The organism is Streptomyces sp. NPDC087440 (assembly GCF_044744005.1).
Classification (GTDB): domain Bacteria; phylum Actinomycetota; class Actinomycetes; order Streptomycetales; family Streptomycetaceae; genus Streptomyces.
In genome coordinates this window covers 165,327-215,747 of sequence record NZ_JBIUXN010000018.1, presented here as the reverse complement: position 1 = coordinate 215,747, position 50,421 = coordinate 165,327, and the positions used below count along the sequence as shown (strand labels likewise).

Annotated in this window: 40 protein-coding genes; 11 read left to right on the top strand and 29 right to left on the bottom strand. The window is 71.1% G+C overall.

Features of this window, described 5'->3' with window-relative positions; all coding sequences use genetic code 11:
- The 5 genes from ACIO3O_RS30750 to ACIO3O_RS30730 all read right to left on the bottom strand — a co-directional run.
- A partial coding sequence (locus tag ACIO3O_RS30750) for a transposase (RefSeq protein WP_401751533.1) occupies positions 1 to 263 on the bottom strand: 263 nt, incomplete at its 3' end.
- A 44-nt stretch (positions 264 to 307) separates the two neighbouring features.
- A complete protein-coding gene (locus ACIO3O_RS30745) occupies positions 308 to 994 on the bottom strand; it encodes an ABC transporter permease (protein ID WP_401751531.1) in 687 nt (228 codons plus the stop codon).
- A gap of 70 nt (positions 995 to 1,064) precedes the next feature.
- Positions 1,065 to 1,865, bottom strand: coding sequence for an ABC transporter permease (locus ACIO3O_RS30740; RefSeq protein ID WP_401751553.1), 801 nt, complete (start codon positions 1,863 to 1,865; stop codon positions 1,065 to 1,067).
- Positions 1,866 to 1,885: 20 nt separating this feature from the next.
- Entirely contained in the window at positions 1,886 to 2,923 is a 1,038-nt protein-coding gene (locus tag ACIO3O_RS30735; RefSeq protein ID WP_401751551.1) for an ABC transporter ATP-binding protein, read from the bottom strand.
- A gap of 125 nt (positions 2,924 to 3,048) precedes the next feature.
- Positions 3,049 to 4,344 (bottom strand): NYN domain-containing protein, encoded by a 1,296-nt coding sequence (locus ACIO3O_RS30730; RefSeq protein WP_401751529.1) that lies wholly within the window; start codon positions 4,342 to 4,344, stop codon positions 3,049 to 3,051.
- A gap of 278 nt (positions 4,345 to 4,622) precedes the next feature.
- Between ACIO3O_RS30730 and ACIO3O_RS30725 the strand changes: the two genes are divergently transcribed.
- Positions 4,623 to 4,784, top strand: coding sequence for a hypothetical protein (locus ACIO3O_RS30725; protein WP_401751527.1), 162 nt, complete (start codon positions 4,623 to 4,625; stop codon positions 4,782 to 4,784).
- Between the two features lie 108 nt (positions 4,785 to 4,892).
- Here the strand turns inward: ACIO3O_RS30725 and dnaE are convergent, their stop codons facing one another.
- Positions 4,893 to 8,429, bottom strand: a complete 3,537-nt coding sequence (gene dnaE / locus ACIO3O_RS30720) for a DNA polymerase III subunit alpha (RefSeq protein ID WP_401751526.1) — start codon at positions 8,427 to 8,429, stop codon at positions 4,893 to 4,895.
- 247 nt (positions 8,430 to 8,676) lie between these two features.
- On the opposite strand from dnaE, the gene ACIO3O_RS30715 reads away from it, so the two are divergent.
- The 4 genes from ACIO3O_RS30715 (at position 8,677) to ACIO3O_RS30700 (ending at position 13,454) form a co-directional block, all read left to right on the top strand.
- A complete protein-coding gene (locus ACIO3O_RS30715) occupies positions 8,677 to 10,002 on the top strand; it encodes a DUF2252 domain-containing protein (protein WP_401751524.1) in 1,326 nt (441 codons plus the stop codon).
- A 44-nt stretch (positions 10,003 to 10,046) separates the two neighbouring features.
- The gene (locus tag ACIO3O_RS30710) at positions 10,047 to 10,739 is read left to right on the top strand and encodes a hypothetical protein (protein WP_401751522.1); all 693 of its coding nucleotides are present in this window, start codon (positions 10,047 to 10,049) and stop codon (positions 10,737 to 10,739) included.
- 62 nt (positions 10,740 to 10,801) lie between these two features.
- On the top strand, positions 10,802 to 11,629 hold the full coding sequence (locus ACIO3O_RS30705) for a thioredoxin domain-containing protein (protein WP_401751520.1): 828 nt from the start codon (positions 10,802 to 10,804) through the stop codon (positions 11,627 to 11,629).
- Positions 11,630 to 11,774: 145 nt separating this feature from the next.
- Positions 11,775 to 13,454, top strand: a complete 1,680-nt coding sequence (locus ACIO3O_RS30700; RefSeq protein WP_401751518.1) for an alkaline phosphatase D family protein — start codon at positions 11,775 to 11,777, stop codon at positions 13,452 to 13,454.
- 46 nt (positions 13,455 to 13,500) lie between these two features.
- Here the strand turns inward: ACIO3O_RS30700 and ACIO3O_RS30695 are convergent, their stop codons facing one another.
- On the bottom strand, positions 13,501 to 14,079 hold the full coding sequence (locus ACIO3O_RS30695; protein WP_401751516.1) for a dienelactone hydrolase family protein: 579 nt from the start codon (positions 14,077 to 14,079) through the stop codon (positions 13,501 to 13,503).
- Positions 14,080 to 14,108: 29 nt separating this feature from the next.
- On the opposite strand from ACIO3O_RS30695, the gene ACIO3O_RS30690 reads away from it, so the two are divergent.
- A complete protein-coding gene (locus ACIO3O_RS30690) occupies positions 14,109 to 15,347 on the top strand; it encodes a mechanosensitive ion channel family protein (RefSeq protein WP_401751515.1) in 1,239 nt (412 codons plus the stop codon).
- A 58-nt stretch (positions 15,348 to 15,405) separates the two neighbouring features.
- Here ACIO3O_RS30690 and ACIO3O_RS30685 read toward each other — a convergent pair whose 3' ends face one another.
- From ACIO3O_RS30685 to ACIO3O_RS30660, 6 genes are all read right to left on the bottom strand, one after another.
- Complete coding sequence (locus tag ACIO3O_RS30685) at positions 15,406 to 16,635, bottom strand: DUF418 domain-containing protein (RefSeq protein ID WP_401751513.1); 1,230 nt, start codon at positions 16,633 to 16,635, stop codon at positions 15,406 to 15,408.
- 129 nt (positions 16,636 to 16,764) lie between these two features.
- On the bottom strand, positions 16,765 to 18,351 hold the full coding sequence (locus ACIO3O_RS30680; protein WP_401751511.1) for a Na+/H+ antiporter: 1,587 nt from the start codon (positions 18,349 to 18,351) through the stop codon (positions 16,765 to 16,767).
- A 305-nt stretch (positions 18,352 to 18,656) separates the two neighbouring features.
- On the bottom strand, positions 18,657 to 19,124 hold the full coding sequence (locus tag ACIO3O_RS30675) for a GNAT family N-acetyltransferase (protein WP_401751549.1): 468 nt from the start codon (positions 19,122 to 19,124) through the stop codon (positions 18,657 to 18,659).
- Positions 19,125 to 19,162: 38 nt separating this feature from the next.
- Positions 19,163 to 20,104 (bottom strand): RluA family pseudouridine synthase, encoded by a 942-nt coding sequence (locus ACIO3O_RS30670; RefSeq protein WP_401751509.1) that lies wholly within the window; start codon positions 20,102 to 20,104, stop codon positions 19,163 to 19,165.
- A 52-nt stretch (positions 20,105 to 20,156) separates the two neighbouring features.
- Positions 20,157 to 20,741, bottom strand: a complete 585-nt coding sequence (gene lspA / locus ACIO3O_RS30665; protein WP_401751507.1) for a signal peptidase II — start codon at positions 20,739 to 20,741, stop codon at positions 20,157 to 20,159.
- A gap of 392 nt (positions 20,742 to 21,133) precedes the next feature.
- The gene (locus ACIO3O_RS30660) at positions 21,134 to 22,060 is read right to left on the bottom strand and encodes a TraR/DksA family transcriptional regulator (RefSeq protein WP_401751505.1); all 927 of its coding nucleotides are present in this window, start codon (positions 22,058 to 22,060) and stop codon (positions 21,134 to 21,136) included.
- Between the two features lie 575 nt (positions 22,061 to 22,635).
- Here ACIO3O_RS30660 and ileS point away from each other — a divergent pair.
- Positions 22,636 to 25,779 (top strand): isoleucine--tRNA ligase, encoded by a 3,144-nt coding sequence (gene ileS, locus ACIO3O_RS30655; RefSeq protein WP_401751503.1) that lies wholly within the window; start codon positions 22,636 to 22,638, stop codon positions 25,777 to 25,779.
- 447 nt (positions 25,780 to 26,226) lie between these two features.
- Here the strand turns inward: ileS and ACIO3O_RS30650 are convergent, their stop codons facing one another.
- From ACIO3O_RS30650 to rsmH, 16 genes are all read right to left on the bottom strand, one after another.
- On the bottom strand, positions 26,227 to 27,447 hold the full coding sequence (locus ACIO3O_RS30650; protein ID WP_401751502.1) for a DivIVA domain-containing protein: 1,221 nt from the start codon (positions 27,445 to 27,447) through the stop codon (positions 26,227 to 26,229).
- 49 nt (positions 27,448 to 27,496) lie between these two features.
- Positions 27,497 to 27,793, bottom strand: coding sequence for a YggT family protein (locus tag ACIO3O_RS30645; protein ID WP_401751500.1), 297 nt, complete (start codon positions 27,791 to 27,793; stop codon positions 27,497 to 27,499).
- A gap of 83 nt (positions 27,794 to 27,876) precedes the next feature.
- On the bottom strand, positions 27,877 to 28,488 hold the full coding sequence (locus tag ACIO3O_RS30640) for a cell division protein SepF (protein ID WP_189821709.1): 612 nt from the start codon (positions 28,486 to 28,488) through the stop codon (positions 27,877 to 27,879).
- A gap of 122 nt (positions 28,489 to 28,610) precedes the next feature.
- Entirely contained in the window at positions 28,611 to 29,357 is a 747-nt protein-coding gene (locus tag ACIO3O_RS30635; protein ID WP_401751497.1) for a YggS family pyridoxal phosphate-dependent enzyme, read from the bottom strand.
- Between the two features lie 5 nt (positions 29,358 to 29,362).
- Positions 29,363 to 30,097, bottom strand: a complete 735-nt coding sequence (gene pgeF, locus ACIO3O_RS30630) for a peptidoglycan editing factor PgeF (protein ID WP_401751496.1) — start codon at positions 30,095 to 30,097, stop codon at positions 29,363 to 29,365.
- A 14-nt stretch (positions 30,098 to 30,111) separates the two neighbouring features.
- Positions 30,112 to 31,326, bottom strand: coding sequence for a cell division protein FtsZ (ftsZ, locus tag ACIO3O_RS30625; RefSeq protein WP_401751494.1), 1,215 nt, complete (start codon positions 31,324 to 31,326; stop codon positions 30,112 to 30,114).
- A gap of 275 nt (positions 31,327 to 31,601) precedes the next feature.
- On the bottom strand, positions 31,602 to 32,438 hold the full coding sequence (locus tag ACIO3O_RS30620) for a cell division protein FtsQ/DivIB (protein WP_401751492.1): 837 nt from the start codon (positions 32,436 to 32,438) through the stop codon (positions 31,602 to 31,604).
- A 30-nt stretch (positions 32,439 to 32,468) separates the two neighbouring features.
- A complete protein-coding gene (gene murG / locus ACIO3O_RS30615) occupies positions 32,469 to 33,563 on the bottom strand; it encodes an undecaprenyldiphospho-muramoylpentapeptide beta-N-acetylglucosaminyltransferase (protein WP_401751491.1) in 1,095 nt (364 codons plus the stop codon).
- 6 nt (positions 33,564 to 33,569) lie between these two features.
- Positions 33,570 to 34,898 carry a putative lipid II flippase FtsW gene (gene ftsW / locus ACIO3O_RS30610; RefSeq protein ID WP_401751489.1) on the bottom strand — a complete coding sequence of 443 codons (1,329 nt, stop codon included), beginning with the start codon at positions 34,896 to 34,898 and terminating at the stop codon, positions 33,570 to 33,572.
- Between the two features lie 62 nt (positions 34,899 to 34,960).
- Positions 34,961 to 36,388 (bottom strand): UDP-N-acetylmuramoyl-L-alanine--D-glutamate ligase, encoded by a 1,428-nt coding sequence (gene murD / locus ACIO3O_RS30605; protein WP_401751487.1) that lies wholly within the window; start codon positions 36,386 to 36,388, stop codon positions 34,961 to 34,963.
- Positions 36,385 to 37,455 (bottom strand): phospho-N-acetylmuramoyl-pentapeptide-transferase, encoded by a 1,071-nt coding sequence (gene mraY, locus ACIO3O_RS30600; protein WP_189821717.1) that lies wholly within the window; start codon positions 37,453 to 37,455, stop codon positions 36,385 to 36,387. Before mraY ends, murD begins: the two co-directional genes overlap by 4 nt.
- The gene (gene murF / locus ACIO3O_RS30595) at positions 37,452 to 38,858 is read right to left on the bottom strand and encodes a UDP-N-acetylmuramoyl-tripeptide--D-alanyl-D-alanine ligase (protein ID WP_401751485.1); all 1,407 of its coding nucleotides are present in this window, start codon (positions 38,856 to 38,858) and stop codon (positions 37,452 to 37,454) included. Before murF ends, mraY begins: the two co-directional genes overlap by 4 nt.
- A 6-nt stretch (positions 38,859 to 38,864) precedes the next feature.
- Positions 38,865 to 40,532, bottom strand: coding sequence for a UDP-N-acetylmuramoyl-L-alanyl-D-glutamate--2,6-diaminopimelate ligase (locus ACIO3O_RS30590; RefSeq protein ID WP_401751484.1), 1,668 nt, complete (start codon positions 40,530 to 40,532; stop codon positions 38,865 to 38,867).
- Positions 40,533 to 40,613: 81 nt separating this feature from the next.
- The gene (locus tag ACIO3O_RS30585) at positions 40,614 to 42,581 is read right to left on the bottom strand and encodes a peptidoglycan D,D-transpeptidase FtsI family protein (RefSeq protein WP_401751547.1); all 1,968 of its coding nucleotides are present in this window, start codon (positions 42,579 to 42,581) and stop codon (positions 40,614 to 40,616) included.
- 19 nt (positions 42,582 to 42,600) lie between these two features.
- Positions 42,601 to 43,200, bottom strand: coding sequence for a septum formation initiator family protein (locus ACIO3O_RS30580; protein WP_401751482.1), 600 nt, complete (start codon positions 43,198 to 43,200; stop codon positions 42,601 to 42,603).
- A complete protein-coding gene (rsmH, locus tag ACIO3O_RS30575; protein WP_401751480.1) occupies positions 43,197 to 44,156 on the bottom strand; it encodes a 16S rRNA (cytosine(1402)-N(4))-methyltransferase RsmH in 960 nt (319 codons plus the stop codon). The genes ACIO3O_RS30580 and rsmH overlap by 4 nt, the downstream gene beginning before the upstream one ends.
- Positions 44,157 to 44,541: 385 nt before the next feature.
- On the opposite strand from rsmH, the gene ACIO3O_RS30570 reads away from it, so the two are divergent.
- The 4 genes from ACIO3O_RS30570 to ACIO3O_RS30555 all read left to right on the top strand — a co-directional run bounded on the left by ACIO3O_RS30570 (position 44,542) and on the right by ACIO3O_RS30555 (position 50,152).
- Entirely contained in the window at positions 44,542 to 45,096 is a 555-nt protein-coding gene (locus ACIO3O_RS30570) for a beta-class carbonic anhydrase (RefSeq protein ID WP_401751479.1), read from the top strand.
- A 196-nt stretch (positions 45,097 to 45,292) separates the two neighbouring features.
- On the top strand, positions 45,293 to 46,306 hold the full coding sequence (locus ACIO3O_RS30565; protein ID WP_401751477.1) for an AAA family ATPase: 1,014 nt from the start codon (positions 45,293 to 45,295) through the stop codon (positions 46,304 to 46,306).
- Positions 46,306 to 47,694 carry a DUF58 domain-containing protein gene (locus tag ACIO3O_RS30560; RefSeq protein ID WP_401751476.1) on the top strand — a complete coding sequence of 463 codons (1,389 nt, stop codon included), beginning with the start codon at positions 46,306 to 46,308 and terminating at the stop codon, positions 47,692 to 47,694. The genes ACIO3O_RS30565 and ACIO3O_RS30560 overlap by 1 nt, the downstream gene beginning before the upstream one ends.
- Before the next feature lie 34 nt (positions 47,695 to 47,728).
- Entirely contained in the window at positions 47,729 to 50,152 is a 2,424-nt protein-coding gene (locus tag ACIO3O_RS30555) for a DUF3488 and DUF4129 domain-containing transglutaminase family protein (RefSeq protein ID WP_401751474.1), read from the top strand.
- Positions 50,153 to 50,421: the final 269 nt, after the last annotated feature.

Sequence of the window (50,421 nt, the reverse complement as noted above, 5' to 3'; positions counted from 1 at the left end):
GCCGCGTCCGCCTTCGCCTGCGCGGCCCGCAGCATCCGCTCGAACGTGCCGTCCTTCGCCCACCGGCGGAAACGGGTGTGGAGCGTGGCCCACGGCCCGTACCGCTCGGGCACGTCCCGCCAGGCCGTCCCGGTACGGAACTTCCACACGATCCCGTTCAGGACCCTCCGGTCGTCCAGCCGCTTGCGCCCCCGCAAGGACACGGGCAGCAACGGCCGGACGAACTCCCACTCGGCATCGGACAGTTCATGGCGGCGTATCACCCGACCATGATCCACCACTCAAGATCACCATTTGACGACAGGCCCTAGGCCGACGGCGGCGAAGCCTCGTGCGCGGGGCCCGCCCCGGCCGGCACGCCGTAATACGCCCCCCACTCGAACTCCGGCTCCGGATCCCGCACGCCCCACACCGCCGTCAGCCCCAAGTGCACCAGCACCCCCACAAAGGCCCACGCCAGCAACGCCCCCTTCGCCCCCAGCTTCAGCGGCGCGTCGAAGACCACCCCGACCCCCACCGCCTTCGCCTGCGCGACCACGTCCGCCGTCGGCCCGAACCAGCCCCCGGCCATCCACCCCAGCCACGCCCCCATGAGCGCGCCCAGCGCGATGGCGACGACCATCGGAATCCCGCCGCGCCGGTGGAAGAGGAAGGCCCCGAGTCCGGTCAGCAGGCCCAGGCCCAGCGACAGCAGCACAAAGACGCCGTCGGCGCCCGCGGCCTCCTCCCCCTCGGTGTCCTTGAGGAAGACCGCCTTGTCGGTCGAGATCAGCGGCACCTTCGGCGCCAGCCACGCCCACAGCGCGCCGAGCAGCAGCCCCAGCACGGCGGTCACGACCAGCACGACCAGGGCCTTGCGGATGTCCGTGGCCAGTTCGGCGGAGCGGTCGGGCGCGTCCCCGGCCGGCGGGTACGCCGTGTCGGTCGCCCCCTCGGGCGTCTGCCAGGGGTCGTGCGGCGAAGGCTGGTGAGGCGGTGTCAGAGGAGCGGTCACCCTGACATCGTGCCAGGCCCTTGCGGGCGACGCCTCACCGGACGCCCACCGGGCCCCGGGACATCCGCCCTCAACGGACCGCCGCCCTCCGGTACGCCCACGTGGCGACGGCGAGCGACACCACGCCGACACCGGCACAGACCGCCAGGTCGAGGCCGACCGCCGCCCAGTCCGGGTGCGCGTCGAAGGTGCGGGCGAAGGCCTGCACCCCGTACGTGGAGGGCAGCAGGTCCCGTGCGTACTGGATCAGCAGCGGCATTCGCTCGGCCGGGAGCACCCCCAGCAGCAGCGCCGCCGACATCCCCAACTGGCCGAGCAGCGTGGCCAGTTCGGGCTTGGGTGCGAGCAGCCCGAGCACCGCGCCGAGCCCGGCGAGCGCCGCCCCGGCCAGCGGGATGACCGCCGCGAGCACCCACACGTGCCCCATCGGCAGGTCGAAGAGCACACAGCCGATGCCCGCCGTGACGACCGTCCCGGGCACCGTGAAGGAGGCGTACGCGCCCGCCGCGCCCAGCACCACCGATGCGGGCGGCACGGGCAGCGTCGCGTAGTGGTCGAGGCCGCCGCTGGCCCGCAACTGGCCGAAGTACTGGGCGAGCAGGTTGAGCGCGACAAAAGCGACGACCAGCACGCTGGACCCGGCCACGACCGCCCGCGCCTCGCCGCCCCCGTCCACGACGCCCCGCATCAGGATCATGATCCCGACGGACTGGAACGTCGCCACGAACAGCAGCGGGATGCGCGCCACCCGGGCCCGGGAGAGCTGCGCCCGGTACACGGCCGCGAGGGAGGGCAGGAAGCGCGCGGCGGGGGCGAGCTCCCCGGCCGTCGCCGATGCGTCGCGGACCGCTGCGGACCTCGTCGTACCCACCGCCTCGATCGATCCTGCGCTCACGCCTTGACCAGCCCTTCCGTACGTCCGCCGCCGAGCGCGAGGTACACGTCCTCCAGGCTCGGGGTGGCCAGCGTGAAGTCGTCGAGTGCGGCGAACGCCGCACCCGAGGTGACCGCGGCGACCGCGGCCCGCGCCTCGTCCGGCGCCAGCCGCAGCGTCCAGCGGCGGCCGGACTCCTGCACTCCGGCGCCCAGCTCGCGCAGGGCCGCGACCTCGGGAACGTCGAGGGGGGCCCGCTCCCGCCACACCAGTTCGAGCCTGACCTCGTCGGCGACGTGCGCCTTGAGCCCGGCGGGGGTGTCGCAGGCGATGACCCTGCCGCGGTCCAGGACGGCGACCCGGTCGAGGACGGTCTCGGCCTCGATCACGTTGTGGGTGACCAGCAGGACGGTCGCGCCGCGTTCGGCCCGCCGCCGGTCGACGGCCGACCAGACGGCGCGCCGGGCGACCGGGTCCATGCCGGTGGTCGGCTCGTCCAGGACCAGCACCGGCCGCTCCCCGACCAGGACGGTCGCGAAGCAGGCCAGGCGGCGCTGACCGCCGGAGAGCTTCTTGAGCGCCTTGCCCGCGAGCGGGGTGAGCGCCAGTTCTTCGAGTACGTCGTCGCGCTCGGCGCACGCCTGCTTGCGGGTGAGTCCGCGCAGCCGGCCGGTGGTCTCCACGGCCAGGGACACGGTCAGCTCGTCGAGAGCACTGCTCTCCTGGCCGAGGTAGGCGAGCAGGCGGGAGGCGCGTTCGGGGTGGCGCACCAGGTCGTGGCCGAGGACGGAGACGGTGCCCGCGTCGGGGCGCATCAGGCCGGTGAGCTGGCGCACGAGGGTGGTCTTGCCCGCGCCGTTGGGGCCCAGCAGGCCGAAGATCTCGCCGCGGCGGACGGTCAGGGAGATGCCGTCGCTGGCCCGCACCTCGGGCACGGCGGCCGCGCCGCGCCGGGCGCGCGCGGCGGCGTACACCTTGACCAGGCCTTCGACCGCGCACACGACATCCGTGTCGTGCGGCGCCGAGGCCGTGCCCGTCGTCTCCGCCGGCTCCACTTGCGGCGCGCCGCTGCCCGTACTCACGAGCCACGACCTTACGGGGTCACCGGCGGCGCGCTCTCCGCCGGGTCCCTCCTGTGGCGTACCGGTTCCGGTGCATTCGCCCCAGATCTTGAAATGGCTCAGTCCGCGACCGTCGCGTGCTCCGCCGCCGCCCGGACGTCGATCTCGCGCCAGAAGCCCGCCCGGATCGCGTACCGGTCGTGCTCGTCGATCTGGTCGTCCTTGTGCGCGAGGAGGCCGAAGCGGGCCGCGTACCGCAGCAGCTCGCCGTCGATGCGGTGCGGGATGCGCGGGTACATGGTGGAGAGCTTCTGGGTGTGGACCGGCTCCGGGAGGCGTTCCATCCAGCGGCGGGCGAAGACCTGGCCGACCTCGAAGGGGTCGCCGCCGACGGTGGTGATGTCCTCCTCGCGGTCCGCCCAGCGCTGCTCGGCGCTGGTGAGCTGGGCGAGGGTGGGCAGGGACGCCGTTTCGGGGGGCTCGCCGAGGGCGGGCCCGGAGCCGGGGCGCTCCACCCACCCCTTGTCGGAGGACCAGCGCAGGGTGGCGCTGGTCGCCGGGGGCTGCTGCGGGGCGTGCCCGGGGTGCTGGGCGGCCTGGGTGCCGGGACCACGCAGTCCCGCGAGGTCCTTCGGGGTGGGTACGGTGCGGCCGGGCGCGGCGGCGGGCGCTTCGGCGGAGCCGTTGCGGGCGGGGGCCGGGGTGCCGTTGACGCGGGCGGTCTCGGCGCGGGCCTGGGCCTCGACGCGGGCCTGCGCCTCCGCCTGGGCGGCGAGCGCGGACTCCGGGAGCGGGGCGGAGAGGATGGCGGCGATCTCGGGGCGGGGCGCCGGGGGCGGGGCGCAGATGCCGCCGTACTCCTTGGCCCGGACCGCGCGGGTGATCCACACCCGGTCCAGGACCCGGCGCTCGTCGGCCTCGGCGACGAGGTCCTCGGACTGGTTGTAGTCGCCGTCGGCGGCCTGCACGGCCCAGAGGTGGACGGCGACGCCGTGTTCCTTGGCGGACATCAGGCCGGGCAGCAGATCGCCGTCGCCGGTGACCAGCACGATGTCGGAGCAGGCGCGATTTCTGGCCAGTTCGGTCAGCTCCGCGTGCATGGCCGCGTCCACGCCCTTCTGTGCCCAGCGGCCGTCGCTGCGGGTCAGGGCGCCCAGCCGGACGGTGACGCGCGGCATGACGCGAAGTCGCCGGTGCTCGGGCTGCGGTACGCGGTCGGGGGCGCCGTCGAACCAGTAGATGCGCAGCAGCGGCTGCTGCGTATCGGCTTCGGCGCGTTCGCGCAGGCCCTGGATGAGGGCAGCGTGATCGACGGTGATGCGCGAGCGGGCCGGCTCCCCGGCCAGCAGACTCGCGGCGGCGCCCAGCAGATAGCCGGCGTCCACCAGGACGACGCAGCGGTCCACGCGTTCCACCCTCTTTCTGGAACCTCGAAAAGTGTTCGAAGAACGTTGAAGATCTCGAAAACAAAGGACAAGGATCGGCAGGCTTTACGGGTTTCTACCGAGTCTGCCCGACCTCGCGAGGCTTAACGGCCGGAACTCGATCATCGGCGTGGCGATGCGTGAAGTTACCGCGCAGGTTACTCCCGATGGCGTCCGGTTACGTACGGCAATGATCCAAAATGCGAGGTCTGTCCCACTGTGTGAGTCTGGTCGCGGCCCTGGCACCGACACCTTTCAGGAGGCATTCCATGGCCAAGAACAAGAACTCCCGCAAGCAGCCGAGCGCTCAGGACAAGGCCTCGCAGCAGTCCGAGAAGAGCAGCTCCTTCGAGGCGCAGGCGCAGTCCCCGGCGCAGGGCAGCCCGGCGGACGTGGCCCGAAAGCACCAGCGCCGTTTCGGCCACAACTGATCACTTCTGGCATACGCGAAGGCGCCCTCCCCGTGCACAGGGAGGGCGCCTTCTTGCTGCGTACGCGGAGGGCCTGACCCGCCGGGCAGGCAGGCAGGCGGGGGGGGCCTAGCCCGCCAGGCAGCTCGGGCCCAGCAGCACCTTCAGGTCGCCGAAGAGCGCCGGGTCGGCCGTCACCCGGTGCCGGTCGAGCCGCAGGACCGTCGTCTTGCGCGGCCCCTGGAGCTTGATCCGCACCTCGGTGTTGCCCCGGTGGTGGGACAGGATGTCGCCCAGCTTGCTGATCATCGGCGGGGTGACCTTCACCGTCGGGATGGTCAGCACGACGGGGGCGTTCGTCCCCGCGTTCGACAGGTCGGGGACCTGGAGCTCCATCGCGACCAGCCGCGGCACGTCCTCGCGCTTGTCCAGGCGGCCCTTGACGAAGACGACCGTGTCCTCCACCAGCTGGGTCGACACCAGCTGGTAGGTGGCGGGGAAGAACATGCACTCGATGGAGCCCGCCAGGTCCTCGACCGTGGCGATGGCCCAGGCGTTGCCCTGCTTGGTCATCTTGCGCTGGAGGCCGGAGATGATGCCGCCGACCGTGATGACCGCTCCGTCGGAGTGCTCACCGCCCATGAGCTGGGCGATGGCCGCGTCCGCCTTGTCGGAGAGGACGTGCTCCAGACCGAAGAGCGGGTGGTCGGAGACGTACAGGCCGAGCATCTCGCGCTCCTGCGCGAGCAGGTACGACTTCTCCCACTCGATGTCGGAGAACTCCACGTCGAGCCCGAAGCCGGGCTCGCTGCTGTCCTCCTCGCCACCGCCGAACAGGTCGAACTGGCCCTCGGCCTCCTTGCGCTTGACCTGCACCACGTTGTCGATCATCGGCTCGTGGTGGGCGACCAGGCCCTTGCGGGTGTGGCCCATCTCGTCGAAGGCACCGGCCTTGATGAGGGACTCCACGGTGCGCTTGTTGCAGACGACGGCCTCGACCTTGTCGAGGAAGTCGGGGAAGGAGCTGTACTTCCCCTTCGCCTTGCGCATCCGGATGATCGAGTCCACGACGTTCTGGCCGACGTTGCGGATCGCGGTGAGGCCGAAGAGGATCACGTCGTCGCCCTGGGCGGCGAAGTTGGACTCCGACTCGTTCACGTTCGGCGGGAGCACCTTGATGCCCATGCGGCGGCACTCGTTGAGGTAGACGGCCGACTTGTCCTTGTCGTCCTTCACCGAGGTGAGCAGGGCCGCCATGTACTCGGCGGGGTAGTTCGCCTTCAGGTAGGCGGTCCAGTACGTGACCAGGCCGTACGCGGAGGAGTGCGCCTTGTTGAACGCGTATCCGGCGAACGGCACCAGCACGTCCCACAGCGCCTGGATGGCCTGGTCGCTGTAGCCGTTCTTCTTCGCGCCCGCCTGGAAGAGGACGAAGTTCTTCGCCAGCTCCTCAGGCTTCTTCTTGCCCATCACGCGGCGCAGGATGTCGGCCTCGCCGAGGGAGTACCCGGCGATGATCTGGGCGGCCTTCTGCACCTGCTCCTGGTACACGATGAGGCCGTAGGTGAGGCCCAGCGTCTCCTTCAGGGGCTCTTCGAGCTCCGGGTGGATCGGCGTGATCTCCTGGCGGCCGTTCTTGCGCTCCGCGTAGTTCGTGTGCGAGTTCATGCCCATCGGGCCCGGCCGGTACAGGGCCGAGACGGCGGAAATGTCCTCGAAGTTGTCGGGCTGCATCTGCCTCAGCAGCGAGCGCATGGGGCCGCCGTCGAACTGGAAGACGCCGAGCGTGTCACCGCGGCAGAGCAGTTCGAAGGTCTTGGGGTCGTCCAGTTCGAGGGCGAGCATCTCCAGGTCGATGCCCTTGTTGGCGCGGACCATCTTGACGGCGTCGTCCATGATGGTCAGGTTGCGCAGGCCCAGGAAGTCCATCTTGAGCAGGCCGAGCGACTCGCACTGCGGGTAGTCCCACTGCGTGATGGTGACGCCGTCGGTGTGCCGGGTCCACAGCGGGGCGTGGTCCACGATGGGCTCGCTGGACATGATGACGCCGGCCGCGTGCACACCCATCTGACGGACCAGGCCCTCGACGCCCTTTGCGGTGTCGATGACCTTCTTGACGTCCGCCTCGTTCTCGTACATCCCCCGGATCTCGCCCGCCTCGCTGTAGCGCGGGTGCTTGGGGTCGGTGATGCCGGAGAGGTCGATGCCCTTGCCGAGGACGTCGGCGGGCATGGCCTTGGTGAGGCGGTCGCCCATCGCGTACGGGTAGCCCAGCACGCGGGCCGAGTCCTTGATGGCGTTCTTGGCCTTGATCTTGCCGTAGGTGCCGATCATGGCGACCTTGTCCGAGCCGTACTTCTCCGTCACGTACCGGATCACCTCGACGCGCCTGCGCTCGTCGAAGTCGATGTCGACGTCGGGCATGGAGATGCGCTCGGGGTTCAGGAAGCGCTCGAAGATCAGGCCGTGCGTGATCGGGTCGAGGTCGGTGATGCCCATGGCGTACGCGACGATCGAACCGGCGGCGGAGCCTCGGCCGGGGCCCACCGCGATGCCCTGGTTCTTGGCCCACATGATGAAGTCGGCGACGACGAGGAAGTAGCCGGGGAAGCCCATCGAGATGATGGTGTCCATCTCGTACTCGGCCTGCTTCTGGCGGTCCTCGGGGACGCCGCCCGGGTAGCGGCGCTCCATGCCGACCCGGACCTCCTCCTGGAACCAGGTGACCTCGGTGAAGCCGTCCGGGATCTCGAACTTCGGCATCAGGTCGCGCTTCTCGAACATCCCGGTGGTGTCGATCTGCTCGGCGACCAGGAGGGTGTTGCGGCAGCCCTCCTGCCAGGCGTCCGAGGAGTCCACCGCGTACATCTCGTCGGTGGACTTCAGGTAGTAGCCCGTGCCGTCGAAGCGGAAGCGGTCCGGGTCGGAGAGGTTCTTGCCGGTCTGGATGCACAGCAGGGCGTCGTGCGCGGACGCCTCGTGCGCGTAGGTGTAGTGCGAGTCGTTCGTGACCAGCGGCGGAATGCCGAGTTCCTTGCCGATCTTGACGAGGTCGTCGCGGACCCGGCGCTCGATCTCGATGCCGTGGTCCATCAGCTCCAGGAAGTACCGGCCCTTGCCGAAGATGTCCAGGTAGTCCGAGGCCGCCTGCTTGGCCTCGTCGTACTGGCCGAGCCGCAGCCGGGTCTGGAGCTCGCCGGAGGGGCAGCCGGTGGAGGCGATGAGCCCCTCGGACCACTGGGAGATGGTCTCCCGGTCCATCCGCGGCCACTTCTGCAGCCAGCCCTCGGAGTACGCGTCGGAGGACAGCTTGAAGAGGTTGTGCAGACCGGTGCTGTTCGCCGCCCAGATCGTCTTGTGCGTGTAACCGCCGGAGCCGGAGATGTCGTCGCGCTTCTGGTGCGGCTGACCCCACTTGATCTTCCGCTTGTTGCGGCGGGACTCCGGGGCGACGTACGCCTCGATGCCGATGATGGGCGTGACGCCCGCCTTCTGCGCCGTGTGGAAGAAGTCGTACGCCCCGTGCAGGTTGCCGTGGTCGGACATCGCGATGTGCGACATGCCCATTTCATTGCACGCGTTGAACATGTCCTTGAGCCGCGCGGCACCGTCCAGCATCGAGTACTGGGTGTGGACGTGGAGGTGCGTAAAGGGCGGCTTGGTCACGGCGGGGGCCTCCGGTGGCGGGTCGGTGACAGGCGTTGGATGCGAGAGCCGAGTCTACTTCCACCCACTGACAAAGCCGTGGGTCCGCAGCCCTCCGCCGGGCACTTCGGCAGTCCGTCTGACCCCTCGGGCACTCAGGGGTACGGTCGTGCGTTGGACGTGACGACGGACGCCGCCGGCGCCCCCGGCACCCCGTCCGCACCAGTCCCCGCACGCACATGAACGCCCGCACCAGGAGGCCCCGGCGATGTCGGTTCCGCAGACAGAAGCCACCCAGCGCGGCGAGGAGATCCTCGCCGTGTTCGACACCGCCTTCGGCCAGCTCCTGGCCGCCGACCCGGCGGCCTTCCGGGTCAAGTTCCGCAAGATGGCCGCCTCCGCGTTCGCCTTCTACCGGGGCACCGCCTGCCTGTTCTACGCCGACCAGGAGCGCGAGCAGCACGCGGGCCCGTACCTGGACGAGCGCACCTCCCGGGTGTGGATCCACGGCGACCTGCACGCCGAGAACTTCGGCACCTACATGGACGCCGAAGGCCGCCTGATCTTCAACGTCAACGACTTCGACGAGGCGTACGTCGGCCCCTTCACCTGGGACCTCAAGCGCTTCGCCGCCTCGATCGCCCTCATCGGCTACCAGAAGGCGCTGGGCGACGAGCAGATCGGCGACCTGGTGCGGGTGTACGCGGCCGCCTACCGCGAGCGCGTCCACCAGCTCGCCACCGGCGCCAAGAACGACGAGGTGCCGCCCTTCACCCTGGACACCGCCCAGGGCCCGCTGCTGGACGCCCTGCGCGACGCCCGCTCCCTGACCCGGTTCTCCCTCCTCGACTCCATGACGGAGATCCGCGAGTTCGAGCGCCGCTTCTCCCCCGGCGGCGGCTCCATCGACCTGGACGCCGCCACCCGGTACAAGGTCCTGGCGGCCTTCGACGGCTACCTGGAGACGCTGCCGGAGTCCTCGCTGACCCGCCCGGACTCGTACCGCGTGAAGGACGTCGTCGGACGCCGGGGCATCGGCATCGGCTCGGCGGGCCTGCCCTCGTACAACATCCTTCTCGAGGGCAACAGCGACGCCCTGGAGAACGACGTGATCATCTACATGAAGCAGGGCCAGACCCCGGCGGTCTCCCGGCACATCACCGACGCCGCCGTGCGCGACTACTTCCAGCACGAGGGCCACCGCACGGTCATCTCGCAGCGCGCCCTCCAGGTCAACGCCGACCCCTGGCTGGGCTGGACCGAGCTGGACGGCCAGGGCCAGCTGGTCGCCGAGGTGTCGCCGTACGCGGTGGACCTGGACTGGTCGGACATCGACGAGCCCGACGAGATCGCGGCCGTCGTCGCCGACCTCGGCCGGGCGACCGCCACCATGCACGCGGCGGCCGACGACGAGAGCGGCCACTCGCTGGTCCCGTTCTCCACCGAGCGGGCCATCGACGCGGCGATCGCCGCCGACGAGGAGAGCTTCGGCGAGCTGCTCGTGGACTTCGCGCACAGCTACGGGGCGCGGGCGAGGGCCGACCACCAGATCTTCGTGGACCTGTTCCGCAACGGTCGGATCACAGGTCTGTAGCCCTTAGAAGGCCCTTACCGGGGGCCGTGGCACACTCACTGACGATGGGCATATCCAGGACTCCGCTTCGCATCCTGCGGGCAGCGCTCTTCACGGCGATCGTCGTGACGCTGTCCGTGGGTTCGCACGTGCTGCTGTCCGGAGTCCCGCTGCCGCCGATCACGGTCGCCGCCCTCGGCGCCGCCGTGTTCGCCCTCGCGTACGCACTGGCCGGGCGGGAGCGCGGCTTCGGGCCGATAGCCGCCCTGCTGGTGCCGCTGGAACTGGCGGCGGACACCCTCTTCACCACCGGACAGCATGTCTGTTACGGGCCGTCCGGCGGTCCCGTCGCCGGTGCGTTGCGCTCCTTCGGGCTCGACGTGCTGTGCGGCGGCACCCCGGTCGGCACCCCCTTCGTCCACGCCGGTGCGAAGGAACGCCTCACCGTCCTGCTGGCCTCCCCCGACCCCGCGCTGCCCTGGCTGCTGCTGGGGGCGCACCTGGCGGTCGGGCTGCTGGCCGCGCTGTGGCTGCGGCGCGGCGAGGCGGCGCTGGCCCGGCTGATCCGGGCGACCGCCTGCCTGGCGTTCCGGCCGCTGCTGCTCGCGGCGGCCTCCGTGGCGGGCTTCTTCGCCGTACGGGGTGCCGCGCGTCCGGCGGCGCACCGGGACGCGGCCGCCGCGCTGCGCACCCGGCACCTCGTGCACTCCGTGGGGCGGCGCGGTCCGCCCGCCGCCGGGTTCTCCCTCGCCGCCTGAGCCCCACCGGGCCCGGCAGACCCTCGTACGGCAGATTTCAGTACCCACGGAGTGAAACGATCATGAGCGCACGCAACAACCAGGCGAACAAGGCAGCGGCCCGCGAGCGGCTGAAGGCAGAGCGCGAGCGGCAGGCGAAGAAGGACAAGACCAAGCGCCAGCTCGTCGTCGCCGGTTCCGTCGTGGCCGTCCTCGCCATCGCGGGCGGCGTCGGCTACTTCGTCGTCCAGGCGAACAAGCCGAAGGCCTGGGAGGCCGCCGCCGAGACCGCCAAGGACTCCTCCGCCATCACCAAGCCCGCCAACACCACGGGCGCCGACGGCACCACCGTCGTCATCGGCAAGGCCGAGGCGAAGAAGACCCTCCAGCTCTTCGAGGACCCGCGCTGCCCGAGCTGCGCCGCCTTCGAGCAGGCCAACGGCGAGCAGGTGAAGAAGGACGTCGACGCGGGCAAGTACAAGGTCCAGTACATCGGCGCGACCTTCATCGACAACATGGCCGGCGGCGAGGGCTCCAAGAACGCCACCAGCGCGCTGGGCGCCGCGCTGAATGTGAGCGGCGAGGCCTTCCTGGAGTACAAGGGCAAGCTGTACTCGCAGGCCAACCACCCCGACGAGCGCGACGACAAGTTCGCCGACGACAACTACCTGATCAAGGTCGCCGACCAGGTCCCCGCCCTCAAGGGCAACAAGAAGTTCCAGGACGCGGTCAAGGGCGGCACCTTCGACGCCTGGGCGCTGAAGATGTCGGAGAAGTTCGACGGCAGCGGCATCAAGGGCACGCCGACGCTGAAGATGGACGGCAAGACGGTCGTCAAGGAGGGCACCGAGGCCGCCCCGATGGCCCCGGCGGACTTCCAGGCGGCGATGGAGAAGGCCCTGAAGGCCTGACGGACCATCAGGCCGACGGGCCGACGCTCCGTCACCTCGACGGAGTGTCGGCCCGTCGAACCGCGCTGAACGCCTGGTCAACGGGTGGGTGAACCTTCACTGTTCGCCCACCCGCTGTGCGTACTGGTCAGTAATGTGATCACCCGTGACCAGTCAACTCACTCCTGCCACGGGTGTCTCCCCCGCCACGGGGACCCCGTCCCGCCGCACGGCCCTGAAGGCCGCCGCCGCCACCGCTCTCGTCGCTCCGGCGCTCGCCGCGACCTCCGCCGCCTCCGCCCACGCGGCGCCCGCCGCCACCCCCGCGTTCCTGCACGGGGTGGCCTCCGGGGACCCGCTGCCGGACGGCGTCCTGCTCTGGACCCGCATCACCCCGACGCCGGAGGCCACGCCCGGCTCCGGGGCCGGTCCCGACATCGCGGTCGCCTGGGAGGTCGCGGAGGACAAGGCGTTCGCCCGGGTCGTCGCGCGGGGGACGACGACCGCGAGCGCCGCCACCGACCACACGGTGAAGGTCGATGTAAGGGGCTTGCGCCAGGCGACCGACTATTACTTCCGCTTCTCCTGCGGCGACGCCTTCTCCCCTGCCGCCCGCACCCGCACCACCCCGGCCGCCGGTTCCGCCGTCGCGGGCGTGCGCTTCGGCGTGGTGTCCTGCGCCAACTGGGAGTCCGGGTACTTCTCCCCGTACCGCCATCTCGCGGCCCGCTCCGACCTGGACGCGGTCCTGCACCTGGGCGACTACATCTACGAGTACGCGACGGGCGGCTACCCGGAGCCGAAGTACGTCGTGCGCCCGCACGAGCCGCGGCACGAGATCGTCACCCTCGCCGACTACCGGCTGCGGCACGGCACGTACAAGACCGACCCCGACCTCCAGGCCCTGCACCACAGACACCCGGTCGTCGCGATCTGGGACGACCACGAGTTCGCCAACGACACCTGGTCGGGCGGCGCCGAGAACCACACCCCCGGCGCCGAGGGCGACTGGTCGGCGCGCATGGCCGCCGCCAAGCAGGCCTACTTCGAGTGGATGCCGGTACGCGCCTCCACCGCCGGCACCGTCTACCGGCACCTGCGCTGGGGCAAGCTGGCCGATCTGCACCTCCTGGACCTGCGCTCCTTCCGCTCGGAGCAGGCGAAGGTCGGCAGCGGCAAGGTCGACGACCCGGACCGTACGATCACCGGCCGCGCCCAGCTCGACTGGCTGAAGTCGGGACTGGCCGCCTCCGACGCCTCCTGGAAGCTGGTCGGCACCTCGGTGATGATCTCGCCGATCGCCTTCGGCTCCGTACCGGCGCACCTCTTCGAGCCGATCGCCGAGCTGGTGGGGCTGCCCAAGGAGGGCATCGCCGTCAACACCGACCAGTGGGACGGCTACACCGACGACCGCAAGGAGCTGATCGGGCACCTCAAGGACCGGGGGATCTCCAACACGGTCTTCCTCACCGGCGACATCCACATGTCCTGGGCCAACGACGTGCCGGTGAAGGCCGCCACCTACCCGGCCTCGGGCTCGGCGGGCGTCGAGTTCGTGATCACCTCGATCACCTCCGACAACCTGGACGACATGCTGCACGTCGCCCCGCAGACCCTGTCGCTGGCGGCGGGCGCGGCGGTGAAGGCCACCAACCGCCATGTGAAGTACGTCGACATGGACTCGCACGGGTACGGCGTCCTGGACGTGACGCCCGAGCACTCGCAGATGGACTACTACGCGGTGTCCGACAAGACCCGCAAGGACGCCACGAGCGCCTGGCGCAGGTCCTACCGGACCCGGACCGGCACCCAGCGCGTGGAGCGGGTGTACCAGCCGGTGCGCTGACCCGCGCGCCCGCGGGGACGGGCCCACCGGCCCGTCCCCGCCTGGGTCACAGCGTCTCCAGGAACCCCAGCGCGACCTGCCAGGTCTGCTCGGCGGCGGCCTCGTCGAAGTCGGGCAGCTCCGCGTCGGTGTACAGGTGTCCGGCCCCGGCGTACCGGTAGATCTCGACGTCCGCCCCGGCCCGCTGCATCTGGAGGTACCAGGCGTTCAGCCAGTCGTCGGACTCGAAGGGGTCGGGGTCGGCGATGTGCAGCTGCACCGGCAGCTCGTCCACCGAGGTGTCCTCGGCGAGGTCCGAGGTGCCGTGCAGGAGCAGCAGCCCCCGGGCCTTCTCGTCGCCCAGCGCGAGGTTCTGCGCGACCGCGCCGCCCCAGGAGAAACCGGCGTACACCAGGCCCTTGTCGGAGTGGGGTGCGGCGGCCAGCACGGCCCGGCGCAGCAGCTCCTCGCGGCCGATCTTGTCCAGGACCGCCTGGCCCTCCTCGACGGTGTCGGCCGTTTGACCTTCGTACAGGTCGGGCACGTGCACCTGGTGCCCGGAAGCGCGCAACCGCATCGCGGCGGCGTGCACGGCCGGGCGCAGACCGTAGACGGAGTGGAAAAGAATGATGTCCATTCCGTCCATCCTGCCACCAGCGCCGGAGTCGCGAAGTCATGGAGAACGTACTGCGTCCGTTGATCGTGCTGGGCGGCTCGGTCGTACTCACCTTGTTCGTCGGCTGGATCGTCGACGTGGTGCTGCGCCGGGCCGACGCCCGACACCACGAGACCCCGTTGTGGGGGCTGCTGCGCCGCTGTCGGCCACCCCTGATGGTCGTCCTGCTCGCCGCGCTGCTGCGCGGTGCGTACGACCAGACGAAGCTCACGCTCATCGAGGACCACGAGGAGGGCATCGGCCAGGTCCTGTCCCTGGTCCTCATCGCCGCGACGGCCTGGCTGATCGTGCGGGTGGCGTCGACGATCGTCGAGTCGTCGTACGCCCGCTACGCCTCCCAGCAGTCGCGGGACGCCGCGCGCGTGCGGCGGGTCCGCACGCAGGTCACCCTGATCATGCGGATCGTGACGGCCGTCGTCGGCGTGGTCGCGGTGGCCGCCATGCTCATGACCTTCCCGAACATGCAGGCCATCGGGAAGTCGATGCTGGCCTCGGCGGGAATCATCGGAATCGTCGCCGGTGTCGCCGCCCAGTCGACGCTCGGCAACCTCTTCGCGGGCTTCCAGATCGCGTTCGGCGACATGGTGCGCATCGGGGACACGGTGGTCGTGGACGGCGAGTGGGGCGTGGTGGAGGAGGTCACCCTGACCTTCCTGGCCGTACGCACCTGGGACGAGCGCCGGATCACGATGCCCGTGTCGTACTTCACCAGCAAGCCCTTCGAGAACTGGTCGCGCGGCGGCGCGCAGATGACCGGCACCGTCTTCTTCCAGCTCGACCACCACGCCCCGGTCGCCGCGATGCGCGACAAGCTCCGCGAGATCCTGTCCGCCACCCCGTCCTGGGACGGCCGCGACTGGAGCCTCGCCGTGACGGACACCACCCCGAACACCATGGAGGTGCGGGTCGTGGTCACCGCGAAGGACGCCGACGACATCTGGACCGTACGCTGCGCCGTCCGCGAGCAGATGCTGCACTGGCTGTGCGCCGAGCACCCCTACGCCCTCCCCAAGGTCAACACCGCGGAGGCGGTCCCGCCCCCGGGCGACCAGTGGCTGTCCCGTGCCTCCTCCAACGGCCGGGCCCCGCGCCCCGAGGAGATCCACACCAACAACGCGGACATCCGCACCGACGACGACGCCCCGGCCCCGGGCGCCCGGGGTGCGGCCGCCCGCCGCTCCACGGCGGCCCCGTCCCCCGCGCACGACGGCGCCCAGCCGCGCACGGGCCGAGGCTAGGACCCAGGCACGCAGGAGGCCGGGTTCCCCTGGGGGAACCCGGCCTCTCCGCATCCGGCTACCTCCCCAGCAACTTCTTCTGTACGGATTCCAGCGGCCCCTGCGCGAACCGGCGCAGCCAGAGCGTGGAGAGCCCCATCAGCAGCGCGCCGACCCCGGCCCAGACGCCCATCACCCACCAGGGCCCGTGCCCGCCCCACTCGGCGGCGAGGCCGAGCCCGAAACCGTAGAAGACCAGCACGCACAGGACGTTCTGCAGCACGTAGCAGGACAGCGCGCACCGTCCGACCGCACTGAGCCCGGCGACCAGCCACGAGGAGCCCCGGGCCCGGTCGAGGAGGGCGCCGACGAGGCCGATGAGCCCGAGGGCGACGATCGGCGCGGCGACGTACCGCTCGATCAGGAAGAAGTCACCGCCGCCGATCCCGGCGGCGACGGTGAGCGGCACCCCGATCCCGAGCCCCCACCGCAGCAGCCGCCCCCGCAGCGCCCGCCCGCGCTCGTCGTCCCCGAAGGCCCCGGCCCGCAGCAGCCGCACACCGAGCAGGAACAGGAAGACCAGCAGCCCGAAGGTGAGCACCGGCTCCAGCCTCAGCACGAGGGCGTTCTGCAACCGGACGAGCACCTGCTCGACGTAACTCCCCTCGGCGTACAGGGCGACGGTCTCGGAGTCGATCGTGTCCTTCCCCCCGTTGTCCGCCGCCGCGAGCAGCCACGTCCCGGCCAGCATCAGTGTGAGGTGCAGCGCTCCCTGTCCCCACATCAGGATCTTCCGGAACCGCTCGCTGCGGGTGAGCGACCAGGCGACGAGCAGGGCGGTGACGGCGTACCCCATGAGCACGTCCCAGGCGAAGACGAACACGAAGTGCACGGTCCCCTCGGCGAAGAGGAACAGCGCCCGCCACTTGTACGGTCCGGGCCAGGGCGTCCCGCGCCGCCGGGCCGACTCGAACTGGATGGCGAGCCCGACGCCGAACAGGATCGTCAGCAGCGACAGGAACTTCCCGTCGGCCAGCAGCCGGAAGATCCCCTCGGCCGCCCCGCTCACGGACCCGTCGGTCAGCGGGGTGCTCATCCCCCCTTGCAGAATCCCGAGTTCGGCCCCGGGGCCCGCGAAGATCCACACGTTCGTCATGAGCGTGCCGAGAATGGCCGCTCCCCGCAGCACGTCCAACAGCGGCAACCGCCTGCCGGGTGCCGCGCCGCCGCCGGGTGCGATCTCACCCCTCGGCCGGGTCCCGCCGGACGTCCCGGTCCCGCCGGGTGCCTCCACCACTCCTGTACGCATCCTGCCCACCCCTGCCTACTCCCGTGACCGCTGTGCCCTTTCATCGTCACGGCCCCCGGCAGCCCATGCGTCCTGCCCACTGCCGACCCGGCACTACACCCTTCGATGCAGCCCCCGGCCCCCGGTCCCCTACCTCATGCTCCGCAGGTCCAGCTGGTGGAGTACCCGGTCGACCACCTCCGGGTCGACCCCCGCCTCGTTCCTCGCCGCCAGCACCTCGTGCCGGGCCGCCGACATCATTTCCCGCTGGATCCGCATCACGGCCTTCACCCGCTCCGCCCGGGACGCGTACGCCTCGCGCCGCTCCTCGTCCACGATGTCCGGGCTGATCCGCGCCCCGATGTCGAAGGCTCCGCGCTGCAACCGCTCGGACACCTCCTCCGGCAGCTCCTCGACCTCCTCGATCTCCTTGAGCCGCCGCCGCGCCGCCTTCGCCGCCCGCACCGCGAGCGTGTGCTCCAGCTCCCGCTCGGCGTCGGAGTCCGCCCGCACCCCGAGCTTCCGCACCAGCCAGGGCAGGGTCAGCCCCTGGAAGACCAAAGTCGTCATGATCACGCAGAACGCGATGAACAGAATCTCGTCCCGCGCCGGGAACGGCTCCCCCGCATCCGTCTTCAACGGAATGGCGAGCACCAGCGCCACCGACGCCACGCCCCGCATCCCCGCCCACCACATGACGACGGTCTCCCGCCAGGTCATGGGAATGTCCTCGTCCACGTCCCGCCGCTTGTGCAGCCGCTTCGCCAGCCACGTCGCGGGCAGCAGCCACAACAACCGCACCCCGACCACCACAACCACCACGGCCGCCCCCCACCCGAGCATCTGCCCGAACCGCCCGTCGGCGAGCCCGAAGACGCTGTGCAGCTCCAGCCCGATGAGTCCGAAGGCGACGCCCGTCACGAGCGTGTCCACGACCTGCCAGAAGGTCTGCCCGGCCAGCCGTCCCTGGACGTCGTCGGCGTCGACCGCGTGGGACGCCAGGTACAACGCGGAGGTGAGCACCGCCAGCACCCCCGACCCCATGAACTCCTCCGCCAGCACATAGCTGACGAACGGCACCAGCAAGGTCAGCCCGATCTGCAGCGTCGCGTCCCCGAGCAGCCCCATCAGCTTGTTGCTGGCCCACCCGAGCCCGCCCCCGACCACCACGGCGACGACCGCCGACAGGACCAGCTCACCCATCGCGGCGGGCCAGGAGAACGTCCCGCTCACCGCCGCCCCGATCGCCACGTGGTACAGCACGATCGCCGTGACGTCGTTGAACAGCCCCTCCCCCTCCAGGATCGAGACCAGCCGCCGGGGCAGCCCCAGCGACCCCGCCACAGCGGTCGCCGCCACGGGGTCCGGCGGCGCCACCAACGCCCCCAGCGCGACGGCGGCAGCGATCGGCAGCCCCGGCACCACGGCGTTCGCCACGGCCGCGACGGCCGCCGTGGTCACGAACACCAGGGCCACGGCCAGCAGCAGAATGGGCCGGAAGTTGGCGGTGAACTGCCGCCAGGAGGTCCGCTGCACGGCGGCGTACAACAGCGGCGGCAACACCAGCGGAAGGATGTACTCCGGCGGGATGTCCGGATTGGGTACGAAGGGGATCAGGGCCAGCACAACCCCGGCCAAGGTCATCAGCACCGGCGCGGGAAGCCCCAGCCGCTCCCCCAGCGGTACGGAGACCACCGCCCCGAGCAGCAGCACGAACAACAGGGCCAACTGATCCACGGGCACGCCTCCGAAGCTGAACGATCAAGACCCCCAGCGTCCCACGAACCCCCCATACCAGCACAAAAGCACCCCTATAGGGGCGCGAGACTGTACCGATCTGCGGCTCCGCCGCGCGGGCGCTCCCTCCCGTGCCCCTTCAGGGGCGCGGGGAACTGCGCGAGCAACCACCCACCCACCCGCACGGGAACCGTGCATGCCCCCGCTGGTTTAGGTGAAGGGGCGGGGCTGGGGACCCCCTGCCCAAGCAGCCCAGAGCCGAAGCCCCGACACGGGAAGGCGCCCACCCTTACCCCCGCACCCCCCTACCCCCGCAACCCCCGCCTCATCCCCCGATGCTCAATCCCCGCATCCAAAAACACGGGCCCGTACGCCACATACCCCAACCGCTCATAAAACCCGAGCGCATGCGTCTGCGCATGCAGATCGACCTCGGTCAGCCCAGCCCCCCGAGCCGCCTCCTCGATCCCCCGCACCAGCGCCGCCCCGACCCCGAGCCCCCGCGCCCCCGCACTCACCGCGAGCCGCCCCAGCGATCCCACCTCGGGCCCCGCACCGGTCTTCCCCGCCGCGTCCGCCCCGTACAGGAGCCGCCCCGTCCCCAGCGGCGTGCCGTCCTCGCCGACCGCCAGGACATGCACCGCACGAGCGTCGTACGCGTCGTACTCCAGCTCCGCGGGCACCTCCTGCTCGACCACGAAGACCTCCTTGCGCACGGCGAAGCACGCCTCCAGGTCCTCGGCCCCCTCAGCCACCCGCACCACATACGCCACGGACGACACAGACACCCCGGCCGAACCGCCCCCGGAGCTCACTCGCTCTCCGCCCGAATCACATCCAGCGCATGCTGCAGATCCGCCGGATACGCACTCTCGAACTCGACCCAGTCCCCACTGCCCGGATGCGTGAACCCGAGCCGCATCGCATGCAGCCACTGCCGGGTCAGCCCGAGCCGCTTGGAGATCGTGGGGTCGGCGCCGTACGTCGTGTCGCCGACGCAGGGGTGACGGTGGGCGGACATGTGCACCCGGATCTGGTGCGTGCGCCCCGTCTCCAGCTTGATGTCCAGCAGCGACGCGGCCCGGAACGCCTCGATGAGGTCGTAGTGCGTCACCGAGGGCTTGCCCTCGGCCACCACGGCCCACTTGTAGTCGTGGTTCGGATGACGGCCGATCGGCGCGTCGATGGTCCCGCTCATCGGGTCCGGGTGCCCCTGCACCAGCGCGTGGTACCGCTTGTCCACCGTCCGCTCGCGGAACTGCTGCTTGAGCGAGGTGTACGCGCGCTCGGACTTGGCGACGACCATCAGGCCGGACGTGCCGACGTCGAGCCGGTGCACGATGCCCTGGCGCTCGGCGGCGCCGGACGTGGAGATCCGGTACCCGGCGGCCGCGAGGCCACCGATGACGGTCGTCCCGGTCCAGCCGGGGCTCGGGTGGGCCGCGACGCCCACCGGCTTCACGATCACCAGCACGTCGTCGTCGTCATGGATGATCTCCATGCCCTCGACGGGCTCGGCGACGATCTGGACGGGCGCGGCGGGCGCGGGCATCTCGACCTCGAGCCAGGCTCCGCCGTGCACGCGCTCGGACTTCCCGACCACCGAGCCGTCGACCTGGACCTTTCCGGCAGCGGCGAGCTCGGCCGCCTTGGTCCGGGAGAACCCGAACATCCGGGAAATGGCGGCGTCGACGCGCTCGCCCTCAAGGCCATCGGGAACGGGCAGGGTTCGGATCTCGGGAATCGTACTCACCCGTCGAGTATGCAGGACCGCACCGACAAGCCCTTACCGCACGCCCCTGACCTCAGCTCTTGTGGACGGTCCCGTCCGGGTCCAGGCCCTTGAACGACAGGATCACGATCAGGATTCCACCGCACACCACGGCCGAGTCCGCCAGGTTGAAGACCGCGAAGTGCGCGGGCGCGATGAAGTCGACGACCGCCCCCTCCAGGAATCCGGGCGTACGGAAGATCCGGTCGGTGAGATTGCCGAGCGCCCCGCCGAGCAGCAGCCCCAGCGCGATGGCCCACGGCACGCTGTAGAGCTTGCGCGCGAGCCGGGCGATCACCACGATCACCGAGGCGGCGATGACGGTGAAGACGATCGTGTACGCCTCACCGAGCCCGAACGCGGCCCCCGGGTTGCGGATCGCCCGGAGCGTGAGGAGATCACCGATCACGTTGATCGTCTCGCCGCTGGGCTCCAGCTTGGCCACGACGAGCAGCTTGCTGCCGAGGTCGAGCGCGTACGCGATCAGCGCGATGACCAGGAGCATCGGCAGCTTCCGCTTGACCGACCCGACGGCGGTCGCCCCACCCTCGGCCGACTTCTCGCCCACGCTGGCCTCTTCGTCATCCGGCGTACCGATGGTGCGCTCCGCCTCTGCCACGTCAGTCCCTCGCCCTCGTTCCTGATGGGCACGAGACTACGGCACACCCGTACGACCCCACCCCCAAGCCTCCCTCCCCCTTCCCCGAGCCCTTTGGACGCCGAGGCCACGTCCCCCCTTCCCTGAGCCCCTTGGAGGCCGAGGCCGCCTCCCCCTTCCTCCGGCCCCCTTGGGCAACGGGCCGCCCTCCCCACCCCCGCCCCCTTGGGCGACGGGGCCGCCCCAAGGGGGCGGAACGGGCGGGCAAGGGGGCGGCCCACCCGACACGGGCCCACCCCGCTCCCGGCCCTCTCGCCACCGGCCCACCCCCACACCGGCCCAAGGGCCAAGCCCCCCGCCGGCCGCCCGTCCACAGAACCCCCGCCCCACCCCCGTACCGGACACGCCCGCCCCTAGTACCGCCTCTCCTGCTTCTGCTTGCACTCCACACACAACGTCGCCCGCGGAAACGCCTGCACCCGCGCCTTCCCAATCGGCTTCCCGCAGTTCTCACAGATCCCGTACGTCCACGCGTCCAGCCGGTCCCGTGCCCGCTCCGTCTGCTCCAACATCTCCCGGGCGTTCGCCGCCAGCGACATCTCGTGCTCACGCGTCATGTTCTTCGTGCCGGTGTCCGCGTCGTCGTCCCCCGCGCTGTCCCCGGAGTCCCGCATCAGCCCGCTCAGCGCCTCCTCCGCGGAGACGATCTCGGCCCGCAGCCGCAGGATCTCGCTGTCCAGCTCGGCCCGGGCCTCGGCGATCTCGTCCGGCGTCCAGGGGTCCTCCCCCGGCCGGACCGCCAGCTGCCCCGGCACCACGGCCGTCGTGGCACGGGCCGGCGGCACCGCCTTCTTCCTGGCCGTCGCCGCTCCGCCCGGACTCTTCTTCGCAACCACCGTCTCGGCTCCCGTCTCCGCGGCCTGGGCCGCCCCCTCGGCCGCGGACGCGGCCTGTTTCCCGGTCGCCGCGGCCACATCCGCGGTCTCCGGCCCATCGGTGACGGCCTCGTCGGCAGCCGCCTTCTTCACAGCCGCTTTCTTCCCCGTCGTCTTCTTCGCCGCACTCTTCTTCGCGACGGCCTTCTTCGCCGGGGCCTCCTTGGCCGGAACCTCCTCGGCGGCGGCCTTCTTCGCCGAGGCAGCCACCTTCTTCGCCGGAGCCTTCTTGGCAGCGACCTTCGTGGCAGCCTTCTTGGCGACCTTCTTGGCAGGAGCCTCCCCCGCCGACGCAGCCGCCTTCTTCGTCGCGGCGTCCGCCCCTTCTTCCGTCCCGGAAGCCGCTGCTCCAGTGGTTCTCTTCGACGCCGTCTTCTTCGTTGCGGCGGTCTTCTCAGCCACCATGGCCGCGGCCCCTTCACATTTTGTGATCTTGCACGCGCATCGTGCTGGGACGATAAATCGACCCCAACGCCGCGGCAACGGGGCACACCGCCGATTCCGCCCTCCCACCGCCGTGTCCCGACGAACCTGCATCCGTTGTGCCCAGCTCTCCGCCGGGTAATCGCACCGCCGGACCGGGCCCGGAGCCCGTTCGCCCCCGTATGCCCATTCGGGTCACACCGGCCCCCGCCCGCCTCCCCGCCGAAAACCGGTGAGCCGCCTCGCACCCCGCCCCGTACACTGGCCGGAGCGAAAGGCATCGATGGGGCCGAGTAGCGCCGCACGCAGCGATGAGCGATCCGGGGACGGTGAGAGCCCGGGGGCGAGCACGGCGTGAAGCATCACCCCGGAGCCGCCGGAAGAAAGCCCGCGCACGGCAAGCACGACCGCGCGGCGAGTAGACCCGGCATCGCGCCCCTAATGAGGGGGCCGCGGACGCACGTCGTCCGGGGCCAAGGAGGGTGGTACCGCGGGAGCAGCAGCATCGCTCTCGTCCCTCCGACGGAAGCACCAGTCCGCCGGAGGAAGAGCACCTGATGACACCGCCGCAGTACAACCCGGTCCCCGCGCAGGTCGACCTGCCCGCCCTCGAACACGCCGTGCTGGAGTTCTGGGAGCAGGCCAAGGTCTTCTCGAAGTCCCTGGAGGCGTCCGAGGGCCGCCCGGAGTGGGTCTTCTACGAGGGCCCGCCGACCGCCAACGGCATGCCCGGCGCCCACCACATCGAGGCCCGCGTCTTCAAGGACGTCTTCCCCCGCTTCCGCACGATGCAGGGCTACCACGTCGGCCGCAAGGCCGGCTGGGACTGCCACGGCCTCCCGGTCGAGCTGGCCGTCGAGAAGGAGCTCGGCTTCAGCGGCAAGCAGGACATCGAGAACTACGGCATCGCCGCGTTCAACGACAAGTGCCGCGAGTCCGTCACCCGCCACACCGACGCCTTCGCCGAGCTGACCCAGCGCATGGGCTACTGGGTCGACCTGGACGACGCGTACCGCACGATGGACCCGGAGTACGTCGAGTCCGTCTGGTGGTCGCTGAAGGAGATCTTCAACAAGGGCCTCCTCACCCAGGACTACCGCGTCGCCCCCTGGTGCCCCCGCTGCGGCACCGGCCTCTCCGACCACGAACTGGCGCAGGGCTACGAGACGGTCGTCGACCCCTCGGTCTTCGTCCGCTTCCCCCTGACCGGCGGGCCCCTCGCGGGTCAGGCCGCGCTCCTGGTCTGGACGACGACCCCCTGGACCCTGGTGTCCAACACGGCCGTCGCCGCCCACCCGACGGTCCGTTACGTCGTCGCCACCAACGGCGAGGAGAAGCTCGTCGTCGCCGAGCCGCTGCTCGAAAAGGCCCTCGGCGAGGGCTGGACGACGACCGGCGAGTCCTTCACCGGCGCCGAGATGGAGCGCTGGACCTACCAGCGCCCCTTCGACCTGGTCGAGTTCCCGGCCGAGGCGCACTACGTCGTCAACGCCGACTACGTCACCACCGAGGACGGCACCGGCCTCGTCCACCAGTCCCCCGCCTTCGGCGCCGACGACCTCCTCGTCTGCAAGTCGTACGGCCTCCCGGTCGTGAACCCGGTCCGCCCCGACGGCACCTTCGAAGAAGAAGTCCCCCTCGTCGGCGGCGTCTTCTTCAAGAAGGCCGACGAGAAGCTCACCGCCGACCTCGACGCCCGCGGCCTGCTCTTCCGCCACGTCCCGTACGAGCACAGCTACCCGCACTGCTGGCGCTGCCACACGGCCCTGCTCTACTACGCGCAGCCGTCCTGGTACGTCCGCACGACCGCCGTCAAGGACCGTCTCCTCGAAGAGAACGAGAAGACCAACTGGTACCCCGAGACGGTCAAGCACGGCCGCTTCGGCGACTGGCTGAACAACAACATCGACTGGGCGCTGTCCCGCAACCGCTACTGGGGCACCCCGCTGCCCATCTGGCGCTGCGAGGAGAACCACCTCACCTGCGTCGGCTCCCGCGCCGAGCTCTCCGAGCTGACCGGCCAGGACCTCTCCGCCCTGGACCCGCACCGCCCGTACATCGACGACGTCACCTTCCCCTGCACCCACGAGGGCTGCTCGCTCACCGCGACGCGCGTCCCCGAGGTCATCGACGCCTGGTACGACTCCGGCTCGATGCCGTTCGCGCAGTGGGGCTACCCGTACAAGAACAAGGAGATCTTCGAGAAGCGCTACCCGGCGCAGTTCATCTCGGAGGCCATCGACCAGACGCGCGGCTGGTTCTACACCCTGATGGCGATCGGCACGCTGGTCTTCGACAAGTCGTCCTACGAGAACGTGGTCTGCCTCGGCCACATCCTCGCCGAGGACGGCCGCAAGATGTCCAAGCACCTGGGCAACATCCTCCAGCCCATCCCGCTGATGGACCAGCACGGCGCCGACGCCGTGCGCTGGTTCATGGCGGCCGGCGGCTCCCCGTGGGCGGCCCGCCGCGTCGGCCACGGCACCATCCAGGAGGTCGTCCGCAAGACCCTCCTCACGTACTGGAACACGGTCGCCTTCCAGGCCCTGTACGCCCGTACGTCGTCGTGGGCGCCCAGCGCCGCCGACCCGGCCCCCGCCGAGCGCACGGTCCTCGACCGCTGGCTGCTGTCCGAGCTGAACGCACTGGTCGACCAGGTCACCGTCGCCATGGAGTCGTACGACACCCAGCGCGCCGGCAAGCTCCTCTCGGCCTTCGTCGACGACCTCTCCAACTGGTACGTCCGCCGCTCGCGCCGCCGCTTCTGGCAGGGCGACAAGGCGGCCCTGCGCACGCTGCACGACGTCGTCGAGACAGTCACCCGCCTGATGGCCCCGCTGACCCCCTTCATCACGGAGCGGGTCTGGCAGGACATGGTCGTGCCGGTCACCCCCGACGCGCCCGAGTCCGTCCACCTCTCCACCTGGCCGAAGGCCGACCTCGCGGCCATCGACCCGACCCTCTCCACGCAGATGGCTCTGGTACGTCGTCTGGTCGAGCTGGGCCGCGCCACGCGCGCCGAGTCCGGCGTCAAGACCCGCCAGCCCCTGTCCCGCGCCCTGGTCGCGGCGACCGGCTTCTCCGCGCTCTCCCCGGAGCTCCAGGCGCAGATCACCGAGGAACTGAACGTCACCTCCCTGGCGTCGCTCTCCGAGGTCGGCGGCTCGCTGGTCGACACGACCGCCAAGGCGAACTTCCGTGCGCTGGGCAAGCGCTTCGGCAAGGGCGTCCAGGACGTGGCGAAGGCGGTCGCCGCCGCCGACGCCGCGGCCCTCTCCCTCGCCCTGCGCGACGGCGAGGCCCCCCTCGTCGTGAACGGCGAGACGATCCTCCTCACCCCCGAGGAGGTCATCATCACCGAGACCCCCCGCGAGGGCTGGTCGGTGGCCTCCGACTCCGGCGCCACGGTCGCCCTCGACCTCGAAATCACCCCCGAACTCCGCAAGGCGGGCCTGGCCCGTGACGCGATCCGGCTGATCCAGGAGGCCCGCAAGAACTCGGGCCTGGACGTGGCCGACCGCATCGCGGTGCGCTGGACCTCGACCTCCCCGGAGACGGCGGAGGCGCTGGCCCACCACGCCCCCCTGATCTCCGACGAGGTCCTGGCCACGGACTACGCGGAGGGCTCCCCGGACTCCTCCTACGGCGAGGCCTTCACGGACGAGCCCCTCTCCCTGACCTTCCACCTGCGCAAGGTCTGATCCCACAGTCCCCCAAGGGGGCGGCCCCGGAAACAACCACTTCCGGGACCGCCCCCTTTCCCGTGCCCCTTCAGGGGCGCGGGGAACTGCGCGAGCAACCACAAACAAGCCGCGCGGCGAGCGCTTTAGGGAAAGGGGCGGGACCGGGGCGAAACCCGGGGGTCCGGGGGCGGAGCCCCCGGCAGGCCCCCTCGGGCCACGGGGCCGGGAGCCCCCGCCCAACACCCACGCCGGACGCACGTCCAAGGGGGCGGCCCCTCCCGCTCCCGGCCCACCCCGGCAGCCCCCGCCCAGCCCCCACGCCGGACGCCGAGTCCAAAGGGGCCCCGCCCCACCCCCGTACCGCCCCCGCCCACGGCAAAAGGGGCGGGCCCCAGGACCGTAAAGTCCCGGGGCCCGCCCCTCAGCCTGCCGACGGCTACGCGTTCATCACGCGCACTACCGGCCTCAGTTGTCGTCCTCGTCAATGAGGAAGCCCCGCATCGGCGACGGCGCCTGCTGCATCGGCGGCTGGCCCTGCGGCCGCACCGGTGCCATCGGCTGCGTCATGGCCGGAGCCATCTGCTGCTGCCCACCGTAGGAGGGAGCACCGTTGCCCTGGCCGCCACCCATCGGAGAGGGCGCGCCCATCGACGGGTTGCCGCCCATGGAGTGCCCCATGGAGGACGCCCCGGCCGGAGCCATCGTGCTGCTCATCTGCGGGGCCGGCGGCAGCGAGGCCGTCGCCGGGGTCCGCGGCGGAGCGAGCGAGTCGTCGGCCTGGGTCTCCAGCTGACGCAGCTGCGACTCCAGGTAGGACTTCAGACGCGTGCGGTACTCGCGCTCGAAGCCACGCAGGTCCTCGACCTTGCGCTCCAGCGTGGCGCGGGCGGACTCCAGGGAGCCCATCGCGACGCGGTGCTTCTCCTGCGCGTCCCGCTCCAGCGCGTCAGCCTTGGCGCGGGCGTCCCGCTCCAGGCCCTCGGCGCGCGAACGAGCCTCGCCGACGATCTTGTTGGCCTCGGAACGGGCCTCCGCGATCGCCTGGTCGGCGGTCTGCTGCGCCAGCGAGAGCACGCGGGCGGCACTGTCGCCACCGGGCTGCTGCATCGGAGGCTGCTGCTGCATCGGGGGCTGGCCCATCGGACCGGGGCCACCCATCGGGCCCTGACCCATGCCCTGCGGCTGACCCATCGGGCCACCCTGCTGCTGCATGGGGTTCTGGCCCATCGGGCCGGGACCGTGCTGGCCCTGCATCGGGCCGGGGCCCTGACCCATGGGGCCGCCCTGCATCGGACCGGGGCCCTGGCCCATCGGACCGGGACCCTGCTGGCCGCCGGGGCCCGCGGGGAGCTGGAGCTGGCCGCCCTGCTGCTGCATCTGCTGCTGCTGCGGGGGCTGCTGCTGCTGGGGCGGTCCGGATATGGCCGCGGGGACGGGCGCGCCCGGGCCACCGGGCCGGTTGTCCTGCGGTTCCGGCTTGCGCATGCCCTGCTGCTGCTGGTTCTGCGCTGCCGCACGGGTCGCCGCGGCCAGCTTGGCGCGCAGGTCCTCGTTTTCGCGGAGCAGGCGGGTCAGTTCGGACTCGACCTCGTCGAGGAAGGCGTCAACCTCGTCCTCGTCATAGCCTTCTCGGAGGCGGACGGTCGTGAACTGCTTGTTCCGCACGTCCTCGGGGGTCAGCGGCATCTCTTCTTCACCTCTACGTAGTCGTCGGCAGTCGGCAAGACCGTATCGCTCACACCCTGCTCGCAACGTTGTTCACGATGCTGATCAGGATGTAGACGATGATCATCAGAACGAAGAAGGACAGGTCGAGTGCCACGCCCCCGAGACGCAGCGGCGGAATGAACCGCCGCAGAAGCTTGAGCGGTGGATCGGTGACAGTGTAGGTGGCCTCCAGAACGACCACCATCGCCTTGCCGGGTTGCCACGAGCGGGCAAACTGGAAGACGTAGTCCATGACGAGCCGGAAGATCAGCACGACGAGGAAACACATCAACGCGATGTAGATCACGTCCAGTGCGATGCCCATTCCCGTGCTTCCCTCTCCCCTGGCTCACGCCTCGGTCCGGCCTCGGTGGCCGGTTGTTCCCGGTGGTCCTGCTCTCGGCTCTGTCAGCTCTGGTTGAAGAAACCGCCCTCTGCGATACGGGCCTTGTCCTCCGCCGTGACATCGACGTTAGCAGGCGACAACAGGAACACCTTCTGCGTCACTCGCTCAATGCTGCCATGCAGACCGAAGACAAGACCTGCGGCAAAGTCGACAAGTCGCTTCGCGTCGGTGTCGTCCATCTCCGTGAGGTTCATGATCACCGGAGTGCCCTCGCGGAAGTGTTCCCCGATGGTACGGGCCTCGTTGTAGGTCCGGGGGTGCAACGTGGTGATGCGGTACGGCTCCCGCTCGGACACGACCTTGGGCATGATCACCGGTGCGTTCTTCTCCAGGCTCGGACGTTCAGGTGTGATGGACGCCACGGGGGCGATTCGTGCAGGTCGTCCGCTTTCCGCCGGAAGCTGAACGGGCTCGCGGGGGGCCGGCGGCTGTACCGCTCGTACCGGTTCGTCCCGTTCCCGCTCGACCTGGTGCGGGGGCTGGTGGCGACGGTGGTCGCGCTCCGGCTCGGGCTCGGGTTCGAAGTCGTCGTCGGGGTCAAAACCCCGGCCGTCGTACCCATCGTCCTCCACGAGGCCGAGGTAGACCGCCATCTTGCGCATAGCGCCGGCCATTTCCTGAGTCCTCCGCTCTGTGGTGGATCGGCCTCGTCACCAAGTGCCAGCGATCCACTGGGCCTGCCCCCGAATAGTGGGGATGACCATATTTTCTGCTGTGGTCCGACTGCTTCGCGACGTTACCCGAGGCGAGGGCGCACGCCGAGTACCGCAGTGCCGACGCGCACATGTGTCGCACCGGCCGCCACTGCCTCGTCGAGGTCCGCGCTCATTCCCGCAGACACCATGGTGGCAGCCGGATGTGCGGTGCGCAGGCGGGTCGAGATTTCCATCAACCGCTCGAAGGCGGCCCGTTGGCGGCCCGCGTACGGGCCCGACAGCGGCGCGACGGTCATCAGGCCGTCCAGCCGCAGCCCCTCGGCGGCGGCCACCGCGGCGGCCAACTCCTCGATGCCGTCCGGTCCGACACCGCCCCTTTCACCCCTTTCGCCCACTTCGGCGTCCAGGGCCACCTGGAGCAGGCAGCCGACCTCGCGCTCGGCCCGCAGTGCCGCGGCGGACAGCGAGCCGACCAGCTTCAGCCGGTCCACGGACTGCACCACGTCCGCGTAACCGACCACCGAACGCACCTTGTTGGTCTGCAACTGCCCGACGAAGTGCCAGGTCAGCGGCAGGTCCGCCGATGCGGCGGCCTTGGGGGCGGCGTCCTGGTCGCGGTTCTCGGCGACATGACGCACCCCCAGCTCCGCGAGCAGGCGCACATCGCTCGCCGGGTAGGTCTTGGTGACCACGATCAGGGTCACTTCTTCACGCGCGCGCCCGACAGCTGCACAAGCGGAGGAGATACGTTCCTCCACTTGCGCCAGGTTCGAGGCGAGTTCGTCCTTGCGCACCGCGAGAGCGGCGGCGTCTTCCGTACGGTCCATCTGCCCTATCCGTCCAGCCAGACATATCCGGCGAGCCGTCCCGTGGTCCGGTCCCGCCGGTAGGAGAAGTGGTCGTGCGACTCGCGCGTGCACACCGGCGACTGCGACCGGCTGCGCACCCCGAGCGCCGCGAGCTGGGCGTGCACTCCGGCCGTCACGTCGACCGCCGGGGTGCCCCAGCTGGTCTCGGCCCAGCAGGCCGGTTCGACCGAGGCGGCGTCCGCCCGCATCTGCTCGGGCACTTCGTAGCACTTGCCGCACACGGCGGGCCCGGTCCACGCGTGCGTCCGGGAGGGCTCGGCGCCGAGCGCGACCATCGCCTCGACCACCGAGGGCACGACCCCCGCCAGCATTCCGGGCCGTCCCGCGTGCGCCGCCCCGGTCACCCCGGCGACGGGGTCGGCCAGCAGGACGGGGGTGCAGTCCGCGGTGAGCACCGCGAGGGCGAGCCCCCGACGGGACGTCACGAGGGCGTCGACCGAGGGGATGTCCGCACCGGGGGCCCAGGGCCCGTCGACCACGGCCACATCCCGCCCGTGCACCTGGTTCATCCAGACCACCCGCGCCGGGTCGAGCCCCAGGGACTCGGCCGCCAGCTTCCGGTTGGCCCGCACGGCGTCGGGGTCGTCGCCGACCGCCCCGCCCAGATTGAGCTGCTCGTACGGAACGGCGCTCACCCCGCCCCACCTGTCGGTGAAGGCGGCGTGCGCGCCGTTCTCGTCGTCGTACCGCTGTATCACCTAGACGATCCGGATCACTTCAGGAAGTCCGGTACGTCCAGCTCTTCGGCCGAGGTGTCCGCGTAGGACGGGCGGGCCGGCGGGACGTGCGGCGGATTCGTCTGTACGGGGAGCTCGCTCGCCGGGGCGGGCTGCTCGACCGGGGCCGGGGCCTCCTCGCGCACCGGGACGGAACCGATGCCGGTCGGCCGGGTCGGCTCCGGCGCGGGGCGCGTCTGCGGGGCGCTCTCCTCGCGCTTCTGCGCACCGGCGCCCAGCACGTTCTCGCGCCGGGCCGGCGGCTGTCCGCCGTCGAATCCGGCGGCGATGACGGTGACCCGTACCTCGTCGCCCAGGGCGTCGTCGATGACGGCGCCGAAGATGATGTTGGCCTCGGGGTGGGCGGCCTCGCTGACCAGCTGGGCCGCCTCGTTGATCTCGAAGAGACCGAGGTCGGAGCCGCCGGAGATGGAGAGCAGCACACCGCGTGCGCCGTCGATGGAGGCTTCCAGGAGCGGCGAGGAGATCGCCATTTCCGCCGCCGCCACCGCACGGTCGTCGCCGCGCGCCGAGCCGATGCCCATGAGCGCCGAACCGGCCTCGGACATGACCGACTTGACGTCGGCGAAGTCGAGGTTGATCAGACCCGGGGTGGTGATCAGGTCGGTGATGCCCTGGACACCGGACAGCAGGACCTGGTCGGCCGACTTGAAGGCGTCGAGGACGGAGACCTGACGGTCGCTGATCGACAGCAGTCGGTCGTTGGGGATGACGATGAGGGTGTCGACCTCTTCGCGGAGCTGGGCGATGCCGTCCTCCGCCTGGTTCGCACGCCGCCGGCCCTCGAAGGTGAACGGGCGGGTGACCACACCGATCGTCAGGGCGCCCAGCGAGCGGGCGATGTTGGCGACGACGGGGGCGCCACCGGTTCCGGTGCCACCGCCTTCGCCTGCCGTCACGAAGACCATGTCGGCCCCCTTGAGGACCTCCTCGATCTCCTCACGGTGGTCCTCGGCCGCCTTGCGACCGACGTCGGGGTTGGCGCCTGCGCCAAGTCCTCGGGTGAGTTCACGGCCGACGTCCAGCTTGACGTCGGCGTCGCTCATCAACAGCGCTTGCGCGTCGGTGTTGATGGCGATGAACTCGACGCCCTTCAGACCGACCTCGATCATCCGGTTGATGGCATTGACACCACCGCCGCCGACACCGATGACCTTGATGACTGCGAGGTAGTTCTGCGGTGCTGCCACGTCGAAGGCCTCTCGCCTCGATTTACGTGCCGCCACGGAGTTTGCAGCGCCGCGACGACTGATGCCGATTTGGGACGGTCCGAACGCCGACCCGAACCCTAACGCTGAAGTTTAGGGTTACCAGTGTGTCTGTTCCTTGGACTCTTCCGAACAGGACACTAAGTCGACAAGTGGTGCGCGTTCAACGAACACGCCGAACCTCCCGTTTTTCTTTTCACCCTATGTGATCACCCATATCGCTGACCAACCAGGGGGTTGACCGGCCCGAAAGTCCGTCAACTCCCCGATGACGCCGGGGCGGTGGGGGCACTCACATCGAAGTGCTTCGCGTCGGGGGCCGCTTTCATCAGGGCGAGAAGGGCCCGGGACTTGGCCTCGCCACTCTCACCACTGCCCCAGAAAACGCTGCGGTCACGGCCCAGTTCCAGTGTGATCGAGTCGTACGAAGTCACCTTCACCACCGTCAGGTTACGGGCCACGGCGGCCGGAAGCCCACCGGCGACCCGGACCGCCTCGGCCAGCAGGCGCTGTTCGCCGAACCGGCGCAGACTCGGGGATCGGGTGGCCGCCATGTCGAGTCGCGGTACCCCGGCGGTCGGCTTTGTCACAGTGGCGAACCGCACACCGTTTCTGTCCACTTCGGTGAACTTGCGCGCCGCGGAAGGGCCTTCGGAGAGCAGCAGGACGGGCTTTCGCTCCGTCACTTTCAGCCCGATTCCGTGCGGCCACGACCGGACCACGTCGATCGTGTCGATTCGCGGCAATTCCCTGCGCAGCCGGTCCTCTATGGCACCGGTGTCCACGGAGATCATCGGAATGCCGGTGGGCACGGCCGCCGCGTCCAGCACCTGCTGGGGCGTCAGCACCCGGGTGCCGGTGGCCCGGACCTGTTCGACGCGCAGCCAGGTGGAGCCGTAGAGGGCCCAGACGATGCCGCCCGAGAGCAGGACGGCGGCGGCGAGGAGCAGCACGACCGGGCGGCCGGGGGAAGTTCTCCGCAGCCGCTTCAGCAGCCCGAGCCGTCCGCCCGGGCGTCCCTCGCGGGACGCCCGGGGTGTGGCCGGAACCGTCTTCTGTCTGCCGCCGCGTTCGCGGGTGCCGGGTCCGGCCACGTGCCCCTCGTCTCCTTGTGCGGGGACCGGTCAGCCGGCCCTGCGTGCTGCGATCGCCTGGTAGACCATGCCGACGAGCAGGTCGTCGGCGTCCCGGCGGCCGAACTCGGCGGCCGCGCGCGACATCTCGTACAGCCGGTGCGGATCGGCGAGCACCGGAAGGACGTTGCCCTGCACCCACTCGGGGGTGAGCGCCGCGTCGTCGACCAGCAGGCCGCCGCCCGCGTTGACCACCGGCTGGGCGTTGAGCCGCTGTTCGCCGTTGCCGATGGGCAGCGGGACGTAGGCGGCCGGGAGCCCGACGGCGGAGAGTTCGGCCACCGTCATGGCGCCCGCGCGGCAGAGCATCATGTCCGCCGCGGCGTACGCCAGGTCCATCCGGTCCACGTACGGTACCGGGATGTAGGGCGGCATTCCGGGCATGTTGTCCACGCGCGGCAGTTCGTTCTTCGGGCCGACCGCGTGCAGGATCTGGATTCCGGCGCGCTGGAGGTACGGGGCGGCCTGCTGGACGACCTCGTTGAGGCGGCGGGCGCCCTGCGAGCCGCCGGACACCAGCAGCGTCGGCAGGTTCGGGTCGAGCCCGAACGCGGCGCGCGCCTCGGGGCGCACGGCCCCGCGGTCCAGCGTGGCGATGGTGCGGCGCAGCGGGATGCCGATGTAGCGGGCGCCCCGCAGCTTGCTGTCGGGCGTGGAGACCGCGACGGCGGCCGCGTACCGCGAACCGATCTTGTTGGCCAGGCCGGGACGGGCGTTGGCCTCGTGGACGATGATCGGCACGCCGAGGCGCTTGGCCGCGAGGTAGCCGGGCAGTGCCACGTAGCCGCCGAAGCCGACCACGCAGTCGGCCTTGGTGCGCTCCAGGATCTGCTCGGCGGCCTTGATGGTGCCGCGCAGCCGCCCGGGGACGGTGATCAGTTCGGGGGTGGGCTTGCGGGGCAGCGGCACTGCGGGGATCAGCCCGAGTTCGTAACCGCGTTCCGGAACGAGCCTGGTCTCCAGGCCGCGTTCCGTGCCGAGGGCCGTGATCCCCACGGTGGGGTCCTGCCTGCGCAGGGCGTCCGCGAGGGCGAGCGCGGGCTCGATGTGGCCGGCGGTCCCCCCACCGGCGAGTACGACATGCACCGAAATTCACCGCTCTCCGGACGGACGCTTGGTGACGCGCCGTCTCATCGTTTTCCATCTCGTCCCGGGCCGCCTCATGGCCAGAGCGGCCCGCGCCGCCGGGTCGTCACGCGCGAAGGCGATCAGCAACCCTACGGCGAACATGGTCGGCAGCAGCGCCGAGCCCCCGTACGAGAACAGCGGGAGCGGGACACCGGCGATCGGCAACAGGCCGAGCACCGCACCGATGTTGATCGTGGCCTGCGCCATGATCCAGGTCGTCACGCCTCCCGCGGCGTACCTCACGAAGGGGTCCTCCGTGCGTCCGGCCACGCGGATACCCGCATAGCCTAGGGCCGCGAACAGGGCGAGTACCGACAGCGTGCCCGCCAAACCCAGTTCCTCACCTGTGATGGCGAAGATGAAGTCGTTGTGGGGTTCGGGGAGTTGACCCCATTTTTCCACACTCGCACCGAGTCCCGATCCGAACCAGCCGCCGGACGCGAGTGCGTAGATTCCGTGAACGGCCTGCTGGCACTGCCCCTCGGGGCCCATCTCGGTGCTCAGGACGCAGTCGAGCCGGGCCATCCGGTTGGAGCTGGTCTTGACGAGGACGAAGCCCAGGAACCCGGCGAAGGCCAGCACGCCCGCGAACAGCCGGGTCGGCGCCCCGGCCAGCCAGAGCAGACCGAAGAGGATCGCGGTGAGGATGATCGCGGTGCCCATGTCGCCGCCGAGCATGATCAGCCCGAGCAGCATGAAGGCGACCGGGACCAGCGGCACCAGCATGTGCTTCCACTGGGCCAGCAGGTGCTTGTCCTGCTTGCGGGCGAGCAGGTCCGCGCCCCACAGGATCAGTGCCAGCTTGCCGAACTCGCTGGGCTGGAGCTGGAAGGGGCCGCCGATGGAGATCCAGTTCTGGTTGCCGTTGACCGCGTGCCCTATCCCGGGGACCTGGACCAGGGCCATCAGGAAGACCGTACCGGCGAGGAGCGGGTAGGAAAGTGCCCGGTGCAGCTTGACGGGCATCCGGGAGGCGGCGAACAGCAGCACGGCGCCCATGGAGGCGGCGAGGAACTGCTTGCGGAAGAAGTACGAGCTGACCAGGTCGAGCTGGAGGGCCTTGATCATCGACGCGGAGTAGACCATCACCAGGCCGAGGCCGATGATGAGCAGCGCGCTGCCGAGGATCACGTAGTAGGCCGTCAGCGGGCGGTCCCAGGCCTTGCGGAGCTGCTCGTAGAGCTTGCGGGGGCCACCGGGGCCGCGCGGGCGGGCCAGGCCCGTCCCGCCGCGCGGGGCGGCGGGACGGGCGCCCTGGGTTCCTCTGGGGTTTCTTCTGGCCGTGGCCGGCATCTCGGTGGTCCCCTCCAACAACTCGTGCGCCGATGAAGCCGGGGGCGGTGCCTGCGGGCGGGCTAGGCCCGGGTATCGGCCAGTTCGCGTACGGCGTCGGCGAAGGCCTCGCCGCGCTTGTTGTAGTTGGCGAACATGTCCATCGAGGCGCAGGCCGGGGCCATGAGCACCGTGTCCCCCGCCGTGGCGAGTGCCGCCGCCTCCCGGACCGCCGCCTCCATGGCCCCAGTGTCGGTCCGGTCGAGGTCGACCACCGGCACCTCGGGCGCGTGTCGCGCGAGGGCTTCGCGGATGAGAGCACGGTCGGCGCCGATCAGCACGACGCCACGCAGGTGCTTCGCGGACTTCTTCACCAGGTCGTCGAAGGTGGCGCCCTTGGCGAGCCCGCCCGCGATCCACACGATGGACTCGTACGCCGCGAGGGAGGCTTCGGCGGCGTGCGTGTTGGTGGCCTTGGAGTCGTCGATGTACGTCACCGCGTCGACGTCCGCGACGTGCTCGATGCGGTGCGCGTCGGGCCGGAAGGCGCGCAGGCCGTCCCGGACCGCCGCGGGCTCCACGCCGTACGCACGGGCCAGCGCGGCGGCCGCGAGGGCGTTGGCGAGGTTGTGCGGGGCGGCGGGGGTCACGTCGGAGACCTCGGCGAGCTCCTGGGCGTTCTTCTGCCGGTTGGTCACGAAGGCGCGGTCGACGAGGATGCCGTCGACGATGCCGAGCTGGGAGGGGCCGGGGGTGCCGAGGGTGAAGCCGATGGCGCGGCAGCCCTCCTCGACGTCGGCCTCGCGGACCAGGTCCTCGGTGGCGGTGTCGGCGACGTTGTAGACGCAGGCGACGGTGTTGCCCTCGTAGATGCGGCCCTTGTCGGCGGCGTAGGCGTCCATGGAGCCGTGCCAGTCGAGGTGGTCCGGCGCCAGGTTGAGGACGGCGGCGGAGTGGGCGCGCAGGGACGGGGCCCAGTGCAGCTGGTACGAGGAGAGCTCGACGGCCAGGACGTCGTACGCGGCGCCCTGGAGCACCACGTCGATGATCGGGGTGCCGATGTTGCCGACGGCGGCGGTGCGCAGCCCTGCGGCGGTGAGGATCGACGCGAGCATCTGGGTGGTGGTGGTCTTGCCGTTGGTGCCGGTGATGGCGAGCCAGGGTGCGGCATCGGGACCGCGCAGCTGCCAGGCGATCTCGACGTCGCCGACGACGTCCACGCCCGCCTTCGCCGCCGCCTCGAACAGGGGGCTGGAAGGCTTCCAGCCGGGCGAGGTGACGACCAGGTCGGTGCCCTCGGGGAGGGTGTCCGCGTCGCCCAGTCGTACGGCGATGCCTTCGCTCTTCAGCTCCGCTGCGCGGGCCTGGTGCGTGGCGCTGTCGCCGCCGTCCACGACGGTGATGCGGGCGCCGAGGCCGGCCAGGGCGCGGGCGGCGCTGATGCCGCTCACGCCGAGACCGGCGACGGTGACGCTGAGATCCTTGAAGATGTAGCCGTTCCAGCTGGTCACTTACCGGCTGCCCATCCTGCGTAGAAGAGACCGAGACCGACGATCACGCACATGCCCTGGATGATCCAGAAGCGGACCACGACGAGGACTTCCGACCAGCCCTTGAGTTCGAAGTGGTGCTGGAGCGGTGCCATCCTAAAGACGCGCTTGCCGGTCATCTTGAACGAGCCGACCTGGATGACCACCGACATGGTGATCAGGACGAAGAGGCCGCCGAGGATGGCGAGCAGCAGCTCGGTGCGCGAGCAGATCGCCAGACCCGCGAGCGCGCCGCCGAGGGCCAGCGAGCCGGTGTCGCCCATGAAGATCTTGGCGGGCGAGGTGTTCCACCACAGGAAGCCGAAGCAGGAACCCATCAGCGCGGAGGCCACGACCGCGAGGTCGAGGGGGTCGCGGACCTCGAAGCAGGCGTTGGGGTTGGTCAGGCCCTGCGCGTTGGCGCAGGACTCCTGGAACTGCCACAGACCGATGAAGGTGTACGCGCCGAAGACCATCACGGAGGCGCCGGTGGCGAGTCCGTCGAGGCCGTCGGTGAGGTTCACGCCGTTCGACATCGCGAGGATCATGAACAGCGCCCACACCACGAACAGCACCGGGGTGATGGACCAGCCGAAGTCGGTGACGAACGACAGCTTGTCGGAGGCCGGGGTCTGGCCGCGGCTGTCGGAGAAGTTGAGCGCGAGCACCGCGAAGGCGATGCCGACGATCAGCTGGCCGAGCATCTTCGCCTTGGCCCGCAGACCCAGCGAACGCTGCTTGACGATCTTGATGTAGTCGTCGAGGAAGCCGACCAGGCCCATGCCCGCCATCAGGAACAGCACCAGCACGCCGGAGATGGTGGGCGAGCTGGAGGTGAGCACCTTCGTCAGGGCGTACGCGATGAGCGTGGCCAGGATGAAGGCGATGCCGCCCATGGTCGGCGTGCCGCGCTTGCCGTGGTGGCCGCGGGGGCCGTCGTCGCGGATGAACTGGCCGTAGCCCTTGCGGGCCAGCAGCTTGATCAGCAGCGGGGTGCCGATGAGCGTCAGGAAGAGGCCGATGGCCCCTGCGAAGAGGATCTGGCTCATGCGCCGGCGACCTCACCCTCGGTGGCGGGTTCGAGCAGTGCCTGGGCGACCGCTTCGAGGCCGACCGACCTGGATGCCTTCACCAGCACGACGTCTCCCGGGCGCAGTTCCCCGCGCAACAGGTCGATCGCCGCCTGCGTGTCGGACACGTGCACCGACTCCTCACCCCACGAACCCTCGTTATAGGCGCCCAGTTGCAGCCAGGACGCTTCCCGGCCCCCGACTGCCACCAGCTTGCTGACGTTGAGCCGGACGGCGAGCCGTCCGACCGCGTCGTGCTCGACGAGCGACTCGTCCCCGAGCTCGGCCATGTGCCCGAGCACCGCCCACGTCCTGCGTCCCTTGCCCATGGCTGCGAGCGCACGCAGGGCGGCTCGCATGGATTCGGGGTTCGCGTTGTAGGCGTCGTTGACAACCGTCACGCCGTCGGGCCGCTCGGTGACCTCCATGCGCCAGCGGGAGAGGGTACCCGCCTCGGAGAGCGCCACGGCGATCTCGTCGACGGACAGACCCAGCTCATGGGCGACGGCGGCCGCGGCGAGCGCGTTCGACACGTGGTGCTCACCGTACAGCCGCATGGTCACGTCACTGCACCCGGAGGGTGTGTGGAGCGTGAAGGCGGGGCGGCCGTCCTCGGTGAGGCGGACGTCGGCGGCGCGGACGTCGGCGGTCTCGGACTCGCCGAAGTACAGGACGCGCGCCTTCGTGCGCGAGGCCATCTCCCGTACGAGGTTGTCGTCGGCGTTGAGCACGGCGACGCCGTCGGCGGGGAGGGACTCGACCATCTCGCCCTTGGCCAGGGCGATGTTCTCGCGGCTGCCGAACTCGCCGACGTGCGCGGTCCCGACGTTCAGGACGAGGCCGATGCGCGGCGGGACGAGGCCGGTCAGGTAGCGGATGTCGCCGATGTAGCGGGCGCCCATCTCCAGCACGAGGTGACGGGTGTTTTCAGCCGCGCGCAGTGCGGTGAGCGGCAGCCCGATCTCGTTGTTGAGGTTGCCCGCCGGGTAGACGGTCGGCGCCTTGCGCTCCAGGAGCTGGGCGATGAGGTCCTTGGTGGACGTCTTGCCCGCGGACCCGGTGAGCGCGACCACGTCGGCGCCCAGGCGGGCGACGACGCTGCGGGCGAGCGCGCCGAGCGCCTCCGTCACGTCGGGTACGACGATGGCGGGCACGCCGACGGGGCGGGTGGCCAGCACGGCTGCCGCGCCCGCCTCGATCGCGCGCGCCGCGAAGTCGTGGCCGTCGACGCGCTCGCCCGCGTACGCGGCGAACAGGCTGCCCGCGCGGACCTGGCGGGAGTCGATGACGACGGGCCCGGTGACCTTCAGCTCCGTGTCCGGTATGTCGTGGGTCTGTCCGCCCACGAGAGAGGCGATCTCGGCGAGGGTAAGGGGGATCATTTCCGGTCAGCCCCTCTTGTCTTTCAGGCGGCGCTCGACGGCTGCGCGGAGCACGGTGCGGTCGTCGAAGGGACGGACCACGCCGTTGATGTCCTGGCCCTGCTCGTGGCCCTTGCCCGCGACGAGGACGGTGTCGCCGCTGTGGGCGCGGGCGACGGCCTCGGCGATGGCGGCGGCCCGGTCCTCGAAGACGGCGACGTCGCCGCGCTCGTGGGCGGGCACCTCGGCGGCTCCGGCGAGCATGGTCGCCAGGATCGCGAGGGGGTCCTCGGAGCGGGGGTTGTCACTGGTGAGCACGGCGGTGTCGGCGAGCCGTGCGGCCGCCGCACCCATCGGTGCGCGCTTCTGGGTGTCGCGGTCGCCGCCGCAGCCGAGCACGATGTGCAGCTGCCCCTCGGTGACCTTGCGCAGGGCGCGCAGCACCGATTCGACGGCGTCCGTCTTGTGGGCGTAGTCGACGACGGCGAGGAAGTCCTGCCCGGCGTCGACGCGCTCCAGGCGGCCCGGGACGCCGGGGACGGCGGCGATGCCGTCGGCGGCGGTCTGCGGGTCGTACCCGGCGGCGGCCAGGGTGGCGATCGCAGCGAGCGTGTTGGCGACGTTGAACGGGCCCGGCAGCGGCGCGGTGGCGTGGATGTGCTCGCCGCGCGGGCCGACCACCATGAAGGTGCTGGACTGCGGCCCGACGTCGACCTTCTCGGCGCGCCAGTCGGCGTCCGGGTGGCCCTCGGCGGAGAACGTGATCACCGGGACGGAGGCCTCGGTCACCAGGCGGCGGCCGTACTCGTCGTCGAAGTTGAGGACGCCCAGCCTGGACCGCTCGGGGGTGAAGAGCTGTGCCTTCGCCTGGAAGTAGTCCTCCATGTCGGAGTGGAACTCCATGTGCTCCGGGCTCAGGTTGTTGAAGACGGCCACGTCGAAGACGCAGGCGTCGACCCGGCCGAGCACCAGGGCGTGGCTGGAGACCTCCATGGCGACCGACTTCACGCCGCGTTCGCGCATCACGGCGAACAGGGCCTGGAGGTCGGTGGCCTCGGGGGTGGTCCGCTCGGACTTGATGCGTTCGTCGCCGATGCGCATCTCGACCGTACCGATCAGACCGGGGAGGTCTCCGGCTGCCTTCAGGCCGCCCTCCACCAGGTAGGCGGTGGTGGTCTTGCCGGAGGTTCCGGTGATGCCGATCTGGAGCAGGTCGCGGCCGGGGTTTCCGTAGATGTCGGCGGCGAGCTGGCCCATGTGGGCGCGCGGGTTCTCCACGGCGAGGACGGGCAGGCCGGTCGCGGCGGCGCGCTCGGCACCCGTCGGGTCGGTGAGGACCGCGGCGGCGCCGAGTTCGGCGGCCTGGGCGACGAAGTCCGCGCCGTGCAGGCGGGCGCCGGGGAGGGCGGCGTAGACGTCGCCGGGGCGGACCGCGCGCGAGTCGTGCGTGATTCCTGTGGTCTCTCCAGGTCCTGGGGACTCGATGCCCAGCCGTTCGGCCAGCTCCCCGAGGGTCGTCGGGCGGACCCGGTCCGGCCTGGGCGCTCCGGGGTAGTTCACCGGAGCGTCCTTCTGGGTGGTTTGGGACTGATCAGCGTGTGGCACGGCGGTGAGCGTACCCGCCGGACCGGGCTGCGGGCGAAAGCAGGGGGGCTCCGCAACCCGTTTTCGGTGGTCGTTGGTGAGCGTTGTCACTGAGGGTTTCCGCTTCGGTACTCGGGATTCCGTTTCGACGCCCGGAATTCGTTGTTCCACTTCGGTGCCCGGAATTCCGCGTCACTGGCCCGGCTCGAAGGTGACCGGGAGCCGGGCGGGCTTGCCGCCGGTCGGGGCGACCTGGCGGGTCTTCAGGGCGAACTCCATGACCTGCTTGTAGATGGGGCCGCAGATCTGGCCGCCGAAGTAGCTGCCGGTGGTGGGGTTCTGGATGGCGCAGTAGACGGTGATCCGGGGCTGGTCGGCGGGCGCGAACCCGGCGAAGGAGGCCGTGTAGCCCTTGTAGCGGCCGGTCTTGGGGTCCACCCGGTTGGACGTGCCGGTCTTGCCGCCGACCCGGTAGCCGGGGATGCGGGCCTTGGTGCCGGTGCCCTCCTCGTCGTCGACGACCGACTCCAGCATCTTGGCCAGGGTCGTGGCGGTCTGGTCGCTGACGACGCGGGTCTTCTTCGGGGCGGGAGCGGGGGTGAACCGCCCGTCCGGGCCCTTGGTGCCGCGGACGAGCGTGGGCTCGATCCGCACGCCGCCGTTGGCGATGGTGGAGTACACGGAGGCCGCCTGGAGGGCGTTGACGGACAGGCCCTGGCCGAAGGGGATCGTGTACTGCTGCGAGGTGGACCACTTCTGCGGTGGGGCCAGGATGCCCGGGGTCTCGCCGGGGAAGCCGAGGCCGCTGCGCTGGCCGATGCCGAACTTGGTGAGGTAGGAGTGCAGCACCTTGTTGGCCTCGGGCTGGGTGTCGCCGAGTTCACCGGTGGCCAGGATGGTGCCGATGTTGGAGGACTTGGCGAGCACCCCGTTGAGGGTGAGGTACCAGGTGGGGTGGTCGATGTCGTCCTTGAAGAGGCGGTCGCCGCGCTTGAGGCGGTTGGGGACGACGACGTGGGTGCCCGGGTGGGCCGCCTTCTCCTCCAGTACGGCCGCCATGGACATGATCTTGGAGGTGGAGCCGGGTTCGTAGGCGTCCTGGAGGGCCGCGTTGCCCATCGCGGCGGCGTTCGCCTGGGAGAGGTCGTTGGGGTCGAAGCCGGGGGCGTTGGCCATGGCGAGGACCTCGCCGGTGCGGGTGTCCTGGACGATGACGTAGCCGCGGTCCGCCTTGGACTTCTTGACCTGCTCCTCGATGGCGTTCTGGGCGGCCCACTGGATGTCGCGGTCGATGGTGAGCTCTATGTCGGAGCCCGGCACCGCGGGGGTCTCGTTGGCGCCCGCGGTGGGCACCCGGCGGCCGTTCGCCTGGGCGAAGGTGACCTCGCCGTCCTTGCCCGCGAGCTCCTTGTCGAGCTGGGACTCCAGGCCGCCCGCGCCCTTGCCCTCGGCGTTGACGAAGCCCAGTATTCCGGCGGCGAGGTCGCCGTTGGGGTAGACGCGTTTACTGCTGGGCTCCTGGAGGATGCCGCCGAGGAGGTTGGCGGCGGAGCCCGCCTTGCGCCGGTTGGCGGCGGACGCCTTGTCCCCGTACACGCTCCTGAGGTCCTTGATCTGCTTCCAGACCTGCGGGGTCTGACGGCGGGCCAGGACGACGTACCGCGACTTGGGCGTGGCGAGCTTCTTCGCCAGGTCGGCGGGGGTCCTGCCGAGGATCGGGGCGAGGATCGCGGCGGCCTGCTGCGGCGCGTCGGCGACCTTGGCCTGCTCGGGGGTGAAGAGGTAGGGGTCGGCGGTGATGTCGTGCGCGTCGACGCTGGCGGCGAGCGCGATGCCGCTGCGGTCGGTGATCTCGCCGCGCTCGGCGGTGAGGGTGTGCCGCGCCTGACGCTGGCGTTCCGCCTTGTCGGTGTACGTCGCCGCGTCGACGGCCTGCACCTGGAACAGGCGTACGACGAAGGCCAGCATCACCAGTGTCAGACCGAGGCTGACCAGGCGGAGCCTCGGCTTGGGGCTGCCGAGCCGGAGCGTCTTGGCCTTCGCGGCGGGCCGCCGGGCCGGGGCGGGCCTGCGGGCGGGCGGCCGGCCGGGGGCCGGGACCCGGCGGCGCGGGCCGCCTCCGCGGGATCCGTCGCCGGACCGTCCGTCGTTCGGGGGCACAGCCTTCGGGGGCACTGCGTCACCTGCCGGGGGTCGTCGGGGGCTGCTGCGTCTGCCCGGAGGCGGGCGGGGCCTGGGTCGCGGGTGGGGCTGGGGTGGCCGGTGGGACCTGGTTGGCCGGTGGGACCTGGTTGGCCGGTGGGGCCTGTGTCACCGGTGGGGCCTGTGTCACCGGTGGCGCCTGGCCCGCGGTGCCCGGCGGGAGGGCCGGGGCGTGCTGCGGACGCACCGGTTCCGGGGCGGGCTCCGGGGGCGGGGCCTGGCTCGGGGTGCCGCGGACCGTGCCGTCGGGGTCCAGGAAGGCCGGGGAGCCGCCGGGGACCATGCCCAGCTCGCGGGCCCGGCGCTCCAGGGCGCCGGGGGCTGAGCGGTCGTCGACGTCGCGCTGGAGGGCCTGCTCCTCGTCGGTGAGCTCGGTGGTCTGCTTCTTGAGGTCGTTCAGCTTGAACGAGCCCTCGTTGAGCGCCGAGTTCAGCATGAGCAGGCAGATCAGGCCGCCGCCGAGCAGCACCACGACCAGCAGCACGAAGGGAGTGCGGGCCGCCTGGGCGGGGCCCGACGGCATCAGTTCGGAGAGCCTCGCCGCTCTCCCCCGTACCTGCTTGGCCGGTTTGCTCAACTGGCTTCTTCCTCCCGGATGCGCTGGGCGCCGCGCAGCCGGGCGGGGGCCGCCCTGCGGTTCTCGGCGACCTCTTCCTCGGTGGGCAGCTCCGCGCCGCGGGTGAGCAGCTTCAGGCGCGGCTGGTAGCGCTCGGGGACCACGGGCAGGCCGGGCGGGGCGGTGTTTGCGGCGCCCGCCGCGAAGACCTGCTTGACGATGCGGTCCTCCAGCGACTGGTACGACATGACGACGACGCGGCCGCCGACCGAGATGGCGTCGACGGCTGCCGGAATGGCGGCCTCCACGCTGTCCAGCTCGCCGTTGACCTCGATGCGCAGGGCCTGGAAAGTGCGCTTGGCGGGGTTGCCGCCGGTGCGCTTGGCGGCCTGCGGGAGGGCGTCGCGGATCAGCTCGACCAGGCGGGCGCTGTTGCTGAAGGGCTCCTTGTCGCGCTCGCGCACGATCGCGGAGACGATCCGCTTGGCCTGCTTCTCCTCGCCGTACTGGCGCAGGATGCGGACCAGCTCGCCGGGCGCGTAGGTGTTGAGGACCTCGGCGGCGCTGACTCCGGTCGACTGGTCCATCCGCATGTCCAGCGGTGCGTCCTGGGCGTACGCGAAGCCCCGGTCGGCCTCGTCGAGCTGCATGGAGGAGACGCCCAGGTCGAACAGGACGCCCTGGACGCGCGGGATGCCGAGCGTGCGCAGGACCTCGGGCAGCTCGTCGTAGACCGCGTGCACCAGGGTGGCGCGCTCGCCGAAGGGGGCCAGGCGCTCGCCGGAGAGGCGCAGGGCCTCCTTGTCCCGGTCGAGGCCGATCAGGCGCACCTCGGGGAACTGGGTGAGGAGGGCTTCGCTGTGGCCGCCGAGCCCGAGCGTGCAGTCGACGACGACCGCGCCGGGCTCGGAGATGGCCGGGGCCAACATGTCCAGGCACCGCTGGAGCATCACCGGGACGTGTCGGGTCTGGCTCATGCGCCCTCTCAGACAAAAGCGCGCGGCTTGCAGGTTGTACGTACGGCCCGGTCCCCACCCGCCCGGGAAGGGGAGCCGGGCCCGGTGACGGGCGACCGGCCGACGAGCGGGCGGAGGCCGGGCCGTACGTACTGCCGCGCGCGGGGAACTCACTGGATTTCGTACAACGCGTCACTTTAGTCCACCGGCCCTCGCGGTCAATCAACGGGCGACGGACCGCGCGGCGTGCCCGCGACAGCCCCTCGGGCCGCTGTTTCACTCGTACGAGGGAAGGGTGGGGGGCTTGTCCGGGGCCTTGTGGGTTAGCTCACAACAGGGCGGGTTGACCTCCTTTTTCCCTTCCCCCGGCAGGTCCGGACCCCTGCTGACCATTACCGTCATAGTCATGTCGACTTCCGCATCTTTCCCCGAGGGTTCTGCGGCTTCCGAGGGCCCCGGCACCGATCCGACGGTCATCGACCGTCTCGTCAAGGCCAACCAGGAGTACGCCTCCGGTTTCAGCGATCCGGGGATGGACGCCCGTCCGGTCCTGAAGGTCGCCGTGGTGGCCTGCATGGACGCCCGGCTCGACCTGCACGACGCGCTGGGCCTCGCGCTCGGCGACTGTCACACCATCCGCAACGCGGGCGGCGTGGTCACCGACGACGTGATCCGCTCGCTGACCATCAGCCAGCGGGCGCTGGGCACCCAGAGCGTCATACTCATCCACCACACGAACTGCGGCCTGGAGTCCCTCACCGAGGACTTCCGGCACGAGATCGAGGACGAGGTCGGCCAGCGCCCGTCCTGGGCCGTCGAGGCCTTCCGCGACGTGGACCAGGACGTGCGCCAGTCGATGCAGCGCGTGCGGACCTCGCCGTTCCTGCTGCACACCGGCGACGTGCGCGGTTTTGTCTTCGACGTGACCACGGGCCTGCTGCGGGAGATCGACCCCGCCTGAGGGTGTGCAAAAAAGCCCCGACTCCGGCATTTCGCACTCAGTTGTCCACAGGCGAGTGACACGAAGCGGTAACGGCAACAAGAATGCGTACGAGACACCCGGTCGGACCCGTTCTGGTCGGACCGCGGTGTCCGTGTTTCGGGGTGGGCCGTTCGCGTCGTCGTGACGCCGGCCCGTATGGGCCGAGGAGGGCCGGGTGACGACCTATGACGATCGAGCGAGCCTCACAGATCTGACCACCACAGCGGAGCGGGTGCGCAGGTCGGTGGAGGCTGTGATCGAGGGCAAGCCGGAGGTCGTACGACTCTCGCTGACGGTGCTCCTCGCCGAGGGGCACCTGCTCATCGAGGATGTGCCGGGCGTCGGCAAGACGATGCTCGCCAAGGCACTGGCCAGATCCATCGACTGCTCGGTGCGCCGCATCCAGTTCACGCCGGACCTGCTGCCGTCCGACATCACCGGTGTGTCGATCTACGACCAGCAGCGGCGCGACTTCGAGTTCAAGCCGGGCGCGATCTTCGCGCAGATAGTGATCGGCGACGAGATCAACCGCGCGTCGCCCAAGACCCAGTCCGCGCTCCTGGAGTCCATGGAGGAGCGCCAGGTCACCATCGACGGGCAGACGTACGAGCTGCCCAATCCGTTCATGGTGGTGGCCACGCAGAACCCGGTCGAGATGGAGGGCACCTACCCCCTCCCCGAGGCCCAGCGCGACCGCTTCATGGCCCGCGTCTCCATCGGCTACCCCTCCCCCGAGGCGGAGCTGCAGATGCTGGACGTGCACGGCGGGGTGTCCCCGCTGGACGACCTCCAGCCGGTGGCGCACGCGCACGACGTGGTCAAGCTGATCGACGCGGTGCGCACGGTGCACGTGGCGGAAGCGGTACGGCGCTACGCGGTCGACCTGGTCGGCGCCACCCGCACCCACCCGGACCTGCGTCTGGGCGCCTCCCCCCGCGCCACCCTGCACCTGCTGCGGGCCGCCAAGGCCTCCGCCGCGCTCAGCGGCCGGGACTACGCGCTGCCCGACGACGTACAGGCACTGGCCGTGGCGGTGCTCGCGCACCGGCTGCTGCCGACCGCGCAGGCCCAGCTGAACCGGCGCACCTCCGAACAGGTCGTGCTGGACATCCTCCAGCGCATCCCCGTGCCGACCGGTTCCGGCACCCCCGCGCCGCCGTACGGCGCGCCCGGCGTCCGGCCGCTGTGATGTCCGGCGCCGCCCCCGAGGCCGAGCCCGGGGAGAAGGGCGGGGTCAGGGCGGCACTGTCCGGGCTGACCACGCGCGGCCGGTCGTTTCTGGCGGCCGGGGTGGCCGCGGCGGTCTGCGCGTTCGTGCTCGGGCAGGGCGACCTGCTGCGGGTGGGCGTGCTGCTGGCCGTGCTGCCGCTGATGTGCGTGATCGTGCTCTACCGCACCCGCTACCGGGTCGCGGGCAGCCGCCGGCTGACCCCGGGGCGGGTGCCGGCCGGGTCCGAGGCCCGGGTGCACCTGCGGATGGAGAACGTCTCGCGGCTGCCGACCGGGCTGCTCATGCTCCAGGACCGGGTGCCGTACGTACTGGGGCCCCGGCCCCGCTTCGTCCTGGACAAGGTGGAGGCGGGCGGGCGGCGCGAGGTGTCCTACCGGGTGCGCTCCGACCTGCGCGGGCGGTATCCGCTGGGGCCGCTCCAGCTGCGGCTGACCGACCCGTTCGGGATGTGCGAGCTGAGCCGCTCGTTCAGCGCGTACGACACGTTGACGGTGATCCCGCGCGTGGAGGCGCTGCCTCCGGTACGGCTCACGGGCGAGGCGAACGGGTACGGCGACGGGCGGCTGCGCTCGCTGGCGCTGGCCGGCGAGGACGACATCATTCCGCGCGGCTACCGGCACGGCGACGACCTGCGCCGGGTGCACTGGCGCTCCACCGCGCGCTACGGCGAGCTGATGGTGCGCCGCGAGGAGCAGCCGCAGCGGGCCCGCTGCACGGTGCTGCTCGACACCCGGCGCGGCGCGTACGCCGGGGCGGGGCCCGACTCGGCCTTCGAGTGGGCGGTCTCGGGAGCGGCATCGGTCCTGGTGCACATGCTCGAACGGGGCTTTTCGGTACGGCTGTTGACCGACACCGGCAATTCCGTGCCCGGCGAGGGGTCGGGCGGGTTCGCCGGTTCCACGCAGGAGTCGGCGGACTCGGCCGGGCTGATGATGGACACCCTCGCCGTCGTGGGCCACTCCGAGGGCGGCGGCCTGTCCCCCTCGTACGAAGTGCTGCGCGGCGGCAACGACGGGCTGCTGATCGCCTTCTTCGGCGATCTGGACGACGAACAGGCGGCGATCGCCGCGCAGATGCGTCAGCGCACCGGCGGCGCGGTCGCCTTCGTGACGGACTCCGCGGTGTGGACCGCCGAGCCGGAGCGGGCGGTGGAGCTGCGGGAAGCGGCCGAGGAACGGTTGCGGCTGCTGCGCGACGCGGGGTGGACGGCGGTCGCCGCACCGCCGGGGACGCCGCTGGAGACGCTGTGGCAGCAGGCCGACGCGCAGCGCACGGGTGTGGCGGAGAGCAAGAGCATGAAGACGGGAACATCGGGGATGTCGGGGATCTCGGGGGGCTGGTCGTGAACGGGGACTGTCCCGGGGCGGACGGAGTGCTGTGGTGAGCGGGCGCGGGCGGATGACGCTGTGCGCGCTGGTCGCCACCCTGATGGCGGCTGCCGCGCTGATCCCGCTGGTCACGGACGCGGACTGGTTCCCGATGGCGGCGCTCCTGGTGGCCGTGCAGGCGGGCGTGGGCGCGCTGGCGCGGCGGGTGCCGCTGGCCAGGGCGCTGACGGTGGCGGTGCAGCTGGTGGCGTCGATGATGCTGCTGACGCTGTTCTTCGTCGCCGACAAGGCGTGGATCGGCGTGCTGCCGGGGCCGGACGCGGTCGGGGAGTTCGGGCGGCTGCTGACCTCCGGCACCGCCGACATCAACCGGTACGCCATTCCGGCGCCGGCCTCCGAGGGCATCCGGCTGATGCTGGTCGGCGGGGTACTGCTGATCGGGCTGGCGGTGGACGCCCTCGCGGTGACCTTCCGCAGCGCGGCCCCGGCGGGTCTGCCGCTGCTCGCGCTGTACTCGGTGGCCGCCGGGCTGACCGGCGGCGGGGCGGGCTGGCTGTGGTTCCTGCTGGCCGCGACGGGCTATCTGCTGCTCCTGCTGGCGGAGAGCCGGGACCGCCTGGCGCAGTGGGGCCGGGTGTTCGGCGGGGCGGGTCCCAGCGAGCGGCGCAAGAGCGCGGGCGGCATCGAATCGGGCAGCGGTGCGCCGCTGGCCCCGATCCGCACCGGACGCCGGATCGGTGTGCTCACCCTCGGCATCGCCCTGGTGATCCCGGCGCTGCTGCCCGCCCTCGACGGCGGGCTGCTCGGCGGGCGGGGTCCTGGCGGCGGCGGGGTGGGGGGCGGCGGCACCATCTCGGCGGTGAACCCGCTGGTCTCCCTCCAGGAGAGCCTGAACCAGCCGTCCGACCGGGAGGTGCTGCGCTACCGCACGACGGCGCAGCAGCCACAGGACATGTACCTGCGGATCGTCGCCCTCGACCAGTTCGACGGCACGTCCTGGAAGTCGTCGGAGCGCAAGATCAAGGACGTACCGGAGACGCTGCCCAGGCCCCAGGGACTGGGGTCCGACGTGCCCACGTCGGACATCAACACCAATGTCTCGGCCTCCCCGTCGTACACCCAGAACTGGCTGCCGCTGCCGTTCCCCGCGACGAAGGTCGAGATCGGCGGACGCTGGCGGTACGAGCCGGAGGGCCGGACCCTGGTCGGCGACCGGGGGCAGACGACGAGCGGGGTCACGTACAAGGTCCGCAGTCTGGCCGTGCAGCCGACCAAGGAGCAGCTGGCGAACGCGCCCGAGGCCCCGGCCGCCCTGCGCAAGGAGTACACGCAGGTCCCCAAGGGGCTGCCGCCGATCGTGAAGCAGACCGCGCTCAAGGTCACCGCGGGACGGTCCAACGACTACGAGCGTGCGGTCGCGCTGCAGAACTGGTTCGCCTCCGAGGGCGGCTTCACGTACGACACCCAGGTGCAGTCGGGCAGCGGTTCGGCGGCCATCGCGCGTTTCCTGGAGCAGAAGGAGGGCTTCTGCATCCACTTCTCCTTCTCGATGGCGGCGATGGCGAGGACGCTGGGCATTCCGGCGCGGGTCGCGGTCGGGTTCACGCCCGGCACGCTGAAGTCCAACGACGAGTGGTCGGTGGGGCTGCGGGACGCGCACGCCTGGCCGGAGCTGTACTTCGAGGGGCTCGGCTGGACCCGGTTCGAGCCGACGCCCACCCGGGGCACGGCTCCGCAGTACACGCTGGAGGACACCCCCTCCGACAACGCGAGCAACCCCGCGACGCAGCCGTCGGCCGGTGCCGGTGCCTCGCAGAGCCCGGCGCCCAAGCCGTCCGACAGCTGCCCGGCGGCCGAGCGGAAGCTGGGCAACTGCGGCGGCGCGCAGGCGGGTGCGACGCCGCCGACCGACGGCGGCGTGCCGACCGGCACGATCGTGGGGGTCGCGCTGGGCGTGCTGGCCGTGGCGCTGGTCCTGGCGCTGCCGTTGCTGTGGCGGACCCGGGTGCGGGCCGTGCGGCTGCGGTCGGGCGGGCGCCGTCCGGCGGACGCGGCGGCGCGGACGCTGGCCGCCTGGCGGGAGATCATCGACTCCGCGTGGGACTTCGGGACCGCGCCGGACGAGTCGCAGACACCGCGCAGGACGGCGGCCCGGATCGTGCGGCTGGGGTCGCTGGAGGGCGAGTCCGCGGAGGCGGTGCACCGGGCGGCCGGTGCGGTGGAGCAGGTGCTGTACGCGCCGGTGCCCCGGGCGAGCGGCGGTCTGGTGGACGACGTGCACCGGGTGCGGGCGGGGCTGCGGGAGCGGGCGAGCGGCACCCGGCGGCTGCGGGCACTGCTGCTGCCGCGTTCGACCGTGCGGGTGGTGTGGGCGCTGTCCGCGCGGTGGAACGCGCTGCTGGGCAGGTGGTCGGGGAACGGCCGCCTGGACCGGTGGTCCGCGGCGGTGCGGCGGACGGCGCGTCAGCGGGGGTGAGCGCGGGGGCGGTCGGCGGGGTCCGGGGTGCCGGGTCCCGCCGACCGGCATGCGGGCCCCCCTGCGGCACTCGCGGGTGACCCTGTGTCCCGTGTGGTGGAGGCCCGTGGCACACGCCCGGAGGGGCGGGGCACACGCGTGGAGGGGCGGGGGGGGGGGGGCGCCCCCCCCCCCCCCCGTTCACAATTTGTGGGGCCTGGCGGGCGCCGGGGATGGGGCGCCCCCCCGCGGCGAGGGGCGGCGGCGGTGTGCGCCGTGGAGGTAAAAGG

What these genes read in the sequence shown, in the direction of transcription:
- ACIO3O_RS30725 (WP_401751527.1), top strand. Translation starts at nt 4,623, where the DNA reads ATGGCCAAGAACAAGAACTCCCGCAAGCAGCCGAGCGCTCAGGACAAG.
- ileS (WP_401751503.1), top strand. Translation starts at nt 22,636, where the DNA reads ATGACACCGCCGCAGTACAACCCGGTCCCCGCGCAGGTCGACCTGCCC.
- ACIO3O_RS30695 (WP_401751516.1), bottom strand. Translation starts at nt 14,079, where the DNA reads ATGGACGGAATGGACATCATTCTTTTCCACTCCGTCTACGGTCTGCGC.
- mraY (WP_189821717.1), bottom strand. Translation starts at nt 37,455, where the DNA reads ATGAGCCAGATCCTCTTCGCAGGGGCCATCGGCCTCTTCCTGACGCTC.
- ACIO3O_RS30645 (WP_401751500.1), bottom strand. Translation starts at nt 27,793, where the DNA reads ATGGGCATCGCACTGGACGTGATCTACATCGCGTTGATGTGTTTCCTC.
- ACIO3O_RS30570 (WP_401751479.1), top strand. Translation starts at nt 44,542, where the DNA reads ATGTCGACTTCCGCATCTTTCCCCGAGGGTTCTGCGGCTTCCGAGGGC.
- ACIO3O_RS30635 (WP_401751497.1), bottom strand. Translation starts at nt 29,357, where the DNA reads ATGGACCGTACGGAAGACGCCGCCGCTCTCGCGGTGCGCAAGGACGAA.
- ACIO3O_RS30710 (WP_401751522.1), top strand. Translation starts at nt 10,047, where the DNA reads ATGGGCATATCCAGGACTCCGCTTCGCATCCTGCGGGCAGCGCTCTTC.
- ACIO3O_RS30705 (WP_401751520.1), top strand. Translation starts at nt 10,802, where the DNA reads ATGAGCGCACGCAACAACCAGGCGAACAAGGCAGCGGCCCGCGAGCGG.
- murF (WP_401751485.1), bottom strand. Translation starts at nt 38,858, where the DNA reads ATGATCCCCCTTACCCTCGCCGAGATCGCCTCTCTCGTGGGCGGACAG.
- ACIO3O_RS30640 (WP_189821709.1), bottom strand. Translation starts at nt 28,488, where the DNA reads ATGGCCGGCGCTATGCGCAAGATGGCGGTCTACCTCGGCCTCGTGGAG.
- ACIO3O_RS30685 (WP_401751513.1), bottom strand. Translation starts at nt 16,635, where the DNA reads ATGCGTACAGGAGTGGTGGAGGCACCCGGCGGGACCGGGACGTCCGGC.
- ACIO3O_RS30650 (WP_401751502.1), bottom strand. Translation starts at nt 27,447, where the DNA reads ATGCCGCTGACCCCCGAGGACGTGCGGAACAAGCAGTTCACGACCGTC.
- ACIO3O_RS30560 (WP_401751476.1), top strand. Translation starts at nt 46,306, where the DNA reads ATGTCCGGCGCCGCCCCCGAGGCCGAGCCCGGGGAGAAGGGCGGGGTC.
- ACIO3O_RS30690 (WP_401751515.1), top strand. Translation starts at nt 14,109, where the DNA reads ATGGAGAACGTACTGCGTCCGTTGATCGTGCTGGGCGGCTCGGTCGTA.
- ftsW (WP_401751489.1), bottom strand. Translation starts at nt 34,898, where the DNA reads ATGCCGGCCACGGCCAGAAGAAACCCCAGAGGAACCCAGGGCGCCCGT.
- ACIO3O_RS30660 (WP_401751505.1), bottom strand. Translation starts at nt 22,060, where the DNA reads ATGGTGGCTGAGAAGACCGCCGCAACGAAGAAGACGGCGTCGAAGAGA.
- rsmH (WP_401751480.1), bottom strand. Translation starts at nt 44,156, where the DNA reads ATGAGCCAGACCCGACACGTCCCGGTGATGCTCCAGCGGTGCCTGGAC.
- ACIO3O_RS30715 (WP_401751524.1), top strand. Translation starts at nt 8,677, where the DNA reads ATGTCGGTTCCGCAGACAGAAGCCACCCAGCGCGGCGAGGAGATCCTC.